This window comes from Collinsella sp. LCP19S3_D5, from assembly GCF_052121415.1.
In the GTDB taxonomy this organism is placed as follows: domain Bacteria; phylum Actinomycetota; class Coriobacteriia; order Coriobacteriales; family Coriobacteriaceae; genus Collinsella.
This window is the reverse complement of sequence record NZ_JBQKEH010000006.1, coordinates 57,672-104,825: the sequence shown is the minus strand read 5'-3', so window position 1 is coordinate 104,825 and position 47,154 is coordinate 57,672. Positions and strand designations below refer to the sequence as shown.

The 47,154-nt window shown below is 58.6% G+C and carries 42 protein-coding genes and 5 tRNA genes (1 of these 47 cut by a window edge); 33 read left to right on the top strand and 14 right to left on the bottom strand.

The annotated features are described in order from the left end of the window. Nucleotides 1-198: 198 nt before the first annotated feature. The 3 genes from istB to ACTQXO_RS04140 all read right to left on the bottom strand — a co-directional run bounded on the left by istB (nucleotide 199) and on the right by ACTQXO_RS04140 (nucleotide 2,935). Nucleotides 199-963 carry an IS21-like element helper ATPase IstB gene (gene istB, locus ACTQXO_RS04150; protein ID WP_230205501.1) on the bottom strand — a complete coding sequence of 255 codons (765 nt, stop codon included), beginning with the start codon at nucleotides 961-963 and terminating at the stop codon, nucleotides 199-201. Between the two features lie 2 nt (nucleotides 964-965). Further along, nucleotides 966-2,417, bottom strand: coding sequence for an IS21 family transposase (istA, locus tag ACTQXO_RS04145; RefSeq protein WP_441032099.1), 1,452 nt, complete (start codon nucleotides 2,415-2,417; stop codon nucleotides 966-968). Nucleotides 2,418-2,506: 89 nt separating this feature from the next. After that, nucleotides 2,507-2,935 (bottom strand): hypothetical protein, encoded by a 429-nt coding sequence (locus ACTQXO_RS04140; RefSeq protein ID WP_441032101.1) that lies wholly within the window; start codon nucleotides 2,933-2,935, stop codon nucleotides 2,507-2,509. Between the two features lie 296 nt (nucleotides 2,936-3,231). Here ACTQXO_RS04140 and ACTQXO_RS04135 point away from each other — a divergent pair, with 296 nt between their 5' ends. The 4 genes from ACTQXO_RS04135 (at nucleotide 3,232) to ACTQXO_RS04120 (ending at nucleotide 10,224) form a co-directional block, all read left to right on the top strand. After that, nucleotides 3,232-4,800, top strand: a complete 1,569-nt coding sequence (locus ACTQXO_RS04135) for a threonine/serine ThrE exporter family protein (protein WP_441038946.1) — start codon at nucleotides 3,232-3,234, stop codon at nucleotides 4,798-4,800. A gap of 220 nt (nucleotides 4,801-5,020) precedes the next feature. Further along, nucleotides 5,021-5,614, top strand: a complete 594-nt coding sequence (locus tag ACTQXO_RS04130) for a DUF2798 domain-containing protein (RefSeq protein ID WP_441545467.1) — start codon at nucleotides 5,021-5,023, stop codon at nucleotides 5,612-5,614. Between the two features lie 185 nt (nucleotides 5,615-5,799). Beyond that, entirely contained in the window at nucleotides 5,800-8,442 is a 2,643-nt protein-coding gene (locus ACTQXO_RS04125; RefSeq protein WP_441545466.1) for an ATP-dependent Clp protease ATP-binding subunit, read from the top strand. A gap of 324 nt (nucleotides 8,443-8,766) precedes the next feature. Then, a complete protein-coding gene (locus tag ACTQXO_RS04120; RefSeq protein WP_154514776.1) occupies nucleotides 8,767-10,224 on the top strand; it encodes an aminoacyl-histidine dipeptidase in 1,458 nt (485 codons plus the stop codon). An 80-nt stretch (nucleotides 10,225-10,304) separates the two neighbouring features. On the opposite strand, the gene ACTQXO_RS04115 is transcribed toward ACTQXO_RS04120, so the two are convergent. Continuing rightward, nucleotides 10,305-10,889 (bottom strand): manganese efflux pump MntP, encoded by a 585-nt coding sequence (locus ACTQXO_RS04115; RefSeq protein ID WP_154514774.1) that lies wholly within the window; start codon nucleotides 10,887-10,889, stop codon nucleotides 10,305-10,307. A gap of 248 nt (nucleotides 10,890-11,137) precedes the next feature. Here ACTQXO_RS04115 and disA point away from each other — a divergent pair, with 248 nt between their 5' ends. The 10 genes from disA (at nucleotide 11,138) to ACTQXO_RS04065 (ending at nucleotide 23,202) form a co-directional block, all read left to right on the top strand. Continuing rightward, nucleotides 11,138-12,178, top strand: a complete 1,041-nt coding sequence (gene disA / locus ACTQXO_RS04110; protein ID WP_370450554.1) for a DNA integrity scanning diadenylate cyclase DisA — start codon at nucleotides 11,138-11,140, stop codon at nucleotides 12,176-12,178. After that, nucleotides 12,178-12,906 carry a 2-C-methyl-D-erythritol 4-phosphate cytidylyltransferase gene (gene ispD, locus ACTQXO_RS04105; protein WP_154514770.1) on the top strand — a complete coding sequence of 243 codons (729 nt, stop codon included), beginning with the start codon at nucleotides 12,178-12,180 and terminating at the stop codon, nucleotides 12,904-12,906. The genes disA and ispD overlap by 1 nt, the downstream gene beginning before the upstream one ends. Next, a complete protein-coding gene (gene ispF, locus ACTQXO_RS04100) occupies nucleotides 12,896-13,390 on the top strand; it encodes a 2-C-methyl-D-erythritol 2,4-cyclodiphosphate synthase (RefSeq protein ID WP_006234975.1) in 495 nt (164 codons plus the stop codon). The genes ispD and ispF overlap by 11 nt, the downstream gene beginning before the upstream one ends. Nucleotides 13,391-13,393: 3 nt before the next feature. Next, nucleotides 13,394-14,860 (top strand): cysteine--tRNA ligase, encoded by a 1,467-nt coding sequence (cysS, locus tag ACTQXO_RS04095; RefSeq protein ID WP_441038940.1) that lies wholly within the window; start codon nucleotides 13,394-13,396, stop codon nucleotides 14,858-14,860. A 167-nt stretch (nucleotides 14,861-15,027) separates the two neighbouring features. Continuing rightward, a complete protein-coding gene (gene rlmB / locus ACTQXO_RS04090) occupies nucleotides 15,028-15,942 on the top strand; it encodes a 23S rRNA (guanosine(2251)-2'-O)-methyltransferase RlmB (RefSeq protein ID WP_441545465.1) in 915 nt (304 codons plus the stop codon). Nucleotides 15,943-15,945: 3 nt separating this feature from the next. Next, nucleotides 15,946-16,623: an NYN domain-containing protein gene (locus tag ACTQXO_RS04085; RefSeq protein ID WP_154514764.1), complete on the top strand. Its 678-nt coding sequence runs from the start codon at nucleotides 15,946-15,948 to the stop codon at nucleotides 16,621-16,623. A gap of 225 nt (nucleotides 16,624-16,848) precedes the next feature. Beyond that, nucleotides 16,849-16,923: transfer RNA gene (locus ACTQXO_RS04080), tRNA-Thr, on the top strand. Nucleotides 16,924-17,333: 410 nt separating this feature from the next. Continuing rightward, nucleotides 17,334-20,561: a helicase-related protein gene (locus tag ACTQXO_RS04075; RefSeq protein WP_441545464.1), complete on the top strand. Its 3,228-nt coding sequence runs from the start codon at nucleotides 17,334-17,336 to the stop codon at nucleotides 20,559-20,561. Next, nucleotides 20,555-21,151 (top strand): DUF4391 domain-containing protein, encoded by a 597-nt coding sequence (locus ACTQXO_RS04070; protein ID WP_441545463.1) that lies wholly within the window; start codon nucleotides 20,555-20,557, stop codon nucleotides 21,149-21,151. The genes ACTQXO_RS04075 and ACTQXO_RS04070 overlap by 7 nt, the downstream gene beginning before the upstream one ends. Before the next feature lie 5 nt (nucleotides 21,152-21,156). Next, nucleotides 21,157-23,202: a site-specific DNA-methyltransferase gene (locus tag ACTQXO_RS04065; RefSeq protein WP_441545462.1), complete on the top strand. Its 2,046-nt coding sequence runs from the start codon at nucleotides 21,157-21,159 to the stop codon at nucleotides 23,200-23,202. A 97-nt stretch (nucleotides 23,203-23,299) separates the two neighbouring features. On the opposite strand, the gene ACTQXO_RS04060 is transcribed toward ACTQXO_RS04065, so the two are convergent. From ACTQXO_RS04060 to ACTQXO_RS04040, 5 genes are all read right to left on the bottom strand, one after another. Beyond that, entirely contained in the window at nucleotides 23,300-23,476 is a 177-nt protein-coding gene (locus ACTQXO_RS04060; RefSeq protein WP_441545461.1) for a hypothetical protein, read from the bottom strand. Further along, nucleotides 23,473-23,898, bottom strand: a complete 426-nt coding sequence (locus ACTQXO_RS04055; protein ID WP_441032131.1) for a hypothetical protein — start codon at nucleotides 23,896-23,898, stop codon at nucleotides 23,473-23,475. Before ACTQXO_RS04055 ends, ACTQXO_RS04060 begins: the two co-directional genes overlap by 4 nt. After that, a complete protein-coding gene (locus tag ACTQXO_RS04050) occupies nucleotides 23,898-24,581 on the bottom strand; it encodes a DUF4417 domain-containing protein (protein WP_441545460.1) in 684 nt (227 codons plus the stop codon). The genes ACTQXO_RS04055 and ACTQXO_RS04050 overlap by 1 nt, the downstream gene beginning before the upstream one ends. A gap of 140 nt (nucleotides 24,582-24,721) precedes the next feature. Then, on the bottom strand, nucleotides 24,722-25,285 hold the full coding sequence (locus ACTQXO_RS04045) for an ImmA/IrrE family metallo-endopeptidase (protein ID WP_441545459.1): 564 nt from the start codon (nucleotides 25,283-25,285) through the stop codon (nucleotides 24,722-24,724). 13 nt (nucleotides 25,286-25,298) lie between these two features. Beyond that, nucleotides 25,299-25,604, bottom strand: a complete 306-nt coding sequence (locus ACTQXO_RS04040; RefSeq protein ID WP_441032137.1) for a helix-turn-helix domain-containing protein — start codon at nucleotides 25,602-25,604, stop codon at nucleotides 25,299-25,301. Between the two features lie 212 nt (nucleotides 25,605-25,816). On the opposite strand from ACTQXO_RS04040, the gene ACTQXO_RS04035 reads away from it, so the two are divergent. From ACTQXO_RS04035 to ACTQXO_RS04025, 3 genes are all read left to right on the top strand, one after another. Beyond that, nucleotides 25,817-28,966: a type III restriction-modification system endonuclease gene (locus tag ACTQXO_RS04035; protein WP_441545458.1), complete on the top strand. Its 3,150-nt coding sequence runs from the start codon at nucleotides 25,817-25,819 to the stop codon at nucleotides 28,964-28,966. 37 nt (nucleotides 28,967-29,003) lie between these two features. Then, nucleotides 29,004-29,588 (top strand): hypothetical protein, encoded by a 585-nt coding sequence (locus ACTQXO_RS04030; protein WP_441545457.1) that lies wholly within the window; start codon nucleotides 29,004-29,006, stop codon nucleotides 29,586-29,588. 439 nt (nucleotides 29,589-30,027) lie between these two features. Beyond that, complete coding sequence (locus tag ACTQXO_RS04025) at nucleotides 30,028-30,207, top strand: hypothetical protein (protein ID WP_441545456.1); 180 nt, start codon at nucleotides 30,028-30,030, stop codon at nucleotides 30,205-30,207. Nucleotides 30,208-30,280: 73 nt separating this feature from the next. On the opposite strand, the gene ACTQXO_RS04020 is transcribed toward ACTQXO_RS04025, so the two are convergent. Beyond that, on the bottom strand, nucleotides 30,281-30,436 hold the full coding sequence (locus ACTQXO_RS04020; RefSeq protein ID WP_441545455.1) for a hypothetical protein: 156 nt from the start codon (nucleotides 30,434-30,436) through the stop codon (nucleotides 30,281-30,283). Nucleotides 30,437-30,729: 293 nt separating this feature from the next. On the opposite strand from ACTQXO_RS04020, the gene ACTQXO_RS04015 reads away from it, so the two are divergent. From ACTQXO_RS04015 to leuB, 16 genes are all read left to right on the top strand, one after another. Further along, nucleotides 30,730-31,401 carry a hypothetical protein gene (locus tag ACTQXO_RS04015; protein ID WP_441545454.1) on the top strand — a complete coding sequence of 224 codons (672 nt, stop codon included), beginning with the start codon at nucleotides 30,730-30,732 and terminating at the stop codon, nucleotides 31,399-31,401. Between the two features lie 161 nt (nucleotides 31,402-31,562). After that, on the top strand, nucleotides 31,563-32,429 hold the full coding sequence (locus tag ACTQXO_RS04010; protein ID WP_441545453.1) for a hypothetical protein: 867 nt from the start codon (nucleotides 31,563-31,565) through the stop codon (nucleotides 32,427-32,429). Between the two features lie 539 nt (nucleotides 32,430-32,968). Next, nucleotides 32,969-33,050, top strand: a tRNA-Tyr gene (locus tag ACTQXO_RS04005). A 10-nt stretch (nucleotides 33,051-33,060) separates the two neighbouring features. Then, nucleotides 33,061-33,136 (top strand) — tRNA-Thr (locus tag ACTQXO_RS04000). A 3-nt stretch (nucleotides 33,137-33,139) separates the two neighbouring features. Then, nucleotides 33,140-33,216 (top strand) — tRNA-Met (locus ACTQXO_RS03995). Nucleotides 33,217-33,312: 96 nt separating this feature from the next. After that, nucleotides 33,313-34,503 carry an elongation factor Tu gene (gene tuf, locus ACTQXO_RS03990; RefSeq protein ID WP_154514756.1) on the top strand — a complete coding sequence of 397 codons (1,191 nt, stop codon included), beginning with the start codon at nucleotides 33,313-33,315 and terminating at the stop codon, nucleotides 34,501-34,503. A gap of 278 nt (nucleotides 34,504-34,781) precedes the next feature. Then, entirely contained in the window at nucleotides 34,782-34,931 is a 150-nt protein-coding gene (gene rpmG / locus ACTQXO_RS03985; RefSeq protein ID WP_102372646.1) for a 50S ribosomal protein L33, read from the top strand. A 13-nt stretch (nucleotides 34,932-34,944) separates the two neighbouring features. After that, nucleotides 34,945-35,020: transfer RNA gene (locus ACTQXO_RS03980), tRNA-Trp, on the top strand. A 76-nt stretch (nucleotides 35,021-35,096) separates the two neighbouring features. After that, nucleotides 35,097-35,435 (top strand): preprotein translocase subunit SecE, encoded by a 339-nt coding sequence (secE, locus tag ACTQXO_RS03975; RefSeq protein WP_154514754.1) that lies wholly within the window; start codon nucleotides 35,097-35,099, stop codon nucleotides 35,433-35,435. Nucleotides 35,436-35,438: 3 nt separating this feature from the next. Next, nucleotides 35,439-35,975 carry a transcription termination/antitermination protein NusG gene (gene nusG, locus ACTQXO_RS03970; RefSeq protein WP_427718370.1) on the top strand — a complete coding sequence of 179 codons (537 nt, stop codon included), beginning with the start codon at nucleotides 35,439-35,441 and terminating at the stop codon, nucleotides 35,973-35,975. Nucleotides 35,976-36,095: 120 nt separating this feature from the next. Next, nucleotides 36,096-36,524, top strand: coding sequence for a 50S ribosomal protein L11 (gene rplK, locus ACTQXO_RS03965; RefSeq protein ID WP_022093893.1), 429 nt, complete (start codon nucleotides 36,096-36,098; stop codon nucleotides 36,522-36,524). A gap of 116 nt (nucleotides 36,525-36,640) precedes the next feature. Then, nucleotides 36,641-37,348 (top strand): 50S ribosomal protein L1, encoded by a 708-nt coding sequence (rplA, locus tag ACTQXO_RS03960; protein WP_154514750.1) that lies wholly within the window; start codon nucleotides 36,641-36,643, stop codon nucleotides 37,346-37,348. Nucleotides 37,349-37,774: 426 nt separating this feature from the next. Further along, nucleotides 37,775-39,310: a 2-isopropylmalate synthase gene (locus tag ACTQXO_RS03955; RefSeq protein ID WP_441545452.1), complete on the top strand. Its 1,536-nt coding sequence runs from the start codon at nucleotides 37,775-37,777 to the stop codon at nucleotides 39,308-39,310. A 41-nt stretch (nucleotides 39,311-39,351) separates the two neighbouring features. Further along, the gene (gene leuC / locus ACTQXO_RS03950; RefSeq protein WP_441545451.1) at nucleotides 39,352-40,617 is read left to right on the top strand and encodes a 3-isopropylmalate dehydratase large subunit; all 1,266 of its coding nucleotides are present in this window, start codon (nucleotides 39,352-39,354) and stop codon (nucleotides 40,615-40,617) included. Nucleotides 40,618-40,868: 251 nt separating this feature from the next. Then, entirely contained in the window at nucleotides 40,869-41,381 is a 513-nt protein-coding gene (locus tag ACTQXO_RS03945; RefSeq protein ID WP_441056807.1) for a 3-isopropylmalate dehydratase small subunit, read from the top strand. Between the two features lie 69 nt (nucleotides 41,382-41,450). Then, nucleotides 41,451-42,560 (top strand): 3-isopropylmalate dehydrogenase, encoded by a 1,110-nt coding sequence (leuB, locus tag ACTQXO_RS03940; RefSeq protein WP_441545450.1) that lies wholly within the window; start codon nucleotides 41,451-41,453, stop codon nucleotides 42,558-42,560. A gap of 50 nt (nucleotides 42,561-42,610) precedes the next feature. On the opposite strand, the gene ACTQXO_RS03935 is transcribed toward leuB, so the two are convergent. The 4 genes from ACTQXO_RS03935 to ACTQXO_RS03920 form a co-directional block, all read right to left on the bottom strand. Further along, nucleotides 42,611-43,321, bottom strand: coding sequence for a metallophosphoesterase family protein (locus tag ACTQXO_RS03935; RefSeq protein WP_441042008.1), 711 nt, complete (start codon nucleotides 43,319-43,321; stop codon nucleotides 42,611-42,613). Then, the gene (locus ACTQXO_RS03930) at nucleotides 43,318-45,234 is read right to left on the bottom strand and encodes a BMP family ABC transporter substrate-binding protein (RefSeq protein ID WP_441545449.1); all 1,917 of its coding nucleotides are present in this window, start codon (nucleotides 45,232-45,234) and stop codon (nucleotides 43,318-43,320) included. The genes ACTQXO_RS03935 and ACTQXO_RS03930 overlap by 4 nt, the downstream gene beginning before the upstream one ends. 116 nt (nucleotides 45,235-45,350) lie before the next feature. Further along, nucleotides 45,351-46,118 carry a mechanosensitive ion channel family protein gene (locus ACTQXO_RS03925; protein WP_441545448.1) on the bottom strand — a complete coding sequence of 256 codons (768 nt, stop codon included), beginning with the start codon at nucleotides 46,116-46,118 and terminating at the stop codon, nucleotides 45,351-45,353. A gap of 128 nt (nucleotides 46,119-46,246) precedes the next feature. Next, nucleotides 46,247-47,154, bottom strand: the final stretch of a protein-coding gene (locus tag ACTQXO_RS03920; protein WP_441015084.1) for a bifunctional metallophosphatase/5'-nucleotidase. Its footprint extends 1,120 nt past the window's final position; the window shows 908 of its 2,028 coding nt (coding positions 1,121-2,028); the start codon falls outside the window, past its right edge — the gene reads right to left on this strand; its stop codon occupies nucleotides 46,247-46,249.

Below are 47,154 nucleotides of genomic sequence, written 5' to 3'. Positions count from 1 at the left end.
GCGAGGAAGGCGAGCAGCCGCTGCTTGGCGGTCGCCAGGCGCGCGGTCGCCCCGTCGTAGGCGCCGGCGAGGTCCCTGATGCCTTCGACCTCGGGGGAGGGGGCCCATACGTGTTTTTCACAACAACTAAATTTAGGATTTCACGACTAATTTCTTTCGGGTTTCACCGTTTTGCAAAGGTGCCGCACCCTTTCTTCGCTAACTGTCCGATCTTCCCATCATCAAGGCTTCCTCGAACCTTCTGCTCTGCCCGCCGAACTCAACCAGCCGACCATGATGCATGATCCTGTCAATCGTCGCCGTGGCCAGGTGCGCGTCTCCCAGCACAGTGCCCCATTTGCCGAACTCTATGTTGGTTGTGACGATCATGCTCCTCGTCTCGTACGTTGCCGACATCACCTGGTAGAGCAGCCGAGCGCCCTCGATGTCTATCGGGATGTAGCCGTACTCGTCGATTATCAGCAGGTCCGCCTTGGCTATGTCGCGAAGCACCTGCTCGAGCCTGTTGTCGGCGACGGCCGCCTTCAGCATCAGCACCAGCGACGCGGTCTCGAAGTACCTGACCTTGTAGCCCCGCTCGGCCGCCAGCACGCCCAGTGCGATCGACAGGTGGGTCTTTCCGCGTCCGCATCCTCCGTAGAACACGAAGTCCTGGGCCTGCCGGACAAACTCCAATGACACCAGGTCATCGACGGTGTAGCCGTCTGGGAAGGACACCTCGCCGAAGTCGAAGTCCGCGACCGACTTCACGGCCGGGAATTTGGCCTGCTTCATGAGCCTTGCCTTCCTGTTCTCCTCCCTGGTGGCGTTCTCGCTCCTGATCAGCTCGCATGCAGCCACCAGCTGGCCTCGCGTGGCATCCTTGGAAAACGCCGCGATCGTCGACTTGGTGAAGTACATGGTCCTGGCCAGCGCGGCGAACTCCGCCTCGATCTGGCCCCTCGTCATCTGCTCGATGTCCATGGCTAGGCCTCCTTTGCGAAGACGGCGTCGTACATCCCGAGGTCGGGGCTGTCGTCGTATGCGATGGACCCTTGGCCGTTCGCCGTGCATGCGGCAGCCAATGCGACGTCAGCGCGGCTGGGGACGCCGCCGTCGGCGCCGAGCGCGGCCATCGCCGCTACCGCGGCCTCGTAGCCCGCATCCGCGCTGACGTCGCGAAGCATCCTGAGCATCGTGCCCCTGTCGGCCCTGCCCATGGAATCCATCGACCTGGCCAGCGATTTCGGCAAGGTCGCCCTGACGGCGCTGTTCTGCCATCCGCCCGGCTTCCTGCAAAGGAGCGCCAGCTGCGACATGGGGTCGCTGGCCTTGGTGGGCGCATCCCCGTATGCTCGGTCGAAGGCGGCGATCTGCGTGCCCTCGCCGTCGTAGAAGGCTACCCGGAATGCGCCCAGCTCGACGATCACCCTCTCCTCGCCGTGGTCCGGCCCGAGCGGGTAGCGGTGTCTGCCGTCGAGGCACGCGTCGCCGTACTTGTCGGTCTTGGCCGTGACTATCTTCGCGACGCGGAAGGGCTTCGCCGGCAGGTCGGCCATGGCCACGCAGTCCTCCATGAACAGCTGGCGCTCGGGCTCCCCTTTGAGGTAATGGTCCTTGCCGGCGCGATCCAGGCACCTGCCGAGGATCCGCTTGTTGTAGGCGGGCAGGCTGTCGATGCGGGGAACGGGGACGAACAGGTTGCGCCGGATGGCCCCGACGGCATTCTCCACGGAGCCCTTCTCGTGGCCGGAGTTGGGGTTGCAGAAGGAGAAGTCGAACCCGTAGTGGGCGGCGAAGCGCGTGAACGTGTCGGCGGTGCTGACAACCTGGCCGACCCTTCTGCCGACGCCCGTGGCGTTGTCAAACACCAACCGGGTGGGCACGCCCCCGCAGAACTCGAACACGGCCTTCAGGCCCTCGCAGACGCATTCCGACGTCTCGCCCCAGAAGCATTGCGCCAGCGACACGTTGGAGAACGGGAAGGTGACCACCAGGTAGTGCACCTCGCGCATGACGCCCAGCACCCTGAAGTCGCACACGCCGAAGTCGACCTGCCCCTCGCCGGGCGCCCATTCGAGGTTGAGGAACTCGTCTTTGGCGCCTTTGAGCTCGGCTTTGCGCTTCTTGACGTAGGCCTGGACGATTGTGTAGCTGCCGTCGTAGCCGCATTCCGCGACGAGCCGGTCGAATACCCGCTGGGCCGTGTGTCGCTGCTTGGGGCGCCGCTTCCTGTCCTCCGCAAGCCAACGATCTATCGTCGCCTTGAACGGGTCAAGCTTCGAACCGCGCCTCTTCCTGGGCTTGACCTGAGGGGAGAAGTCGTCCATGTCGCGGTATTTGCGCACCGTGGGCTCGGAGATTCCCTCCTCCCTGGCTATCTGGGAGACGCTGTCGCCACGGGCAGCGCGCTGCTTGATTGCTAGAATAGTTGACATGCCGATCATTTCCTTTCCGGCCTCCTTGAGTCGATTACCGAAGCAATGACTAAGTTAGGCCATCCGTTGGAGGTGGTCGGCGCCTTTGCTTATGAGGCGAAACAATCGTCGTGAAACCCGAAACTTTTATCTCGTGATTTCCTAAAAATAAAAGCTATCAAAAACACCCATACGGGGGAGATGTCGTGGGCGAGTATCGCCTTGGCCATCCTGGCGGCGTCGTTCCTGTCGTTCTTGGAGGCCGAGTCGGCGGCCGACCTGGGGATCTTCGAGACCGCGGCGACGACGCACTCGACGCCGAGCCCGGCGAGCTCCCTTTGCGGGGCGAAGCCGAGGTAGCCGCTCTCGTAGGCCGCGAGCGACGGCCCGGGGAACCCATCCATCCACCCGGCGATCTCGCCCCAGGGGTTGCCGGGGAACCTCCTCGTCACGGCCTCGCCGGTGTCCGCGTCGAGGGCGCAGACGGTGGTCGACCTCAGGTGGACGTCCATCCCGAACGCGGTAGAATACTTTGGCATGGGAGCCTCCCAACCTCGTTGCGGCGCGGCTGCGCCTATGGCACTTCAACATCATTGTCGCAGCCCCGACCCGCGGTCACGAGCGGGGGCTCCTATCTTTTTAGTGCCCTCGGATTGGGTCATAGTGTCTGTCGTTGCCAAAACATCGGCGTTGCCGGAGTAGTCGTTGGGGACGTTCTTAAACGACTACCCAACGGCTATTGTGCACATGTCTCGCATGACAGTTGTCTCTTTTATGTTTCCTTTAGCTGTCGCTGTCTAGGATGGGGGTTAGTCGGCAGGAAGGGAGCGCCTATATGGACGATGCGAGCGAGCGCGCAATCGAAGAGGACATGCTCGATCAGTTCAATTACTTTGATGATGAGGACGAGGAGCTGATCGACCGTCGCGAGCCAGCGCCACTTGATTCCTTTGATCTGGTCGATGAAGAGACTGATGAGGTTGAGGACGAATCAACGGAGCCCCCACAGTCTTCGCGCCTTAACTCGCTGCTTTCGAGAGCCCCCATGCACCACGGCGTTCGTGCCGGCGCGCTCCATATGAAAACTGACTGGCACCAGATCGTGACGGCAGGCGATGAACTTGCCGTCGATGCGCCGCTCACCGATAAATCATCCATCGTCTGCCGCACCGGTATGCTTATGCTCGCGAGTGGAACGGGTGCCTGGCGCGTACGCGATACCATGAATCGCGTCGCCGCCGTGCTCGGTGTCACCATCCATGTTGACTTAAGTCTCCTGTCGTTTGAGTGTACTTGCATCGAAGATGGCCACTGCTTTAACGAGGTCGTCAGTCTGCCGACAACCGGCGTCAACACCCATCGCATTTGGATGATGGAGAGTTTCCTCAAGGAAATCGAGACCTATGGTCGTCGCTTCACGGTGCACGAGTATCACGAGATGCTCAAGACCGTTGAGAGTTCAAAACCTGATTACGCGCCTTGGCAACAGGGCCTTGCGGCAGCCTGCGCCTGTGGCGCCTTTGTCTTTTTACTTGGTGGCGGTCCCATTGAGATGGCATGCGCGTTCGTGGGCGCGGGTGTCGGCAACTTTGCCCGCTCCCATATTCTCAAGCAAGGCCTTGGTCAGTTCAGCGCTTTGACGCTCGGTGTCGCACTGGCCTGTATCTCATATTTGCTGGCATTGCTCGGCCTCGCCCAGGTTGTTCCGGGTGCAATGTCGCACCAAGAAGGCTACATCGGCGCCATGCTCTTTGTGATTCCCGGCTTTCCCCTCATTACGGCAGGCCTCGACATCGCAAAGCTCGATATGCGAAGCGGCATCGAGCGTCTTTCGTATGCTGTGTCAATTATTGTGATGGCGACCCTCGTAGGCTGGATGGTTGCCGAATGCGTGGGGCTGGCGCCGGATGACTTCGCCCCGCTCGGCCTCTCACCGTTGGCTCTTACGCTCTTGCGCATACTGATGAGCTTTATCGGTGTATTTGGCTTCTCGGTTATGTTTAACAGCCCGGTAAAGATGGCCGCGGCGGCCGGGCTCATCGGCGCCGTGTCCAATACCTTGCGCCTTACGCTCGTCGATGCGCCGACGATGCTTCCCTTCCTGGGCTTGAGCGTAGGCATGCCTCCCGAGGCGGCTGCATTTATCGGGGCGCTCGTATCGGGCCTGCTGGCAAGCCTGGCCGAAATCAAGCTCACCTATCCACGCATCGCCCTCACGGTGCCATCGATTGTCATCATGGTGCCGGGGCTGTATCTGTATCGCTCGATGTACTACATGTGCACGTTTGACACGGTTAATATGCTTGGCTGGTTTGTGCGTGCGGTGCTCATCGTGGCGTTCCTGCCCGTTGGCTTGGGCGTAGCGAGAACTCTCACCGATCCCCGCTGGCGCCACACTAGCTAATTGGTGCAAGGGTGACAGGTTACTTTGCACCAATACGCCGAGCATCTTCATAAACTCAACGCTTACGAAGCGCGCGCCGTTCGTGTTAGGGTAGTTCCACCACATAAGTAGTCGCAGACGCACGTACCACGGGCGGGCGAGATGAAGTCCCAGTAGCTCCATCTCGCCCGCCCGTTTTTGTTGTGCACCGCGGCGTAACACAGAAAGGATTTTGCCCTTTATGCCTATCAATAAACGAGAGAGCCTGCTGTTTACCTTTATCATGTGCTTTTGCATGGTGCTCTGGATGAGCATCTACAACGTTGCCCTGCAGCATGGGGCCATCAACGGCGAGGTCATTGCCGCCGCGTGGCTCGGCTTCCCCGTTGCCTATGTCTTTGCCATGTGCTGCGACTGGTTTGTTGCCAGCCCCCTTGCCAAGGGTTTCGCTTTTAAATTCCTGGTCACGCCGGGTAAGAGCTCACCGCTTGCCATGACACTCGCCGTCAGCTCCTGCATGGTCCTTCCCATGGTCATCATCATGTCGTTCTACGGTGCGTGCGAGGGCTTGTTCCACATGCCCGGTGGCCCGCTCGCAAACCTGCAGATGCTGCCGATGATGTGGCTCATCAACATTCCGCGCAACTTTATCATGGCCCTGCCCTGGAACCTGCTGGTGGCTGGTCCGGTTGCTCGCTTTATCTTCCGCCATGCCTTCCCCATGGGAACCGTCTTTGAAGAGCAGCATATGGAGCTCGTACGTATGCCGGGCGCTCCCGTTGCCGATGTCGTCGATGACGTTGCCGAGAGTATGGACGCCGAGCTCGTCTGCTAGGCAAGAGCCACTAACCTAGAGCGCCCGCCACACCCGGCGATTCCTTTTTTGTAGACGTTGTCGTATGGCTGCACGCGGAAAAGGCCACAGCGGTTAACATATACTCCATATGGGTAAAGAGACCAAAGCGCCGCCACGAGTGGCGCTTTGCGTTTGAAAAACTAGCTCGTCTAAGAGGAACTAGCATGTTGGACCGTTTTACCGATCGCGCGCGCAAGGTCATGTCCATGGCCAAGCAGGAGGCGCTCGATCTTCACTCAAATAAGGTGGGTACCGAGCATCTGCTGCTCGCGCTCGCCAGGGAGGACGAGGGCATTGCCGCCGAGGCACTGCGCTCACTCGATATCTCCTACGATGACATCATGGACACGCTCAAGGAGGTCCAGACCACCGTTCCCGAGCCCAGCGAGGAAACCGAGGCCGCCAAGCTCGCCTTTACGCCGCTCGTCATCAGCGTGATGGAGCGTTCCTTCCGCGTGGCGCGCGAGAACAACCAGACCTATGTGTCGACCGAGCACCTGCTCATCGGTATCGTCGAAGAGGGCAACGGCATGGCCATGGACATTCTCATGCGCCTGGGTGTTTCGTCCGCTTCCATTAAAAAAGCCATCGAGAAGCTTACCGCCAAGGATCAAGACAAGAAGCGCCCGCTCGCCGGTGCCGGTGCCGGGCGTCCCGGTACAGGCCTGCCGTTCTTTAGCGGCTCGGACGCCTCACAGCAAAAGGGGAGCGGCACCGACACGCTCAAGCAGTTCGCCACCAACCTTACGCAGAAGGCGCGCGACGGCGAGCTCGACCCGGTGATCGGTCGCGAAAAGGAAGTCCAGCGCATGATGGAGATCCTTTCGCGCCGCACCAAGAACAACCCGCTTATCTTGGGTGACCCCGGCGTGGGCAAGACGGCCATCGTCGAGGGCCTGGCGCAGCAGATCGCTGCCGGCAACGTGCCCGAGAACCTTATGAACCAGAACATCTGGACGCTCGACTTGCCGGGTCTTGTCGCGGGCGCCAAGTATCGCGGTGAGTTTGAGGAGCGCCTCAAGAACGTGATCCAGGAGGCAACCGAAGCCGACGACGTCATCCTGTTTATCGACGAGATGCACACCATCATCGGTGCCGGTTCTGCCGAGGGATCCATCGATGCAAGCTCCATGCTCAAGCCCGTGCTCGCGCGCGGCGCTTTCCAGATCATCGGTGCCACCACGGCCGAGGAGTTCCGCAAGTACCTCACCAAGGACCCGGCCTTCGAGCGCCGCTTCCAGACCATCGATGTTGAGGAGCCAAGCGTCGAGGACACGGTCAAGATCCTGACCGCGCTCAAGCCACGCTACGAGGAGCACCACCACGTGCGCTATACGCAGGGTGCCATCGAGGCCGCCGCGAACCTCTCCAACCGCTACATCCAGGATCGCTTCCTGCCCGATAAGGCCATCGACCTCATCGACGAGGCCGGCGCCCGCGCCCGCATTGCCGCCAACCGTGCGCCTGAGCCGGTGCGCGAGGCCGAGCATCGCGTGGAGGAGCTCAAGGCTGCCGCGCAGGAGGCCACCGAGGGCGACGACATGAACAAGGCCGCCGAGATTACCGAGCAGCAGAAGGCTGCCGAGATTGAGCTCGCCGAGGCCAAGGCAGCTTGGACGGCCGAGCTCGACGCCAGCCCGCTCACCATCGATGTCGCCCAGGTTGCCGACATCGTGTCCGTGACCTCGGGCGTGCCGGTGTCTTCGCTCACCGAGAGCGAAAGCCGTCGTCTGTTGCAGACTGAAAGCGTGCTCAAGACCCGCATTATCGGCCAGGATGAAGCTGTCGAGGCCGTGGCCAAGGCAGTGCGCCGCAGCCGCTCGCCGCTCAAGGACCCGCGTCGTCCCGGCGGCAGCTTTATCTTCTTGGGTCCTACCGGCACAGGCAAGACCGAGCTCGCCAAGACGCTCGCCGAGTACCTCTTTGGCAGCAAGGACGCGCTCATCAGCTTCGACATGTCGGAGTTTGGCAGCGAGTTCGAGGTCTCCAAGCTTATCGGTAGCCCCCCGGGCTACGTGGGCCACGACGAGGGCGGTCAGCTCACCAAGGCCGTTCGCCGTCACCCGTACTCGGTCGTGCTGTTCGACGAGATCGAGAAGGCGCACCCCGATATCTTCAACATCTTGCTGCAGGTGCTTGAGGAGGGTCGCCTGACCGATAGCCAGGGCAAGACGGTCGATTTCCGCAACACCGTGATCATCATGACGTCCAACGTGGGCGCCCGCGAGATTGCGCAGGATGCGAGCGTTGGCTTTGGCACCACCGGTGAGCAGGGTCTTACCTCGAGCGAGATTAAGGGCCGTGCGATGGGCGAACTCAAGCGCCTGTTCCGCCCCGAGCTGCTCAACCGTATCGATGACATCGTGGTGTTTCAGAAGCTTTCGGGCGAGAACCTGACCAAGATCGCTCACCTGCTGGTGGACGACCTGCGCCAGCGCCTGATTGCCAACGGCATGAACATCAAACTCACCGATGCGGCCTACGACAAGATCGTAGCCGAGGGTACCGACCTCACCAACGGTGCACGTCCGCTGCGCCGCGCCATCCAAAAGCTCATCGAGGATCCTCTGTCCGAGGAGCTGCTGGCCGGTGAGTGGGGCAGCGGCGATACCGTCCTGTGCGACGTGGCCGACGGCAAGTTCGTCTTTAGCCACGGTACGGGCGAGATCCCGGCGCCGCGTCCGGCAGGTGCGCTTGGGGGCGATACCGCTCCGGCAGCGCCGCACACCGGAAACGCCGCGCCTGTGAGCAGTGGCGTAAGCTCGGGCCCCGGCGGCATGATGCAAGCCGGTTCCGGCGCGCTGTAGGGCGTAACAAAACCTTGTGTCCACGAGGGCGTTCCAAAGGAGCGCCCTTTTTTCTGTTGGAAAGGCCCCTCGTTCAAAGTAAATCTCATTAAACATACCAACGGCGTATGCATAAGCGTTGGTCAAGCGTGGAGGTTGGTTGAAGGGTCCAACGTCCCTTCGGCGCGGTCCGTCTACCTGCTTTATCTTAATAAAGTGGCGTTTCTCCGCCGTTAGCCGATGATGCGAGAGCGCTCGGCGTTTTCGACTGGTTTATGCAAACGAAGTCTGGGAATATACAAGGCGCATGTCTTATTGTCTAACCAGTTGCGCCAAGGAGGCACCATGGACTACAAGATCACCGGCTATGAGCCCGCCCAGCTGTTCCATTTCTTTGAGGAGGTCAGCGCGATCCCCCGTGGGTCTGGCAACGAGAAGGGCATCAGCGATTTCCTGGTTGCGTTTGCCAAGGAGCGCGGCCTCGATGTGTATCAGGACGAGGTCTACAACGTCATTATTCGCAAGCCCGCATCTGCCGGTGCCGAGAATGCCCCGACCGTGATGCTGCAGGGCCACATCGATATGGTGTGCGACAAGTTGGGCTCCGTTGAGCACGACTTTACGACCGATGGTATCGACCTGCTCGTCAAGGACGGCGTTCTCACCGCTAACGGCACCACGCTGGGCGCCGACAACGGTATCGCCGTCGCTCTGATGCTCACTGTTCTCGATGACGATTCGATCGTTCACCCCGCCCTCGAGTGCGTATTCACCACCGACGAGGAGACTGGCCTGGTCGGCGCCGAGACGCTCGATAAGTCTCAGATTAGCGCCCGCACCATGATCAACCTTGACTCCGAGGAAGAGGGCGTTGCCACCGTCAGCTGCGCCGGCGGCGTCGTCGTTACCTACACCTGCCCGATCGCGCGCGAGCACAAGACCGGTAGCACCCTCACGTTCGACATCTCCGGTCTGCTGGGCGGTCACTCCGGCAGCGATATCCACCTGGAGCGCGGCAACGGCAACCTCATCATGGCCCGCATCATCGACCGCCTGATGGTTGCCGGCGAGCCCGCCATCGTTAGCTTTAACGGCGGCACCAAGGACAACGCCATCAACCGTGAGTGCAAGGCTGTTCTGGTCTACGCCGACCACGCTGCCGCCGAGGCCGCGGCCCAGATCGCAAAGGGCATTATCGCCGACGTCACTGCCGAGCTCGAGGTCTTCGACCCCGGCTTTACCTGCACTGTCGAGATTGCCGACGACGCCGAGGTCGAGGCCATGGACGAGAAGTCCGCGCTTGCCCTCATCCGCGCCCTGCGTCTTGCCCCCAACGGCGTGATCCGCCGCAACGTCGCTACCGACGGCTCCGTCGAGGTTTCCTCCAACATCGGTGTGGTTGCCACTTCTGACGACGAGGTCAAGATCATGCTGTCCCCGCGCTCCTCGATCACCTCGCTGCAGAACGAGTTCAAGGACCGCCTGCAGACGCTGGCCGATGTCCTGGGCTTCGACGCCAAGTTTGAGTTCGAGTATCCCGGCTGGAGCTATGCCGAGCATTCGCCGGTCCGCGACGTCTTTGTCGAGAGCTATCGCGAGCTCTTTGGCTCCGAGCTGCGCATCGAGTCCATTCACGCCGGCCTTGAGTGCGGCCTGTTTGCCGAGGCCCTGCACGGCCTGGACGCCATCGCCGTGGGCCCGACGCTCTCCGATGTCCACACCCCGGACGAGAGCATGGAGCTCGCTTCTGCCGAGCGCTTCTACGAGCTGCTCATCGACGTCCTCAAGCGCCTTGCCGCGTAAAGGTCGCCTTGGTTAAGCCGCTCTAAAACGGCTGGCTATGAAAACGGCCGCCTGGCGTAATGCCGGGCGGCCGTTATTCGTCACAGTGCGAGGATCCCAAGGTGCTCAAGCAGGATCTTAAGCCCGATGAGGACGAGTACGACGCCACCCACGATGGTGGCGGGTTTTTCGTAGCGCGCGCCAAAGGTGTGGCCGATCGCTACGCCGGCGACGGAGAAGATAAACGTTGTGACGCCGATAAGTGATACAGAGGGCACGATATCGACCGAGAGCGCGGCAAACGAGATGCCCACGGCGAGCGCGTCAATCGAGGTGGCGATGGCAAGGATTAGGTACTCGCCCAGGTCGATCTTTTCGGCATCCTTGCCGTCGCCTTCGTCCTCATCCTCGTCTTCGGTAAAGGCTTCCCACAGCATCTTGCCGCCGATAAAGGCCAAAAGGATAAAGGCGATCCAATGGTCTATGGGACCGATGATGCCCATGAACTGGCTGCCGAGTGCCCAACCGATTACGGGCATGCCGGCCTGAAAGCCGCCAAAGAACAGGCCGAGCACAACGGCGACTTTAAGGTTGATCTTTTTCATGCCGAGACCCTTGCAGATGGAAACGGCAAAGGCGTCCATCGAAAGGCCAACGGCGAGCAACACGAGCTCTGCGAGTCCCATAGTCTGGCTCCCTCTCTCCGGACGAACCCGATTACACGACCACTCCCTCATTTATATGAGACCCGATGCTACCACATGAGCAGCCAAAAGAGCCCCGTCCCAAATGAGCTACCTAAGCGGTGTTCGCTCATTCTGTAAGCATCGGAATTTGCGGGCGTCACAGGGGCAAACCGTGAGAAACTTATTGACGTTTATGGAGCGTATACGATGGGAGCGATGCCTTGGATAAGAACGAGCTGCAAAAGCGTATGGAACAGGCCATCCGCCTGACGGCACCTGGTCAGCCGATCCGCACCGCCCTTGACATGATCATCGCCGGTCACCTGGGCGCCCTTATCTGCGTCGGCGACACCGAAAACGTGCTCGCTGCCGGTAACGACGGCTTCCCGCTCAACATTTCGTTTACCTCGAACCGTCTGTTCGAGCTTTCCAAGATGGACGGCGCCATCGTCATCGACGGCGACCTTACCCAGATCCTGCGCGCCAATTTCCACCTCAATCCCGACCCCTCGCTCGCCACGAGCGAGACGGGCATGCGTCACCGTACTGCCGCTCGCATGTCGGTGCTCACCGACGCCATCGTGATCTCGGTCTCGGCCCGTCGTGCCGTCGTCAACGTGTATGTGCACGGCAAGAGCTATGAGATTCAGCCCGTCACCACCATCATGAGCTCGGTCAACCAGCTCGTCGCTACGCTTCAGACCACCCGTCAGTCGCTCGACCGCTCCCTGCTGCGTCTGACGGCCCTCGAGCTGGACGACTACGTCACGCTCGCCGACATCACCGGCATTTTCTCGAGTTTCGAGATTATGCAGCAGGCAAAGACCGAGCTTAAGGATTGCATTGTCAAGCTGGGCAACCAGGGCAAGCTCGTGCAGATGCAGCTCGAGCAGCTCGCCGGCTCCAGCATGGATACCGAGTACGACTTGATGATTCGCGACTACGCAAGCGATTCCTCCGAGGCAAACGCCGAGAAGATCCGTGCCGAGCTTAGCCGCATGACGCCCAAGGACTTGTCCGACCCGCAGCATGTGGCGGCGGTTCTGGGCTACGACGACTTGGACGAGGACTCCGTCATGACGCCGCTGGGCCTGCGCACGCTTTCGCGCGTGTCCGTCGTGCGCGACGGCGTGGCCGAGAAGATCGTCGACGAGTATGGCTCGCTGCAGGAGCTCATGGACGACATCAGCAAGGATCCGGAGCGCCTGGGCGACTTTGGCGTTAACAACCCTGCCATTCTTGCGGACTCCCTGTACCGCATGAAGGGCACCAAACAGGGGAACGCATAATGGCGCCCGTATGTGCCGTGGTCGTTGCCGGTGGCAGCGGCCAGCGCTTTGGTAATCCCGGTGGCAAGCAGCTCGTCAATGTAGCGGGCCGTCCGCTTATGAGCTGGTCCATCCGCGCGTTTGACCGTAGCGATAAGGTCGGCCACATCGTCGTGGTTTGCCCTGCCGAGCGTCGTGCCGAGATGCGCCGCCTGGCCATCAGCCCGTATTCGTATAACACGCCCATCAGCTTCGCCGATGCCGGCGATACTCGCCAGGACTCCACTCGTGCCGGCGTGCATGCGGTGCCGGCAGGCTTTGAATACGTCGCCATTCACGACGGCGCTCGTCCGCTCATTACTACCGAGGCCATCGATCACGCTATCGACGTGCTCGTGAGTGACCGCTCGCTCGACGGTGTCGTGTGTGGCCAGCCTGCGATCGACACGCTCAAGATCGTCGATGGGGACAACATCGTCGAGACGCCGCCACGCGAACTCTATTGGGCCGCGCAGACGCCGCAGATCTTTAGTGTCGACGCCATGAAACGCGCCCATGCCGCGGCGATTGCCGAGGGCTTTATCGGTACGGACGATTCGTCACTGGTCGAGCGCATGGGTGGGCGCGTCCGCTGCGTCCAGAGCCCGCGCGACAACCTTAAGGTGACGGTGCCCGAGGACTTGCGTCCCGTAACCGCGATTTTGCTCGGGCGGATGGCCGAGAGAGAGGACCTTCCCCATGTTCAGTAACCTGCGCATTGGCCACGGCTACGACGTCCACCGTTTGGTGGAGGGGCGTCGATGTATCATCGGCGGGGTCGACATTCCCTACGAGCGCGGCCTGCTGGGCCACTCGGATGCCGATGTGCTCGCGCACGCGCTGGCCGACGCTATTCTGGGCGCCTGCCGCGGGGGAGACATTGGCAAGCTGTTCCCCGACACCGACCCCGCCTACGAGGGTGCCGACTCGATGGTGTTGCTTGCCCGCGTAATGGACTATGCGCGCGAGCTGGGCTTTGAGTTTGTCGATGCCGACTGCACCATTGCCTGCCAGCAGCCTAAGATCACCCCGCACCGCGATGCCATGCGTGCCAACTTGGCCCATGCCCTGGGCGTTGACGTCGAAAACGTGGGCGTCGCCGCCACCACGACCGAAAAGCTCGGTTGGGAAGGTCAAGGCGAGGGAATTGGCGCCTGGGCCGTCTGCCTGCTACAGAAAACCGTTAAGGAGTAACGAATGCGTATCTACAACAGCGCTACCCATAAAAAGGAAGAGTTCCAGCCCATCGAGCCCGGCAAGGTCCGCATGTACGTGTGCGGCCCCACGGTTTACGACAACATCCACATCGGCAACGCCCGCACGTTCATCAGCTTCGATGTGATTCGACGCTGGCTCATCGCGAGCGGCTACGAGGTCACGTTCGCCCAGAACCTTACCGATGTCGACGACAAGATCATCAAGCGCGCCAACGAACAGGGCCGTACGGCCGCCGAGGTCGCGACGGAGTTCTCGGATAAGTTTATTGGCGTCATGCGCGCTGCCAACGTGCTCGATCCCGATGTGCGCCCCCGCGCCACCAAGGAGATCGGCCCCATGATTGCCATGATCAAGGCGCTCATCGAGCAGGGCCACGCTTACGCCGCCGATAACGGCGACGTGTACTTTTCCGTGCGCAGCGATCCCAACTACGGTCAGGTCTCGGGCCGCAACATCGACGACCTTATGGTGGGTGCGCGCATCGAGGAGAACGAGGACAAGAACGACCCGCTCGACTTTGCCCTGTGGAAGGCCGCCAAGCCCGGCGAGCCCAGCTGGCCGAGCCCCTGGGGCGAGGGCCGTCCCGGCTGGCACACCGAGTGCGCCGCCATGGTGCACCGCTACCTGGGTACCCCGATCGACATTCACGGCGGTGGCTCCGACCTTGCCTTCCCGCATCACGAGAACGAGTGCGCCCAGGCTGCCTGCGCCTGGCACCAGGGCTTCTCCAACACCTGGATGCACACGGGCATGCTGCTGGTCGACGGCGAGAAGATGTCCAAGTCGCTTGGTAACTTCTTTACGCTGGCCGAGGTGCTCGAGCAGCACTCCGCTGCCGCCCTGCGCCTGCTGATGCTGCAGACGAGCTATCGCTCGCCGCTCGACTTCTCCTGGGAGCGCCTGGAGGGTGCCGAGAATTCGCTCACGCGTATCGCCGGTACGGTCGAGAACCTGCGCTGGGCCGCGAACCATGCGACGGCCGATGCCGATGAGGCAGCATCTGAGGCATTTGCCGCCAAGGCTGCCGAGACCCGTGCCACTTTTAAGGAGTGCATGGACGACGACTTTAACACCGCCGGTGCCATGGGCGCCGTCTTTGGTTTTGTCACCGAGTGCAATCAGTATCTGGAGCAGGCGGGCGACGCTGCCGACAAGGCCGCGGCTCTTGCTGCCGCCGATACGCTGGTCGAGCTGCTCGATACGTTTGGCGTTGAGCTTCCCGAGCCCAAGGTCGAGCTGCCGCTGGGCCTTTTGGGCGTTGCCGCCGGCTTGGTCGCCTACACTGGTGACGACGTGGACGAGGCCGCTGCCAAGATTCTCGAGGCTCGCGCCGAGGCCCGTGCCGCCAAAAACTGGGACTTGGCAGACGCCATCCGCGATCAGCTCAAGGACTTGGGCCTGACGATTGAAGACACCGCCGCCGGCACCCGTATCAAATCCCTCTAACCCCCGCGGGTTTCCCAAGCACCCGACCGCCCGAGCCACGGCACCTTGCCTTTCAATCGTCGGGCATGGCCCCAAGGTCTATGCCCTCCTCTTTCAAGGCAATCTGCCGCACCTCGGGCGGTCGGTCTATTTGTTTCGTTTGATAGTTGTATTTAGGAGGCCGTCCTATGGCCGACAATCGCAAGCGTGCGCCTCGTGGCGGCAAGCAGGCCGCTTCTGGCTCGCGTCCGATTCGCCGAAATGACTGCGCTGCCGCTTCCAAGGGCCAGCGCGATCGCACCCAAGCTGCGCGTCCGCAGCGCGATCGCAACCGCGACGCTGTCCAGGCTCCCAAGGGCGAGTTTATCGAAGGCCGTCGTGCTGCCGTCGAGGCGCTGCGCACCGGTTTTCCCATCAAGTGCGCGCTCATTGCCGAGGGCGGGGAGCGCGATGCCGCCCTGTCTCGTCTGGTCGACGACCTCAACGCCGCGGGTGTCCGCATTAAGTACGTGCCGCGCGCGCAGCTCGATGCGCTGTCGAGCCATGGCGCTCACCAGGGCATTGCGCTCGAGGTGGGTAACTTCCCTTATGCCGATGTTGCCGATATCCTCGACCGTGCGGGCGAGGGCCCGGCACTTGTCGTGGTGCTCGACCACGTGACCGATGACGGCAACTTTGGCGCCATCGTGCGCTCCGCCGAGGTCGTGGGCGCGGCGGGCGTCATCATCGCCAACAAGCGCGCTGCCGGCGTGACCGTGGGCAGCTACAAGACCTCAGCCGGCGCCGTCATGCATCTGCCTATCGCCCAGGTCCCCAATATCGCCCGTGCGCTCGACGATCTTAAGGCCGCTGGCTTTTGGGTGGGCGGCGCCTCCGAGCACGCCGAGGGCATTTGCTGGGATGCTCCCTTCGAGGGCCGCGTGGCGCTTGTCATGGGCTCCGAGGGCGACGGCATCTCGCGCCTGGTGCTCGAGAAATGCGACTTTTTGACCAAGCTTCCTCAGCGTGGCATGACCGAGAGCCTCAACGTTGCCCAGGCAACGACGGCATTGTGCTTTGAGTGGCTACGTCGCAACGCCGGCGAGCTCATGGGGGAGGAGTAGCGCATGTCCAAGAAGAACCGCGCCAAGTCTAAGGCCAAGCGCTTTGGCGAAGGCTCGGCCAAGCCGATTGTCTCGGCCGCGACCTACGGCGTGGGCGGCAATGCGTTTGCGCAGGCTATCGCCGACCCGGTCTCGACGGTTCACTCCAATAAGCCCGAGCTGCTGGTGGTCGACGGCTACAACGTGATCCACTGCACGCCGCGTTACGAAAAGCTCGTGTACGACCATTCCGACGATCCGTATTCCAGCGACGTTCACGATATGGCACGCACCGCCCTTATCAACGACGTTGCCGCCTTTGCCCAGGGCCGCTACGAGGCCGTGATTGTGTTTGACGGCGCTGGCAATATCTCTAGCGAGCGTCCCAACTTGCCGGCTCGCGGCGTGCGCATCGAGTTTTCGCCGACGGGTGTATCGGCCGATACCGTGGTACAAAAGCTCTGCATTGAGGCGCGCGAGGAAGGCCGCGCGTGCTCCGTGGTATCGAGTGACGGCACAATTCAAGCCGTCGTCATGGGCAAGGGCGTTACGCGCATCTCGAGCCGCATGCTGGTGGACGAGATCAAACAGATCGATAACGACGTCCGCGAGGCCGAGGAGGCTCCGCAGATCAAGATGACTCTGGGCAGTCGCCTGAGCCCCGAGGCACTGGCCAAGCTCAAGGCCCTGCGCGGGAGGTAGGTAAACCTTCTATGGGGAGCTGCTTTCTCGATTGATCAACCAACTGGTTTGTAATCAATGGGTTGCGGCTTGGCATCGCCAAAACGAATAGTTTTTGGTTCTGGCGAACAGATAAAACTATTCGTTCTGACGAATAGTTTTGAGATGTGGTCGGTCAAAGGGCCTGTTGCGCCTTGTCCGCAATTCCTTTATTCTTAATTGGCTTCGCGCGAAAGCGCCAAGTGTGCCAGTGTGGCGCAACGGTAGCGCAACTGATTTGTAATCAGTGGGTTGCGGGTTCGATTCCTGTCACTGGCTCCATGAGAGTTTCGGGCTCTGTTCCCTAGTGGGACAGGGTCCGTTTCTTGTTTTGGCGAGTTGTCGGGCTCGGTATTCGTCTTGTTTTCCAGTTTGTCTCGAGCTGTAACACTAAGACGGGCATTTTGCTTCTATCTGTTACAGATCGAGATGGAAGGTTGAAGGCTGCCCGTCTGTCTCAATCTGTAACAGATAGAAGCGGAATAACGGTCTAGATGTTACAGATTGAGATGAAAGTCACACGCCATTTCTCGTGCTTGCGTCGTCGCGCTGACCGAATAATTGACATCCCCGCAAGGCGTTTTGCATATCTCGGTTTAGACTAATAGCTTAGGTGCCGATGAGGCTCGACAGCGATGCAAGAAGCGGCGCCGAGCATTTTGTTTCCAGACGCTGCGTCCGAAGGGCGTTTTATGAATCTGAAGAGCTTTGATAACCAAAACGAGCTGCTTAAAGATGGTCTAATTGAAGCAATCAATAACGGAGATCGAATTTCAGTCGCTGCGGCGCTGTTCTCGATTTATGGATATGGCGAGCTCAAAAAACAGCTTGAGGCATGCGATTCCTTCCGGTTTATTTATACGGAACCGACCTTCTTATCCGTCAAAGCCCAGAAGGAGCAGCGTGAGTACTATATCCCGCGTATGGGGCGCGAGAGCAGTATTGGCGGCACGGACCTCGAGATTAAGCTCAAGAATGAACTTAGGCAGAAAGCTGTCGCTCGTGAATGCGCCGAGTGGATTAGAAAGAAGGCAGAGTTCCGCTCATACCGAGATGCCAATCGCGCAGCCGGTGGCTATCTCGTCGTCGACGGTACCGAGCCTGCGGCGTTCCAGCCTATCGAGGGCCTGACGACGTCCGCTCTGGGTACAACGCCCAGCAAGCAGCTCACCATGACTATGGGCATCCCGGGGGACATGGCGCGCCAGTACCTGTGTCAGTTCAATGCCGCCTGGGATTCGGGCGAGCTTGAGGACGTTACCCAGGCGGTAATCGACTCCATCTCCACCATGTATCGCGAGAACCCGCCCGAGCTGGTCTACTACGCCGCGCTCTACCGCATCTTTAGCGAGTTCCTCGAGGACGTCTCGGTGGATGACCTCGCAAAAGAGGGGACCGGCTTCAAGGAGAGCAAAGTCTGGAACCTGCTCTACGATTTCCAGCAGGACGCGGCGCTTGCCATCATCAACAAGCTCCAGACCTACAACGGCTGCATCCTCGCAGACAGCGTCGGACTGGGCAAGACGTTCACTGCCCTCGCGGTCATTAAGTACTATGAGCTGCTCAACCGCAACGTGCTCGTGCTCTGCCCCAAGCGCCTCTCGGACAACTGGCTCACCTATAAAAAGAACTACGTCAACAACCCCATCGCCGCCGATCGCCTGCGCTACGACGTGCTCTACCACACTGACCTGTCCCGCGATAAGGGAATGACGGTGGAGGGTAACGACCTCGAGAAGTTTAACTGGGGTGCCTACGACCTCGTCGTCATCGACGAGTCCCATAACTTCCGCAACGGTGCAGACACCTCGTCCAAGGTCGAGGACGAGACGCAGGGCAACCGCTTCGAGAGGCTCCTCAACAAGGTGATCAAGGACGGAGTCGAGACGAAGGTTCTGATGCTTTCGGCAACCCCCGTCAACAACAGGTTCCGCGATCTACACAACCAGCTCAAGCTTGCCTATCAGGGCGATCCCGACGCATGGTCGAAAAAGCTCGGACTCGACAAGCCGGTCGATCAGGTATTCCGCGACGCGCAGGCGGCGTTTCGCGACTGGTCGGAGCTGCCCGCGGCCGATAGGACCACGACGGCGCTGACGGACCGGCTCGACTTCAACTTCTTCCAGATTCTCGACCGCGTTACCGTTGCGCGCTCGCGCAGACATGTGCAGCGCTACTACGATGTATCCGCGATCGGTCCGTTCCCCAAAAGGCTTAAGCCGGTATCGTTGCGGCCGAGTCTGGCCACCTCGGACGAGGCGGGCACCTACTCGCAGATAGCCGACACGCTCGCCTCGCTCACGCTCGCGGTCTACCTGCCCACGGTCTATCTCCATCCCAGCGCGGCGCCCAAGTACGCCGACGAGCACGGTCGTCCTCCCACCAGCGGTCGCGAGCAGGGAATGGTCAAGCTCATGTCCTCCATTCTGCTCAAGCGCCTGGAGAGCTCCGTCTACGCCTTCGAGATCACGCTGGGCAAGATTATCGAGGTCATTAGGCACAATCTAAAGGTTATTGAGGACTATCGCGCCGGCGCGTCCGGCGCGTCGGTCGAGGCCGTCGAGTCCTTTGAGTATGAGGAGGGGGACACCGACTTTACGGTCGGCACCAAGAGCAGGTTCTCGCTCGAGGACATGGACTGGATTAGCTGGGAGCGCGATATGCTCAAGGACCTCGAGGCACTCGAGGACATCCGACAGCTTATCGCTCCTATCGATGCCGAGCATGACGCGAAACTGGCCAAGCTCAGGCGCGTCATCGCGGACAAGATTGAGAACCCCATAAACCCGGGCAACAAGAAGCTGCTGATCTTTACGGCGTTTGCTGACACGGCGGACTACCTCTACAAGAACATCGGCGCCTACGTCGAGGAGCGCTATGGGCTCGAGGTCGCTGAGGTCGCTGGCGGCTCGCAGAGCGCCCGCTGCTCGGTCGAGGGCGTTCGCAACGACATGAACGAGGTCATTACCTGCTTCAGCCCGGTATCGAAGGACCGCGACGTTGCGTATCCGAGACTCAAGGGCAAGGACATCGACGTGCTCATCGCGACCGACTGTATTTCCGAAGGCCAGAACCTGCAGGACTGCGACTGCGTCATCAACTACGACATCCACTGGAACCCGGTGCGCATCGTGCAGCGCTTTGGCCGCGTCGACCGTATTGGCTCCAAGAACGCCTGCATCCAGCTCATCAACTTCTGGCCCGATGTTGAGCTCGACGAGTACATCAACCTCAAGGCACGCGTCGAGAACAAGATGCATGCGCTGGTGATGGCATCGACGGGTGATGACGACTATATCAACGAGGACGAGAAGGGCGACTTGGAGTATCGCCGCCAGCAGCTTGAGCGCATGAAGGACGAGGTCGTCGATCTGGAGGATGCCCAGGGCGGCATTTCCATCACCGACCTTGGCCTCAACGACTTCCGTATGGACTTGGTCGAGTACCGGAAGGAGCATCCCGAGATCGAAAACGTCCCATACGGCATCGAGGCAGTCGCTGCCGGCGAAGAGCCGGGCACGATATTTGTGCTGCGCAACGCGAATGGCAACATCGACAGACTCTCCGGCAACCCCATCCATCCCTTCTACCTGGTGTACGTTGGCGAGGACGGGTCGATCCTGCATGGCTATGCCACGCCCAAGGACATCTTGGACGAGATGAGGCGAATCTGTCGAGGCGTCCAGGAGCCGGTTGAAGACCTGTGCCGCGCTTACAACGCTCAGACCGACGACGGGCGTGACATGGCTGCCCAGACGGACCTACTGGCAAGTGCGATCGGCTCCATCGTCGAGGGCAAAAGCGAGTCCGATATCGACAGCTTCTTCAGCGGCGGGACGACGGGCTTTTTGGAGAACGACATCGAGGGCATCGACGACTTTGAGCTCGTGTGCTTCTTGGTGGTGAAAAAACCATGCTAGGACTTCCGGCCACGACCGAGGTGGGAAGGCGTCTGCCCAAAGAGGCCTTCTACCGTCATATGGACGTTGATGCTGCCACCCGGCGTGACCTTACGGGTGGCGTGGCGTCAATTATCGTCGCGAACTCCATCAAGCCGGCTACGACCAATATCGCCGACGGCAAAGCGGTACACGAGATTCTCGTGCTGAGGATCGATCCCAAAGGGGAACGGGTGCCCGAGCGCGCCGTGCGCCTGGTGAGCAACGCGACGCCCAACAAGGCCGTGATTGTCGACGGCGGATCCGGCGATATCGCGATTTGCGAGGAGGGTCGCCTGCTGGAGACGCGGGATATCAAGCGTCTTGCCTTGAACGGTTTCAATCTCGACATGGTATGGGATTCCATGCTCGCCCAAGTCGCGTTGGGAGAATTCGATGGTCACGACGTCTGGGCGAGAATCGATCGCCGTGAGAAAATAGACGGGTTGCGTGCGGAGGTCTCCGCGCTCGACACCAAGGCCCGCATGGAACGACAGATTGTCCGAAAGAACGAGCTATTTTTACAGATGAAAAAGAAGCAAGCCGAGCTTAGGCGGCTTGAGGAGGAGTAGCAACGATGGAGAAGATCAGCCGGGAGACCCCCGACCTCACGCAGGAGAACATCGCCAAGATCGCCGCGCTCTTCCCTGACGTAGTGACCGAGGCGGCGGACGCCGACGGCAACGTCAGGCTCGCCATCGACTTCGATGCCCTGCGCGACGACCTCTCCGGGGAGGTCGTGGACGGCCCGCGCGAGCGCTACCAGTTCACCTGGCCCGGCAAGCGCGAGGCCAAGCTCGAGGCGCGCCGCCCCACCAAGAAGACTATGCGCCCCTGCCCCGAGAAGTCCAAGGACTGGGAGAGCACCGAGAACCTCTACATCGAGGGCGACAACCTCGAGGCCCTCAAGATCATGCGCGAGACCTACGCCGGCAAAGTTAAGCTGATCTATATCGATCCACCTTACAACACGGGTAGTGACTTCGTGTACGACGATGACTTCTCCAAGGCGCGGGCGGAATACGACGCCCAGAACGGCGACTACAACGAGGAGGGTGGCCGCCTTGTAGCCAACCCCGAGTCCAACGGCCGCTTCCACTCCGACTGGTGCTCGATGATGTATCCGAGGCTCATGCTGGCTAGGGATATGTTGAGCGACGACGGTGCAATCTTTATTAGCATTGACGATAACGAGTCCAAGAACCTTCGCGCCATCTGCGGCGAGGTGTTTGGTGCTTCTTGCTTTGTTGGAGATATTGCCTGGCAGAAGACCTATTCGCCGAGAAACGATTCGAAGGGGATTCCATCTGAGGTTGAGCATATCCTGGCGTACTCGAAGAGCCCCGAGTGGATACCGGGCAGACTGCCAAGAACTGCCGAGATGGATGGCCGCTACTCGAGTCCGGATGGCGACCCGCGCCCCTGGAAGGCGGGGGACGCGTCGGCACCCGGTGCCGCTACACACCAAGGTATGGTATATGCCATTCAGCATCCACTCACAGGCGAGCTACTGTACCCGCCGAACGGTCGATGTCGACCGTTCGGCGGGTACAGCATGCTCAGCTTGATGAGTGAATGGGCTGATTATGAATGGGTTGATATTCATGATGAAGAGCGCCGAGCGCAGATATGTAATCTGCCTGCTAACGAAGTACGTCGGGATGTTAAAGCCCTCATGCTAAAGAATCCTGATGAGACAACATACGCACGATCCAGAGCACGATATGAAGAGGGCAGCTGGCCCGTCTTGTACTTTACAAGTGGTGGTAATGGGGGCATGGCCTGTAAGCGCTATCTTGACGAGATGGATGGGAAGATGCCCACCAACCTATGGTCCTACTCCGAGGTTGGTCATACCGACGAGGCAAAGAAGCAGCTCAAATCTCTCTTCGACGGCTCCGCACCTTTCGACACCCCAAAGCCCGTTCGCCTGGTCGATCGCATCCTAACCATCGCCAGCGACAAGGACTCCATTGTCCTGGACTTCTTCTCTGGGTCTGCCACCACAGCAGAAGCCGCTATGCGCAAGAATGCCGAGGACGGTGGCAATAGGCGCTTTGTCCTCGTTCAACTGCCCGAAGAGACTCCTGGCGGCTGGGACAATCTGTGCAACGTCGGTGAGGAGCGTATTCGCCGAGCTGGCGAGAAGATTAAGACCGAAATCGACAAGGCCAACGAGCAGCTCGAACTCGGCGCCGAGCCCAAGCCCGTGCCCGATATCGGTTTCCGCGTGCTGCGTGTAGATGACTCCTGCCTCAAAGATGAGTTCGCTGCACCGGACCAGTACGACCAGACTCAGCTCGACCTCTTCGCCGACAATGCCGCCGAAGGCGCTGCGCCGCTTGGCCTGCTCTTTCAGGTCCTGCCCGCATTCCGCATCGAGTACTCCGCCAAAATCGCTGAGCGCGAAATCGGCGGCAAGGCGTGCTTCGACGTCAACGATGGCCAGCTTATCGCCTGCTTTGACGAGGATGTCGATACCGTGGCGTTGGAGGCAATCGCCAAAGAGCGTCCGCTCTACGCGGTCTTCCGCGACGCATGCTTCTCCAACGACGCCGCCGTGGCAAACCTCGAAGAGCTCTTCAAAACCTTCAGTCCCGACACCATCCGTAAGGTGATCTAAAGTGCATCGGGCCGCCGCTGGTTGAGTGACGGCCCGATTTAATGACGGGTATCAACTCGTTGAATGTAACTTTGAGCCATGGCGGCTCAAACAAGACCTAGTCGCCCGTTTCGCTTGCGGGGTCCACAACTTCGAAATCTTCCGGCGGATACAGGTAATCCTCTCCGCTGTCGTCGACAATGCGATACCAGTCCTTTTCTACGGATAGGACCGTGTAGACCTTACCGTTGGTAAGCTCGAGGAATGAAGTTTCGCCCAGGTATTTTACTTTCACGACAACCACCTCTTAATCTTGAATTTGACCTTCGGTTGGCCAGAGGCTTCGAACCAATGAACTTCGGCTTCTCTGCTCTGCCCGTTGTAATCAACGACGCCGATTCCTTTGACGTGCTTCCAATCGCGAGGGCGCCCTCCAATTTGTTGACTCAGGCCTAAAGCAACTTTTGGGTTGAGTTTGTTTCTTACACCTTTGCCGGCAAACACCTCTACATTGCGTATGGTTGTGCCCTCTAGAAATCTAAAGATCCGACCAGTGTGGGGGTCTTTAATGTCGTAGTTTAAGGCTTTAGCGCTTAGGCTGCGACCGATTTGAATGTTGACCTCGGGAAGCGTCTCGGGTTCAAATCCAGCCAGCGGCAATTTGCCTGATCCCCAGGTCGCGCCAAAGTCTAAGCCTCGTCCATATCCCCCGCCCATTATGCCGCCTCCGTCTGATGGGCTAGCGCAGTTTGCGTTGGATAGCTTTTAACGTTGACCCCTGCGTCCAATGCGGAATCAAAGATGTCGTCTGGCGCTGTTCCATAGACGATGATGTTTTTGGGGCGGAGGCGAGAGACAGACTCATCGACATATGCCTTGAAGACTGCCCTGTCATCTGCGGTGTTTAATGCGCCGATCGTACCCATGGCTATGGTTGCTTCGGTCGGAATGCCGTCAAAGGCGTATATATAGCTACGCCTGTCGGTTGGCCTTATGTTCGGTATGCATGCTCCGCCACAACGCTCATAGAGGCTTCCGAGCAGCCTTCCCCTGAAGCAATTCCAGTATTGCAGGGCAAACGGCATGTTTCTGTACATGCTGAAGTCCCAGGAAACGATTCCTGGATGTTCGAGGAGCCGATCCATGTATTTAAAGGGGTTGTTCCAGAAAGGACGGAGCTTGACGTCGTACTCATATGGAACCACCCATGCGGAAGGGTCGTCGCGCTTGCGAGATTTTGAATCAGAAAAGCGAACGACTCGTTCGGGTATTTGATCGGTCCCGTTAATTACGGGCATTTCGAAATCTCCGGTGTAGGTTACGCCAGAATAGTATCTGGTATGAAAAGTGTCATAGTTACTTAAGCTGCCCATGGCAACCTCATTTCTATCGATATTCAACTTGTTTTTTTTGGCTTGCGCTGAATTCGACAGGAATATAGGCATAACGGAAACAATGAAGCCTATACTAAACGCAGCAACGCGAGTCCTTGTCGACTCCAGATCGGCTGCTTCTGTTGGCGCAGGAGCAGCCGTTTTATCTAAGCACGCCCAATAAGACCGCCTCCTCTCCATACGGCGTTACTAACAAGCCACTGCTCATGGGGTTCCCAGAATGAATTTTCCTTGCGACGGTTATTTGCTTGGTCTATGGCAAAACTGGCGCATTTGCCGCTGACGCCAAAACGTTCTGTAACGGCAGCGCCTTTTGGCAACGTTAGTATTAATGGGTGTGGGGCCAGTAGGTATCCAGCAAAATAGTCCGCCTCTGCTTCCTTAAAGGGGTTTTCTTCGCTGTGCCCTAAAAAAATATGAGCCAGCTCGTGGGCGCCCGAAAAGCGTGACCTGTTGTAGGTTGAGCCACTTACATCGTTGACAGCAAGAGTGGCCGAATTATATTCGGCGTCGGCAATGGTGAAGGCATCGCTCGATACGGCAAATGCCGCATTTCGCATATGAGGGTCGAGGGAAGAGTAGGGAACGATCTTAACCCCTAGCGCTTCCGCAGCTGCTCCTACGCTTATCGGGTATTTCGCAAGATCGTAATCTTGCAGCATCTCGATAACGGCTCGTTCGATTTCTTTCTGGTGCTGGCGTTCGAGCAATGAATTCCTCCTATTAACGCTTGGCTAAGGCGGCGATTAATTCGGCCCTTTGTTCCTCGCTGAGGCTGTGCGCATTGCGCGCTATCAGACGAATTGCATCATCGGTCTCTTTTTGATTGTTGTTTCCTGTGATTGCTTCGGGTGCAACATTGAGTGCTCTTGCGATGGCGGCAATTGTAATGGGTCGCGGCTCTCGTGCTCCGCTGACGTATCTGCTAATAGCTGCTGGGGTAAGTCCGGTTTTCGCGGCAAGCTCCTTCTGGCTCATTCCCTTTTCTGCCAAAAGTGCGCCCAGCCTCCTTCCAACTAAAGATGCCATACGTGCTCCTCTCACATAGTAGATGGTAACAGTTACCATCTACTGGTAACTGTAGCTATGCCCATATTAACCTGTCAAGCCTCTTTTTGCTGCACAGTCAATTTATAACGGCCAAAATCGGATTAAAATGCCAGGTAATGAAGTATTTTGCGCTGGAACTATTCGAGCGATAATCATTGTCACTTTGATGGAAACAGCAATGGAGTGCTCAGATGCAGTTCAAGTTCAAAATTCAGCCGTATCAGACTGAGGCTGCGCGCGCGGTGACCGATGTCTTTGCCGGCCAGCCCAATTCTGGCGCCTCGCTCTATCTGCGTGATCTCGGTCGCGCGGTGGGCGGCGACGGCACTGAAGTGCTGCCGGGTCTTGAGACACAGGTTCAGGCATCCGAGGGCTACGCGAATGCCCCGATTGCCCTTGGCTCCGCTACGCTGCTCGAGAACATTCACAAGGTGCAGCGCCGCAATCGCATCGTCGAGTCTTCGTCGCTTGCTGCTGGCCCCGCCCCGGTAAACCTTGACGTGGAGATGGAGACGGGCACGGGCAAGACTTACGTTTACACCAAGACCATGCTCGAGCTCAACCGTCTCTATGGCTGGACCAAGTTCATCATCGTGGTGCCGTCCGTCGCCATCCGCGAGGGCGTCTACAAATCGCTCAAGAATACCGAGCAGCACTTTTTTGAGCAGTACGGCAAGGCCATCCGCTACTTTGTCTACAACAGCAGCCGTCTGGGCGATATCGACCGCTTCTCGGCGAGTTCCGATATCAACGTCATGGTCATCAACATGCAGGCGTTCAACACGTCCATGAAGGAGGGCGGACGCTCCAAGGAGGCCCGCATCATGTACTCCGAGCGCGACGAGTTCGCGAGCCGTCGCCCCATCGATGTGATCGCCGCCAACAACCCCATCGTCATCCTGGACGAGCCGCAGAAGATGGGCGGCAGGGCCACCCAGGCGGGCATCGCCCGCTTCCGCCCCATCGCGTGCCTCAACTATTCGGCGACGCATCGCGACCGCCACGACGCCGTCTATGTGCTGGACGCACTCGACGCATTCAACCAGCGCCTGGTCAAGCGCATCGAGGTCAAGGGTTTCGAGCTCAAGAACATGCGCGGTACCGACGGTTACCTATACCTTCAGGATATCAAGATCTCCAAGAACAAGCCGCCTCAGGCCGTTATCGAGTTCAAGAGACTCAACGCCTCTGGCTCTATCTCCAAGCGTGCACAGGGTTTCTACGAGCAGGACGACATCTATCCCGCGTCCGGCGAGCTCGAGGCGTACCGCGACGGGTTCACCGTGTCCGAGATCGTCCCGGACAGCGATGCCCAGCTGGGCTACGTCAAGTTCCTCAACGGCATCGAGCTTTGCCGCGGCGACGTCTACGGCGACTCCTCCGATCGCGATATGCGCCGCGTTCAGATCCGCGAGACTATCAAGAGCCATCTGGAAAAGGAAGAGGCACTGTTTGCGCGCGGCATCAAGTGCCTGTCGCTCTTCTTTATCGATGAGGTCGCCAAGTACCGCGTCTATGATGACGACGGCGAGGAAGACCTGGGCGAGTACGGCCGAATCTTTGAGGAGGAGTACGTACGCGCCATTGATGAGTACGGTCGCGGGCAACAGAACCTCGACGCCTCGCTCGATGCGGGTCTCGGGGAGGTGCGCCGCCGCTACCTGGAATGGCTGGGCGGCATCGACGTCCATGCAACGCACAAGGGATACTTCTCCATCGACAAGAAAGGGCATTCGGTTAACTCCAAGCTCAAGCGCAACAGCGATGAGTCCGATGATGAGAGCGCCTACGATCTCATCCTCAAGGACAAGGAGCGCCTGCTGTCGTTCGACGAGCCCACGCGCTTCATCTTTAGCCACTCCGCCCTGCGCGAGGGCTGGGACAACCCCAATGTGTTCCAGATCTGCACGCTCAAGCATTCCGACTCCGAGACCGGTAAGCGCCAGGAGGTGGGCCGCGGCCTGCGCCTGTGCGTGAACCGGGAGGGCGAGCGACAGGACCTGGAGGCGCTGGGCGAGCAGGAGGTGCAGCGCGTCAACACGCTTACCGTCATCGCCAGCGAGAGCTACAGCGACTTCACGAAGTCCCTGCAGAAGGACATCAACGATGCCCTTCGCGAGCGTCCCAAGGCGGTCACGGAGGAGTTCCTCAAGGGCTTTGCCGTTCAGGCGGACGAGGAGAAGACCTATGCGCTCACGCAGGAAGACGCGCACGATGTCTACTTCGCGCTCGTACAGCACGGCCTCATCGACCGCGAGGGCGTGCCCACGCAAAAGTTCAAGGAATCGGGGCTCACATCCGTTACCGATGACGACTTGCCCGAGCATCTCTATGCCTATCGCAAGGATATCGAAGCGCTGGTGAAGAGCGTCTACGACGAGCATGCGCTCGACGACTACATCCGTAACGGCAACGACCCCAAGGTTCGCGAAAACCCGCTCAACGCCAACTTCGCGCGTGCCGAGTTCCAAGAACTTTGGAACAAGATCAACTCCAAGCACTCCTACACCGTTGATTTTGACGACGATGAGCTGCGGGCTAAGGCAATCGACCGAATTAACCGCGAACTGTTTGTGGCCAAGGCATCTTATGTTATGACGACCGCCGCGCAACGCTCGACTCAGACGCGGGAGAACCTTGAGCGCGGCGAGTCATTCGGCGATGCCACGAGGCGCGACTACGAGGTGGGCGAGGACGCCTCGGGCGTGACGTACGACCTGCTGGGCGAAGTCGCTACCGAGGCACGCATTACGCGCAGGAGCGCGGCGGCGATCCTGAAGGGCATCGCCCCCGTCAAGTTCCGCATGTTCCGCGATAACCCCGAGGAGTTTATCGCCAAGGTCTCCCGTTGCATCCTGGCCGAGAAGGCGACGATGGTGGTGGACCACATCACGTACCATAAACTCGACGAGCGGTACGATTCCACCATCTTCGCCGAGCGCATGCCCGAGAACGTTGGCCGGGCGCTGGAGACGAGCCGCTGCATCCAGGACTACGTGTTTTGGGATTCCGAGGGCGAGCGCGATTTCGCACGAGACCTCGATTCTGCTGAGGGTAAGGTTGCGGTTTACGCCAAGCTGCCGAGGTCCTTTAAGATCCCGACGCCGGTGGGCAACTATGCGCCTGACTGGGCCATCGCCTTCGAGAAGGGGAGCGTGCGCCACGTGTTCTTCGTCGCGGAGACCAAGGGTAGCATGGACAGTCTCACGCTGCGCGACATCGAGCGCGGCAAGATCGCCTGCGCGCGCAAGCTTTTCAATGAGTTCTCGGACGAGGACGTGCGTTATGACGTGGTGCACAGCTACGAGGATTTGCTGACCGTGATCCAGGGGACGGAGTAATCCCTGATTCCTGTTGCCTTCCGATTGGGACGTTGAGATGCCGACAGTTATCGATATCGATCAATTTCCGTCGATGGGGGAACGACGTTACGCGGTGGCGTGGTTGGATTCTCCGATGCCGCATTATGGGAAGCTTGTCTTGGTGGGCAATTACGTTCTCGAGACCGAGCTCTTCCATTTTCGATTTTCTGACCCGGATGACATCTTGAAGCGTCCCTTTATCGGTCTCGGTTGGGATAAGGTTGATATTCCGCCTGATGAACTTTTTGCCGAGGACGTTATCCCTGTTCCCATCAAACGGCCGAGCGGGCGACGTGACATTTCGAGCCTTTCCGGCATGTTCGAGCCACAGGTCGAAAGCATTCTCGGTAGAGAGCGATATGAGGAAGACGATGGAGAGCGGCATGAAACGTATTCTCAGATTATCCGCTCGATGACTCCGGCCCGGGCAAAAATCTGGCAGGCAGAATCTGAGATGCGGCTAAATACGCGTTTCGGTTGCCGTCTCAGCAAGGAGGATTTCGAGGCCATTTTCGAGATTCGAGGGTTGGAGCCAAACGAATGGACCGGCAAGTTCGTTGAAGATCTGCTTCCGATCAAATCAAAATGGCGTCGCTGGTGAATCCCGTCTTCCAATTATTGGGAGACTTGCATTGCGGTTTGGGGCGTTGCTATGAAGTCCGAATCGAACCGCACGTACATGAATTGAAGCGTATGGTTCGATTCCAGTGCACAGCTATTTTCGATTACCCGCCGTTAGCTTAAAAGCTTTCAGGTACAAGATGCCGCCGATAACGTACATGCAGGCATCAAGCGGATCTGGGGTACTAAACTCGAGCACCATGGGCGCAAGTACTTCCCAGCAGATTGAGCATCCCACCGATAATGCCAAGCTACTTGCAAAGTTGCATATCAGCGTTTTCCCGCTCACCGTTTCGCAGAGGACGTTTACGTAGGCGGGAAAAATGATTCCTCCGCACAGATCTCCGAGCTGATAATGGGCGAAGTCGTAGGGGAGGAAAAAGTCGAAGCTCGCAATGTATCTGTTAACGAGATACACGATGCCGGCAAGCAGCGGCAGAAGATTTGCGCTGGAAATAAGTGCAGATCTGAATCGTTTAGCCACAGACCGCAAACATAGTCAGGCCAAGGCAAATGCCCAAAGCAATGATGATGATCTGGCTGCAGCCGTTACCCGAAGGGACCATGACACTCTCTTTCTCGATACATTAGTAAATTAAAGTATGCCACAGGAGGCAGCGTATTTGTTGAGCAACAACCTGTGGCCGCCGGCACGCTTTCGGTTTGTATCGCCTAAAACGTCAGTCGAATGACCGGGTGCTCGCCGTGATAACTCTTGACAATAGCGCTGGCGTTATCGACAGCCACGAGATTCCTGAGTCTATTGGGGAATCCGCCCGCAATGAGGGCAAATACGACGGCGATGGCAAGGGCACAGTACGTGACCAAGCGTGCCTTCTTGCGAAATTCCCCAAGCTGATCGACCTTATCTCAGTAAAACATTCTGGTGATGATTAGTTGCTTGTGGAGTGTCGCACATGCGGAGGTAGAGGGTGGGGCGTCTCGGCGACGTTGCGTATGGGTGCACCTGCAACGGTATGTGATTCCGCCCAGTTAACCCTCCAGCCCACAATAACCAAGCACTGCTTGGTCGTTTGATATGGCCCCACAAAAGAGAATGGGATCAACAAGGTCAGCGAAACGGAATCGTTGGCATCAGGTCTACGGAAAGGAAAAAGACCATGATTTACCCTCTTTGCGACATTGCCGGCAGGGACAGGGCAACAGATAGGCCGATCGTCAGTACTTGTGTCATGGATATGCAGATGCAGCTACTACGCTACTTTCGCGATTATGGCTTGGATAACGATCCGGATTGGCGCGAGTCCCTCGATGCCATCCTCGAGTCTCAACGAGAAGACGGTTGTTTTCCTCTGAGCAGCTATTGCCATATGCCCAGTGATGCACGTGTCGATTTTCTCTATCGACCTACGTACGCTTGCTGCCAGATCATGATGCGAGCCCTATTGGGTGGAAAGCTATCGGACGAGCAGGAGCAACGCGTCAAAACTGCCCTGTCTCGCGGCCTTGCTTTTTCCTGCGGGCGTGGTCTTAATGGTCACGGTATCGAAGATCTTGAGCGCCAGTGCGAGGATGTTGCCGATTTTGGCCATGCGGGGATTACGGAAATAGCCGAGCGTTATCCCATGCTGTGCCCCGAGTTTTTCTCTCTCATTAACAAAATTGGAGACGAATACGTTGAGCGAATCGCCAACGGGGATGTGATTTACTACTTTGGATCAAATCTTGCACAGAAGATTTTGACGGCGGCAGAGTCCCTGGGCCGGACTAATCTGTCGCTCGACAAAATCCAGCGCTATCTTGAGGTGGACTCGAAGAGAAAAAATCGATAGGTTAAAGATTAGAAAGGCGGGCGCCGCCAATGCTGCTTGGACAGTTCATAAAAAGAAACATGCCAGATGCGGCCGAGCTCAACGATATGATTTCCCGTCCAGGCGAGGGATATGCTATTAGCCAGATGGCGGTAGCGCCCGTCGATACGGGGAGCTTGCGTATGCGCATCAAAGCATATGCAAATGGACCCGATGGTCCATATTTGGAGGGACGCCTTGCTCTCTACCATCAGGTGCACGAGCTTTTTGCGCTGCTTGCGGCCGAGCCGCCCAACAAAGGCATGAAGGGCTACGAGCTCAAGGATTCCTTTATTGGCGGTGAAGAGGCAGACCTGATTATGCTCACCGTTTCCCACGAAGAGCGCTCGCAGGAAGACATCGCCTATAACGTTTTGCTGTGTAGCAAGAACGCGGTGGGGGAGCGCCGTGCCAGGATTCGCGATGGCGTGCGTATCGGCGGCATGTGCGTAGCCGAGGAGTTTGGGTATCGCGGCGAATTCAGGTCCTCGGTGCACCCGCTGGCGCTGCCGCTCAATTTGAGCGAGGTCTATGTGCTTATGGACGCGCTGGCTGCCTATGAGCGCGGATGCAGCCGGTTTGATCCCCATGGTAGGACGGCTCGGCGTATTGCAGGCATGATCAAGCGCGAGCTGAGCGGTTACGCTAAGGAGAAACTTGGTTCGCGTTTGGAGGGGATGGGCTTTGCTCAACTGGAGGAGGTCGACCCCATGTTTGTTCCTGATATTCCAGGGGATAAAGTGCCTGAGGGCAGATCTTCGCAGGTTGCCAATTGGCTCTTATATGAAAAGGCTGGTCGCTGGGCGCGTGTGTGTCTCGCGGGTGGCGGGAGCGTGCAAGGGATTATCTTGCCGCGAGCTGAGCTTGGCCGCTTCTTTGCGAGTCGTCCACAAGCGGCGAGGGATGGTGCGGCCCAAGCGGATTCACGACCCAAGTGTGTCGTCTGGCGAAGCGATGATGACTACGACGTTATTGATTGGGCAGATGTCGTGGATGTAAGGCGAGAATAGATAAATGTCTCGATCTGTAACACGAAGGGGCGGAAAACCGTTCTAACTGTTACAGAATGAGACGTAAGCTAGGGTCTCTGCGAAACATCTCGATCTGTAACAACTAGGGAAGGAAAACCGTTCTTGCTGTTACAGATTTAGATAAACGGGAGACCGCCAGGGAAACATCTCGATCTGTAACAGATAGGGGAGAAAATGTTCTCTAAATGTTACAGATCGAGACAAAGGCCGGACTGGTCCCAGTCATCCTGGTTGAGCGAGGATATTCGGTCGCACGAGGATCGGTATCGAAAGTCGATACCGCAAGGGTACTCCACCACACCAAAGTGTTCCCTCGGGAAATGTCGCCAGCGCAGCCAAATCCGCCGTCCTTCATATCTAAATTCAGCAAAACCGCAGGTCAAAGGTATATAGATACGCCCGGTACCGTGTATTTAGAGGTTTTCGTTGACAGCCCCCAAGGTTGCATCGTATTATCTTTTTCGTTCGCGGGGGCGGAGGCCCAAAAGACCAAAGAACCTGCGGATACTTGAACGATTGGGAGTTTGCCCGAGTGGTTAATGGGGACGGGCTGTAAACCCGTTGGCTCTGCCTACATAGGTTCGAATCCTATAGCTCCCACCCGTCAAGTGCCTGTATAGCTCAGTCGGTAGAGCACTTCGTTGGTAACGAAGAGGTCACCAGTTCAAGTCTGGTTGCAGGCTCCATCCGGCGGTGTAGCTCAGTTGGTTAGAGCACACGGTTCATACCCGTGGCGTCACTGGTTCGAATCCAGTCACCGCTACCATAGGTAACACGGTGGCTTCTCAATAGTATGTTGAGAGGCCACTATGGTATAAAGGCAAAGTCCCGTCCGGGGACGACCTGTTTAGAGGAGGGCTTTATGGCCAAAGAGAAGTTTGAGCGCACTAAGCCGCATGTTAACATCGGCACCATTGGTCACGTCGACCACGGCAAGACCACGCTGACCGCTGCCATCACCAAGGTTCTCTCCGAGACCGAGGGCTGCAAGGCTGACTTCACTGCGTTCGAGAACATCGACAAGGCTCCCGAGGAGCGCGAGCGCGGCATTACGATCTCCGTCTCCCACGTCGAGTACGAGACTGCTGCCCGTCACTACGCTCACGTTGACTGCCCGGGCCACGCTGACTACGTCAAGAACATGATCTCCGGTGCTGCTCAGATGGACGGCGCTATCCTGGTCATCGCCGCTACCGACGGCCCCATGGCTCAGACCCGCGAGCACATCCTGCTCGCCCGTCAGGTCGGCGTTCCCTACATCGTCGTCTTCCTGAACAAGTGCGACATGGTTGACGATGACGAGCTCATCGACCTCGTCGAGATGGAGACCCGTGAGCTCCTTTCCGAGTACGAATTCCCCGGCGACGACATCCCCGTCATCCGTGGTTCCGCTCTGGGCGCTCTCGAGGGCGACGCCAAGTGGATGGACGCCATTCGCGAGCTCATGTCTGCCGTCGACGAGTACATCCCGACGCCTGCTCGTGACAACGACCTCCCGTTCCTGATGGCCGTTGAGGACGTTATGACCATCTCCGGCCGTGGTACCGTTGCTACCGGCCGTGTCGAGCGCGGTGAGCTCAAGCTCAACGAGCCTGTCGAGATCGTCGGCATCAAGGATACCCAGAACACCGTCGTTACCGGTATCGAGATGTTCCGTAAGTCCATGGACTTCTGCGAGGCTGGCGACAACGTCGGTCTGCTGCTCCGCGGCATCAAGCGCGAGGACATCGAGCGCGGCCAGGTTCTCTGCAAGCCCGGTTCGGTTACCCCGCACACCAAGTTCACCGGTGAGATCTACGTTCTGACCAAGGAGGAGGGCGGCCGTCACACCCCGTTCTTCGATGGTTATCGTCCTCAGTTCTACTTCCGTACCACCGACGTTACCGGTACGGTCAAGCTCCCCGAGGGCACCGAGATGGCTATGCCTGGTGACCACATCACCATCGAGGGCGACCTCATTCACCCGATCGCTATGGAGGAGGGCCTGCGCTTCGCTATCCGCGAGGGTGGCCACACCGTCGGTTCGGGCATCGTCTCCACGATCATTGAGTAAATTAGCTCTCTGATACAGCTGACTTAGAGAACCCGGCACTTATATGGGTGCCGGGTTCTTTTCTACGTGGGTCTTTTTGCCTGATGATTACGCTTAGCTCGCTCTTAAGTTGAGCGTGAGGAATCGATTAGATCTCGTTGGCTCCATTGATGTGTTCCAAATATGAATGGATCTACCGAGAACCAATTGATTCGAGGTTTTCGTTGACAGCACTTACGTAGAGCTGATAAAGTACCAACTCGTGCCCGTACGGGGCGGATATGAAAGGTTCAGGATACATGCGTACTCTAGTTACTCTTGCGTGCACTGAGTGCAAGCGCCGCAACTATACGACCACTAAGAACAAGGCGAACATGCCTGATCGTATGGAGATCAAGAAGTATTGCCCCTGGTGCCGTCACCACACGCTGCACAAAGAGACTCGCTAGTCTCTAGTCACATACGCCAGTAGTTCAATTGGTAGAGCATCGGTCTCCAAAACCGAGTGTTGAGGGTTCGAGTCCTTCCTGGCGTGCCAGTCATTATTCCGTAAGCTCCCATTTGGGGGCTTACGGTTTACTCATGTATAAGCGCATTGCGCGGAGGTAACCCAAATGGCCAACAAGAAGAACAAGAAGAAGGCACAGCAGCAGGCGCCTGCCAACAAAGCTGCCGCCAACTCCAAGGTTGAGGCCAAGAAGGCCGTTGCCAAGAAGAGCGAGAAGGCTGCGAAGTCCAAGAAGAACGAGAAGCCCGGTTTCTTCGCCCGCACCAAGAAGTATTTTGCTTCGGTGAAGTCCGAGATGAAGCGTGTCACGTGGCCCGATAAGAAGGAGCTCGTGAACTACTCGGTCGTCGTTTGCGCTTCTCTGATCGTCGTCGGCGTCGTCATCGCTCTGCTCGATGCTGGCTTTGGCGAGGCTCTTGCTCTGTTCTCTGGATTGAGGGGCTAAACCATGTCTAAGCGTTGGTACGTCGTCCACACTTACTCTGGATACGAGAACCGCGTTAAGTCCGATCTCGAGCATCGCATCGAGACCATGGGCATGCAGGATCGTATCTTTGATATTGAGATTCCTATGGAGCGCGTCACCGAGATCAAAGAGGGTGGCAAGCGCGAGACCAAGGATTCTAAGATTTTCCCGGGTTATGTCCTGGTTCGCATGGAGATGGATGACGATGCATGGACGTGTGTTCGCAACACGCCCGGCGTCACCGGTTTCCTGGGCGGCAACGGCAAGCCCGCTCCGCTTTCCCGCGACGAGTACAATAAGATGACTCGTCGTCCCGGTAAGGGCGATTCGCCCAAGCGTACGTCGGTTGATATTGAGGTTGGTACGTCCGTCCGCGTCACCGATGGCCCGCTTACCGACTTTGATGGCAAGGTCTCCGAGGTTAACGCCGAGGCAGGCAAGCTCAAGGTCACGCTGATGATCTTTGGCCGCGAGACGCCGGTCGAGCTTGACTTTAACCAGGTCGCTGTCATCGCTTAAGTTTTCGTCCGTTCGCGCGAGCGTGCTTCTTCTGTGACTGCTCATCTCAGGAGTGCTTCTAACACGTGCGTGCTTACGATATAGCAAGTACTTCACACTCGTGATTCGAAAGGAATGACCATGGCTGAGAAGAAGGTTGCCAACGTCATTAAGCTCCAGATTCCTGCTGGTGCCGCTAACCCCGCTCCTCCCGTCGGCCCCGCCCTGGGCGCTGCTGGCGTGAACATCATGCAGTTCTGCCAGGCCTTTAACGCCGAGACGCAGGACAAGAAGGGCGACATTATCCCCGTTGAGATCTCTGTCTACGAGGATAAGTCCTTCTCCTTCATCACCAAGACTCCGCCGGCGGCTCACCTCATCAAGAAGGAGCTGAACCTCAAGTCTGGTTCCGCTAAGCCCCAGGCCGACAAGGTTGGCCAGCTCTCTCAGGAGCAGCTCACTAAGATCGCCGAGATCAAGATGCCGGACCTCAATGCCAACGACATTGACGCCGCCAAGAAGATCATCGCCGGTACCGCCCGCTCCATGGGCGTCACCATCGCTGAGTAGCGTTTTTCTAGGTAACGACGGGTGCTCCGACCGGGGCGCCCGTTAAATGTGTGCAATAGGGCACACGATACGATGTGGGAGGGCTCACGCCCGTTTAACCACAGGAGGTAATGCACATGGCTAAGCATGGTAAGAGCTATAACGCCGCTGCCGAGAAGGTCGACCGCGCCACGCTCTACACCCCCCTTCAGGCTGCCAAGCTCATCAAGGAGCTCGACACCGCCAAGTTCGACGAGACCGTCGAGGCCCACTTCCGTCTGGGCATCGATACTCGTAAGGCTGACCAGAACATCCGTGGTTCCATCTCCCTGCCCCACGGCACCGGCAAGACCGTTCGTGTTGCCGTCTTCGCCGAGGGCGAGAAGGCCCGTGAGGCCGAGGCTGCCGGCGCCGACATCATCGGTTCCGACGAGCTCGTCGCCCAGATCCAGAAGGGCGAGATCAACTTCGACGCCGCTATCGCTACGCCGAACATGATGGCCAAGGTTGGCCGCATCGGTAAGATCCTTGGTCCCCGTGGCCTCATGCCGAACCCCAAGCTCGGCACCGTGACCATGGACGTCGCCAAGATGGTCTCCGAGCTCAAGGCCGGCCGCGTTGAGTATCGCGCCGACCGTTATGGCATCTGCCACGTGCCCCTGGGCAAGAAGTCCTTCTCTGAGCAGCAGCTCGTTGAGAACTACGCTGCCCTGTACACCGAGATCCTGCGCGTCAAGCCCTCTTCTGCTAAGGGCAAGTACGTCAAGTCCATCTCTGTGTCTTCCACCATGGGCCCTGGCGTCAAGGTCGATCCCGCTGTCCAGCGTGACTTCCTGGCTGAGTAACTTCTAGTTACTGCCTGAGCAAAGCAAGCATTGCTAAAGGAACCCGGTTCTGTCTCGTGCAGGACCGGGCTCCTTGCTATTACGGGCCAAAACCAACACGAAGGAGATAGGCGCCTTTGTGGTGGTTTTGGTTCAAAATTCCCGTTGCGCGTCGTTTTGCCTGTGTTACACTTTAGCCTAGTGTAGTGAATACCCGAGGCTGAAAGGAGCCAGACATGTTCTATAACAAACAGCAGCTCCTAGGCCTAGCGCTACTAGATTGGATAGCGCGCTAGGGTTGTAATTTCGCTATAACGATTAGTTGTACCCGGGTGCGCTATCTTCCGCCGCTTTTGGGCGTGATGGGCGACACGGGTATTATTCTATCTTGAGGCACTCCATCTCTCCTGAAAGCCATCTGTATCTTTAGCCTGTCAGGAGGAAATCATGAGCCGCAAAATCGCAATCTTTGACACAACGCTTCGTGACGGGGAGCAGTCTCCCGGCGCCAGCATGAATACCGAGGAAAAGCTCGTTATTGCACGCCAGCTGGTACGTATGAATGTCGACGTGATCGAGGCGGGATTTCCTATTTCGAGCCCCGGTGATTATCGTTCCGTACAGGAGATTGGCAAGATCGCGGGTGACCGGTGCACGGTATGCGGTCTCACCCGTGCGGTCGACAGGGATATCGAAGTGGCCGCAGAAGCCCTCAAGACGGCTCAGAGGCCCCGTATCCACACCGGTCTGGGTGTGAGTCCCAGCCATTTGCGCGACAAGCTCCATATGACCGAAGACGAGGCTATCGAGCGTGCCGTTCACGCTGTAAAGCACGCTCGTAAGTTTGTCGACGATGTCGAGTTTTATGCCGAGGATGCGGGCCGCTCCGATCAGGAGTTCCTGGTCCGCATTATCGAGGCAGCGATCAAGGCCGGCGCTACGGTCGTGAATATTCCGGACACCACGGGCTATAACATGCCTTGGGAGTTTGGCGCCCGTATTCGCGATCTGCGCGAGCGCGTGGCCGGCATCGAGGACGTTACGATTTCGGTCCACACGCATAACGATCTGGGCATGGCCACAGCCCTTGCACTCGAGGCGGTCCGCAATGGCGCGACGCAGATCGAGTGCACCATCAACGGCTTGGGCGAGCGCGCGGGCAACACGGCGCTCGAGGAGGTCGTCATGGCCATGAGGATGCACGAGCAGGATCTGGATGCACATACCGATATCGTAACGACCGAGCTCACGCGCGCATCTAAGCTCGTCAGTTCAATTACTGGTATCAACGTGCAGCCCAACAAGTCCATTGTGGGCGCTAATGCGTTTGCCCACAGCTCGGGCATTCACCAGGATGGCGTGCTCAAGGCGCGTGACACCTACGAGATTATCGATCCCAAGGACGTGGGTGCAGCGGGATCCGAGATTATCCTTTCGGCACGTTCGGGCCATGCGGCGCTGCGCCATCGTCTCGCTGAGCTGGGTTATACGTTTGGCGATGAGGAATTCGAGTCGATCTATCAGCGCTTCTTGGAGATTGCAGATCAAAAGAAGGAAGTCTTTGACGAGGACCTGGAGTCGATGATTCAGGAGCGCCAGCGCGAGGTCAAGGCGATCTACACCCTCGACGCGCTCCAGGTTTCCTGCGGCGATCCGCTCATTCCTACGGCCACGGCGACCATCACGGACGAGGACGGCGCGACACGGGTGGTTTGCTCGACGGGTACTGGTCCGGTTGATGCGGCCTACAAGGCGGTTGACAAGGCCATCTCTGCCCATGGCGAGCTGACGGAGTTCAACGTTAAGGCCATTACGCGTGGTATCGACGCCATCGGTGAGGTGACGGTGCGCATCACCGCCGAGGACGGCAAGATCTACACCGGCCGCGGCGCGGATACCGACATTATCGTGAGCTCGGCCAAGGCTTACATCAACGCTATTAACCGCATGATTCAGACCAACCGTTCCAAGGCGGGAAAGTAACGATATTCGGCAGGGCAAAGCCCGCTTGAGAGGGGAATCACATGGCACGTCCCATGACCGTAGCAGAGAAAATTTTGGCGGCACACGCAGGCCTGGACGAGGTAAAGCCGGGCCAGCTGGTCGAATGCGACCTAGACATTGTGCTCGCCAACGATATTACCGCACCTATCGCGATCGATGTCTTTCGCGAGCTGGGTGCCACCGAGGTGTTCGATTGCGACCGCGTTTGCCTGGTGCCCGATCACTATGCGCCCAACAAGGACATCAAGAGCGCCGAGCAGACCAAAAAGATGCGAGATTTTGCGCACGAGCAGCATGTGACGCACTATTACGAGCAAGGTTGCGCGGGCATTGAGCACGCCCTGCTGCCCGAGCGCGGCGTGGTGGTCCCGGGCGATCTGATTATCGGTGCCGACTCGCATACCTGCACGTATGGCGCCTTGGGTGCGTTTTCGACCGGCGTGGGCTCAACAGACGCCGGCGTGGGCATTGCCACGGGGCGCGCATGGTTTAAGGTGCCGCCGACGATTCGCTTTGAGATTAATGGCGAGCTTGAGGACGGCGCCACTGCCAAGGACATCATCCTGCACATTATCGGCATGATCGGCGTGGACGGTGCCCTGTACCAGGCCATGGAGTTTGCCGGCAGCACCATCGAGGGCCTGTCGATGGAAGGTCGCATGACAATTTCGAACATGGCGATCGAAGCGGGCGGCAAGGCGGGCATTATCGAGGTCGATGATGTTGCCCGCGCCTGGCTCAAGGGGCGCTGCGAACGTGATTACGTTGAGTATCACGCCGATCCAGACGCCGAGTATGCCCAGGTTATTGCCATTGACGCGGCCGACATTAAGCCGTGTGTATCGTGGCCGCATCTGCCCAGCAACACCCATCCGGTGAGCGAGAGCCGTCACATCATGATCGACCAGGCGGTAATCGGCTCGTGCACCAACGGACGTATCGAGGATATGCGTGCTGCGGCCGAAGTCATGCGCGGCCATAAGGTTGCCGACGGGGTGCGTTGCATCGTGATTCCGGCGACCCAGGCGGTCTTCCGCCAGTGCATGAAGGAGGGATTGACCGACATTTTCCTAGATGCCAACTGTGTGTTCTCCACGCCCACGTGCGGTCCGTGCCTGGGCGGCTACATGGGCATCTTGGCGGCAGGGGAGCGTTGCGTTTCTACGACCAACCGCAACTTTATCGGCCGTATGGGCGACCCCACGTCCGAGGTCTATCTGGCCTCGCCGGCCGTGGCGGCTGCTTCTGCTGTGGCGGGGCACATATGCTTGCCGTCTGACCTGTAGGGGCTACGGGGTCCTTCGACCTTTGCTCGCTACTGCGGACAGTCCTGGCACTATTTTGTTCGCCGAAGGCGAACGCTAACTTTCCATTAGCTTTTTTGTAGCCGAAACGCGAACGAGGGATTTGATATTTGCTTGCGTCGAGTTCCGCACGAGCCGGAGAGCACTTAATGTGCTCTCCGTGCGAGCAGGACTGTCCGAGTAAGTAAGTAAATATCAAATCCCCCGCATTCCATTTTTGAACGGAGAATGATATGAACTTTGAAGGTTCGGTTTTTCGATATGGTCGTGACGTTGATACTGATGTCATCATTCCTGCTCGGTATCTGAACTCGTCCGACCATGCGCACTTGGCGGCGCATGCTATGGAGGATATTGATCCCGCGTTTGCCTCTGCCGTGAGCCCCGGTGACATCATTGTGGCTGAGGAGAACTTTGGTTGCGGTTCTTCGCGTGAGCATGCCCCGGTTGCCATTAAGGCTGCAGGGGTGTCGTGTGTTATTGCTAAGAGCTTCGCACGCATCTTCTATCGCAATGCCATTAACGTGGGCCTGCCCATTATGGAGTGCCCCGAAGCTGTCGATGCGATTTGTGCCGGCGATACCGTGAAGGTCGATACCGATGCGGGTGTCATCACCAACGAGCGTACTGGCGAGACTTTTACAGCTGAGCCGTTCCCGCCATTTATTGCCGAGATTATCGAGGCCGGCGGTTTGGTTGCGCGCACGCGTGCCAAGATTGTCGCGGCAAAGGGTCAGGAGGCGTAAGCGATTATGACGGTCAAGCTGGATAATCCGTTTGCAAACGGGCCGAGTAGCGAAAGCTGGAGCTGCAACGTGAAGAAGACCTATAAGATCTGCTGTCTTCCTGGTGACGGCATTGGGCCCGAGGTTATTGCCGAGGGTAAGAAGGTGCTGGCTGCCGTGGGCAAGCGCGCCGGCGTAGAGTTTGCCTTTGAGGATCACCTGATTGGTGGTGCGGCGATCGATGCGTGCGGCAATCCGCTGCCCGATGAAACTCTTGCGGCGGCAAAGGCGTCGGACGCCGTGCTGTTGGCATCCGTCGGTGGCCCAAAGTGGGATTCGACCGATCCGGCGGCCCCGCGCCCCGAGCATGGCTTGCTGCGTATCCGCAAAGAACTCGGCCTCTATACCAACCTTCGCCCTGTAAAAATCTACGACGCACTTGCCAGCGCATCGACGCTTCGTCCCGAAGTCATCAAGGGCGTTGACATGGTACTCGTCCGCGAACTTACCGGTGGCATTTACTTTGGCAAGCACGAGCGCTTTTATGACGAGGGCGGTGCGGGCACCGACGGTGTAGCTGGCCAGCGCGCGGTTGACGTAATGGAGTACCGCGAGTACGAAGTTGAGCGCATCGCCCGCCAGGCGTTCGAGGCAGCTCGCAAGCGCCGCGGCAAGGTGACAAGCGTGGATAAGCGCAATGTATTGGAGACGAGCCGCATGTGGCGTGAGGTTGTGCATCGCGTGCATGACGAGGAGTATCCAGATGTAGAGCTTGAGGACCTGCTCGTCGACAACGCCGCCATGCAGCTCATTAACCGACCGGCCGACTTTGACGTCGTAGTTACGGAGAACATGTTCGGCGACATTCTCTCCGACGAGGCGGCGCAGATTACCGGATCGCTCGGCATGCTTGCCTCGGCTTCGCTGGGCGATGGTGTGTCGCTGTTTGAGCCGAGCGCCGGCAGCGCGCCCGACATCGCGGGGCTCGGTATCGCTAACCCGCTCGCGCAGATCCTGTCGGCGGCAATGCTGCTCACGTACGCGCTCGACATGGGTGGGCAGGCTGCTTGGATCGAAAATGCCGTGGCACGTGTGCTTGACGAAGGCTGGCGTACCCGCGACATCGCCGATGCCAACACCCCTGCCGATAAGATCCTCGGCACGACCCAGATGGGCGATAAGGTCATCGCCGCGCTGTAGTGTCGAGATGTCCGGAACCACCACAAAGGCACCTGTCCCCTTTGTGGTGGTTACCAGGGGGTTCTGGCGGTTGAGGACTCTATTGCCTCGTGGCGCTTGAGCTCGCGGCGCATGGTTTGCGAATTGAGCCAGGCTGCCTGCCATCCACGGATGGGGTAGCGCGCCTCGTCCAGCTCAAACTGCGTATAGCCGCAGGCATTGATAATCGTTGTCCCGCATGCGTGCTGGCGTTCGCGTTGAAAGTCGCGAACATAGCATTGGTGCACATGCCCGTGCACCATGTAGTCGGGATTCCATGTCTCGAGCGCTGTGTTAAAGCATTCGAATCCCCGATGTGGCAGATCGTCCAGATCGCCCATGCCGGCGGCGGGCGCATGGGTGAGCAAGATGTCGCAGCCGCCGACCATCCTCACTTTGCGGGACAGCTTACGCATGCGCTTGGCCATCTCGCGCTCGGTGTACATGTTAGCGCCATCTCGATAGCGCATGGAGCCGCCAAGCCCCGCAATGCGGACGCCGCGATACACGTACACGGTGTCTTCGACACAGATGCAGCCGCCCGGTGCATGACGCGCGTAGCGGTCATCGTGATTGCCACGCACGTAGATGAGCGGTCTGTTGATGACCGTGACCAAAAACTCAAGATAGTCCGGGTCTAGATCGCCAGCGGACAAAATTAGGTCGACACCCTCAAAGCGTTCCTTGCGAAAGCACTCCCACAGGCATCGCTCTTCGGTATCGGCTATGGCAAGGATTTTCATAGAGCACGGACCTTCGGCTCATCGTCGGGCTGCGGAATGGTGCCCACCACGTTGTCTGCCAGCCAGTCCATCTCGACGATTTGCGTGCTCGGCAGTGGGGGAAAGCCCTCAATCTGCACCACGCCGTCTTGGCTATGGAGCTCGCCGCCAAATGGATTGATGGAGCCCTCGACGATGCCATTGCGGAGGAGCTGAACAAGCTTGCGCGTCTGATAGGGCAGGCCCGGAGCGTAGCGAATGTCGATAACGCCCGAGCTCATGCCATACCAGTAGTTGACGGCGCGGACCTGGCTGTCGTCACTGGTCTCATCCCAGGTGCCATGCAGCAGACTTCGCACGATAAGCTCGTAGTATCGGCCCCAGTTCCACACCGGCATGGCAATGCCGGCAACCTTGCCATCGACCAGGCGGTGGAGTCCGTAGGCCGTGGGGTCTTCGAGCGACTTTGACATGTCGGCGCCGGTCATGACGCTCACGCCTTCGCGGCACATGGCCTCGGCAAGGCCTCCGGCGGGCACATCGCCCCAGGTTAGGATAATTTGCGCACGGGGGTCGAGCAGCGAGGCGCCAATCGCAAAGGCGTTGATCTCGCTGAGTGCGCCCGAGGCGAAGACCGACGCGTGGTAACCGATGCGGTGGTTGTCTGCCATGCTGGCGGCAAGGGCGCCCAGGAGAAACTTGGCTTCGTACATCTTGCCAAAGTACGAACGGACGCTTTGGTGGGGAAGGCCGATGGAGCAGTTAAGGAACCGAACCCGGGGATATTCAACGGCAGCCCTGAGCGTGTATTCCATCAGGCGGTGCGAGGTCGAGAAGATGACGTTTGCTCCATGTTTGACAGCCGTTTCCACGGCGGCGTAGAACACGTCCGGATCGTGACAGTCCTCAAACGCCTCGGTGCGCACGATACCTCCAAAGTGCTCATCGAGATACTGACGCCCTTGGTCGTGCAGGCTGTCCCAGCTCGACGTCGCACAGGTGAATTCATGGATAAAGGCGATGCGCAGGGGGTTGGCCGCCGAATAGACGGTCTTGCCCATAAAGAAGTTGAGCATGCCGGAGGTGGACTGGGCGGGCAACTCCTCCTCATCGACGTTCGGCGCTTCGACAAGATCGACCTTGTCCTCGTCACTTTTCCCGGCAATGACCAGCTCGCGCCAAATCTTGCACAGGCGGTTTACGACGATATCCGTCGGCGTATCCAGCAGGCGGTCCTGGTTGTACACATTGAGGTACACGAGCATGGCGTCGGCGGGCGTAATGTCCAGGTGGTCGCCGCCCGCGCGAAGGTAGGCGCGCTTAAAGAGTAGGAAGGTGTGGCGCAGGTAGTCGACCTTTTTTTGGGGCCATTTTTCGATAAGGTTCTGACCGAGCATCTTGGCGAGCGTTTCGTAGCTTCCTTCGCGCGAGAACTCGATCTCGTATAGGGGGCAGACGCGCCAAAACGCGCAGAACTCGCCGTACAGGCGACTTTCGACGGAATCCCATTTGCCGGGGTAGAGGCGGGTGACCTTGGCCGAAACCGTCGGGGCGTCCAGGAATTTGAGGACGCTGACGCGCTTGTTGCCCTCCTGGACATAGAACCGATGCATGAACTCGGTGACGATGATGGGGTCGCGATAGCCCTCGGTTACCTGAATGTCGTAGAGGTTGGACCACTTGCGGGCGAACTCGGTGCTAAACGGCAGCAGGGGCATAAAGTTGCATGAAAAGGCGGACTGACGGCCCTTGGTAACCGTGCCGACAACCATTTCGAGCGGAATATCCCGCAGGCCGACATTCTCTCGCTGACCTAGGGGGAGCTGGGCAACCAAACTGTCGAGGTCCGTAAGGTATGGATGCTCGCTTTGGCTAATGGCGCGTCGACGTCCTTGCTCGCCGCGCTTGCGTGCTTGACGGTAGGCCTCTTCCATAGTTTGCTCCCTTAGTCGTTTAAACAACTGTATGAACTATGGTACCACGAATGAAAACCTCCCATTTCCCGATGTCAAAGAAATGGGAGGCAGTTCACTGTCCCCTTTGCGGTGCTTTAGGCGATGATGGGAGCGATAGCGCGGATGCAGGCGTCGGCAGCGGTGAGTGTGGTTCTGTCGTCACTGACGATAAAGATGATCTTGCCCTTGATGCCAAAGTCGCCGATTTCGCTAAAGAGCACGTAGGGCTCCTGGTCAAAGCCCGAGATGGGAAGCACGGCGGCCTTGGTGGCGCTGGTCAGCTCGTCTGCCAGCGCGTCAAGGGAAGCCCATTTAGACGTGTCCTTTACGGCAACGGGCACGGCCACACGTCCAAAGGGCATCAGATGCACGAGCGTGTCCTTGGAGATGTTGGAGTTGGGCACAATGATGGTCTGCCCGTAGGCATCCTCGATGGTCGTGTGGCGCCAGGTGATGTCCTGTACCACGCCCGACACGCCGCCGACCTCGATATTGTCGCCGGGCTTGATGATGCCCATAAAGGTCACCTGCATGCCGCCGATAAGGTTCGACAGCGTGTCCTGAAAGCCGAGCGAGATGGCAATGCCGCCGACGCCAAGAGCGGCGACGAGTGCGTTTGCGTTAATGCCAAAGCAGTTGTCGAGGATAAAGCTGCCGCCAATCATCCAGATGACGGCGCGCGCAATGTTGATGAAGATACTCGATGCCGGAAGCGGGTTATCGTCGCGGTTGAGCAGGTGACGCAGCGTCTTGGAAACGACTTTGGCGGCAACGGCGGTGCCTATCGCCAAGATACCAGCCCAGATGATGTTGTGGACCCACCGCTGCTCAAAGAAATGAAGAATCGGCTCAAACAATTCCATGTAGGGAAAACCTCCTCAAGATCGTTCAACCATGATACCCACCAAAAAGCCCGTCCGATCAAAACGGACGGGCTTTTGCGCTCGATATAAGGTTTGTACGGCGGGGCTGCAAGGCCCGGCGGTGTAGCTTAGCGGCGGCGCTTCCAGATAATGCCGACCATGATGACGATGATGCCGCCGATGAGGCATGCACCGACCACGGTCAGCGTACGGTCTCCCGTTGCGGCAAGCTTACCGGCCGTCTTCTTGGTGGTGATCTGCGTGGTCGTCGTGCCGGGGTTGGATGAGGGCTCAGGCGTTGGGGTCGGATGGGGTGCGGGGCTCTCGGCGGAGCCAAAGCTGATGGTGCCCGCGAGCGAGGCCATCTTGTTCTCCCAGTCGTCCTGCCCGATCAGTGCCCTCAGCGCTGCCTCGCACGTACTCCACTCGGCGCACTTCTTAGCTTTTGCAAAGGTGGGAAAGTCGGTCGTGTTGGTAATGATGTAGTTGTTGGTGGCGACGGCGTAGTTCTTGGCGGGGTCGAGCGCGCTGCCATCCTTGGTGAGTGTGGCGCTCACAATGCGCTTGCCTTCGGGCTGCGTCCAATCAATCGTCACGTTAATGCCGCCAAAGGAGAGAACGCTGCCAGAGTCATCGCGCCACTTGTACTTGTCTTGCGCCTCCTGCTCGGTATGGCCGGCTGCCACGTAGGCTTGCTGAAGCTCGTAGCTGTGATTGCAATCGTCGCTGATCTGCAGTGAGTGCTCAAGCGCTGCGAGGAAGTTTGCACCGGTCATGGTCCAGGTCTCCACGGTGTTGCCATAAGGCGAGATGGCGATGACGTCGCCGGCGGTCACATCGCCCGCCGCGATGCCGCCGCGGATGCCGCCCGCGTTTTCGATGGCGAGGTCTGCCCCCGTCAGGGCAAGATAAGAGCCGCAGATCACATGCCCGATGGTCTGGGCCTTGGTGGTGTCGCTCGCTTTGCTGGGACGCAAATCGGTGGTGCGCACCATCTCCCAGCCATGCGTACCCGCGGCGTCTTCGCCGTAGAAAT

Coding starts and splice junctions, on each gene's coding strand:
- istA (WP_441032099.1), bottom strand. CDS start 2,417: ATGTCAACTATTCTAGCAATCAAGCAGCGCGCTGCCCGTGGCGACAGC.
- rlmB (WP_441545465.1), top strand. CDS start 15,028: ATGGCCGACAATCGCAAGCGTGCGCCTCGTGGCGGCAAGCAGGCCGCT.
- ACTQXO_RS03955 (WP_441545452.1), top strand. CDS start 37,775: ATGAGCCGCAAAATCGCAATCTTTGACACAACGCTTCGTGACGGGGAG.
- ACTQXO_RS04120 (WP_154514776.1), top strand. CDS start 8,767: ATGGACTACAAGATCACCGGCTATGAGCCCGCCCAGCTGTTCCATTTC.
- cysS (WP_441038940.1), top strand. CDS start 13,394: ATGCGTATCTACAACAGCGCTACCCATAAAAAGGAAGAGTTCCAGCCC.
- ACTQXO_RS04140 (WP_441032101.1), bottom strand. CDS start 2,935: ATGCCAAAGTATTCTACCGCGTTCGGGATGGACGTCCACCTGAGGTCG.
- ACTQXO_RS03930 (WP_441545449.1), bottom strand. CDS start 45,234: ATGGAAGAGGCCTACCGTCAAGCACGCAAGCGCGGCGAGCAAGGACGT.
- ACTQXO_RS03935 (WP_441042008.1), bottom strand. CDS start 43,321: ATGAAAATCCTTGCCATAGCCGATACCGAAGAGCGATGCCTGTGGGAG.
- ACTQXO_RS04085 (WP_154514764.1), top strand. CDS start 15,946: ATGTCCAAGAAGAACCGCGCCAAGTCTAAGGCCAAGCGCTTTGGCGAA.
- ACTQXO_RS04055 (WP_441032131.1), bottom strand. CDS start 23,898: ATGGGCGGGGGATATGGACGAGGCTTAGACTTTGGCGCGACCTGGGGA.
- tuf (WP_154514756.1), top strand. CDS start 33,313: ATGGCCAAAGAGAAGTTTGAGCGCACTAAGCCGCATGTTAACATCGGC.
- ACTQXO_RS04035 (WP_441545458.1), top strand. CDS start 25,817: ATGCAGTTCAAGTTCAAAATTCAGCCGTATCAGACTGAGGCTGCGCGC.
- ACTQXO_RS04030 (WP_441545457.1), top strand. CDS start 29,004: ATGCCGACAGTTATCGATATCGATCAATTTCCGTCGATGGGGGAACGA.
- ACTQXO_RS04135 (WP_441038946.1), top strand. CDS start 3,232: ATGGACGATGCGAGCGAGCGCGCAATCGAAGAGGACATGCTCGATCAG.
- ACTQXO_RS04075 (WP_441545464.1), top strand. CDS start 17,334: ATGAATCTGAAGAGCTTTGATAACCAAAACGAGCTGCTTAAAGATGGT.
- rpmG (WP_102372646.1), top strand. CDS start 34,782: ATGCGTACTCTAGTTACTCTTGCGTGCACTGAGTGCAAGCGCCGCAAC.
- ispF (WP_006234975.1), top strand. CDS start 12,896: ATGTTCAGTAACCTGCGCATTGGCCACGGCTACGACGTCCACCGTTTG.
- ispD (WP_154514770.1), top strand. CDS start 12,178: ATGGCGCCCGTATGTGCCGTGGTCGTTGCCGGTGGCAGCGGCCAGCGC.
- secE (WP_154514754.1), top strand. CDS start 35,097: ATGGCCAACAAGAAGAACAAGAAGAAGGCACAGCAGCAGGCGCCTGCC.
- disA (WP_370450554.1), top strand. CDS start 11,138: ATGGAACAGGCCATCCGCCTGACGGCACCTGGTCAGCCGATCCGCACC.
- ACTQXO_RS04065 (WP_441545462.1), top strand. CDS start 21,157: ATGGAGAAGATCAGCCGGGAGACCCCCGACCTCACGCAGGAGAACATC.
- ACTQXO_RS04010 (WP_441545453.1), top strand. CDS start 31,563: ATGCGCATCAAAGCATATGCAAATGGACCCGATGGTCCATATTTGGAG.
- ACTQXO_RS04015 (WP_441545454.1), top strand. CDS start 30,730: ATGATTTACCCTCTTTGCGACATTGCCGGCAGGGACAGGGCAACAGAT.
- ACTQXO_RS04070 (WP_441545463.1), top strand. CDS start 20,555: ATGCTAGGACTTCCGGCCACGACCGAGGTGGGAAGGCGTCTGCCCAAA.
- ACTQXO_RS04125 (WP_441545466.1), top strand. CDS start 5,800: ATGTTGGACCGTTTTACCGATCGCGCGCGCAAGGTCATGTCCATGGCC.
- ACTQXO_RS04115 (WP_154514774.1), bottom strand. CDS start 10,889: ATGGGACTCGCAGAGCTCGTGTTGCTCGCCGTTGGCCTTTCGATGGAC.
- rplA (WP_154514750.1), top strand. CDS start 36,641: ATGGCTAAGCATGGTAAGAGCTATAACGCCGCTGCCGAGAAGGTCGAC.
- rplK (WP_022093893.1), top strand. CDS start 36,096: ATGGCTGAGAAGAAGGTTGCCAACGTCATTAAGCTCCAGATTCCTGCT.
- nusG (WP_427718370.1), top strand. CDS start 35,439: ATGTCTAAGCGTTGGTACGTCGTCCACACTTACTCTGGATACGAGAAC.
- ACTQXO_RS03945 (WP_441056807.1), top strand. CDS start 40,869: ATGAACTTTGAAGGTTCGGTTTTTCGATATGGTCGTGACGTTGATACT.
- ACTQXO_RS04130 (WP_441545467.1), top strand. CDS start 5,021: ATGCCTATCAATAAACGAGAGAGCCTGCTGTTTACCTTTATCATGTGC.
- ACTQXO_RS04025 (WP_441545456.1), top strand. CDS start 30,028: ATGCCGGCAAGCAGCGGCAGAAGATTTGCGCTGGAAATAAGTGCAGAT.
- ACTQXO_RS04040 (WP_441032137.1), bottom strand. CDS start 25,604: ATGGCATCTTTAGTTGGAAGGAGGCTGGGCGCACTTTTGGCAGAAAAG.
- istB (WP_230205501.1), bottom strand. CDS start 963: ATGGACATCGAGCAGATGACGAGGGGCCAGATCGAGGCGGAGTTCGCC.
- ACTQXO_RS03925 (WP_441545448.1), bottom strand. CDS start 46,118: ATGGAATTGTTTGAGCCGATTCTTCATTTCTTTGAGCAGCGGTGGGTC.
- leuC (WP_441545451.1), top strand. CDS start 39,352: ATGGCACGTCCCATGACCGTAGCAGAGAAAATTTTGGCGGCACACGCA.